Annotated in this window: 51 protein-coding genes (2 of these 51 cut by a window edge); 35 read left to right on the forward strand and 16 right to left on the reverse strand. The window is 57.8% G+C overall.

Annotated features, from left to right (window positions below; translation table 11 throughout):
* The 4 genes from EU557_RS16560 to EU557_RS16575 form a co-directional block, all read right to left on the reverse strand.
* Positions 1 to 2,370, reverse strand: partial view of a TonB-dependent receptor gene (locus EU557_RS16560; RefSeq protein WP_135531567.1) — the 5' portion only. It extends 180 nt beyond the left edge of the window; only the first 2,370 of its 2,550 coding nucleotides appear in the window; it begins with the start codon at positions 2,368 to 2,370; the stop codon falls past the left edge of the window.
* A gap of 452 nt (positions 2,371 to 2,822) precedes the next feature.
* Positions 2,823 to 4,583 carry a pyruvate dehydrogenase complex dihydrolipoamide acetyltransferase gene (locus EU557_RS16565; protein ID WP_135531568.1) on the reverse strand — a complete coding sequence of 587 codons (1,761 nt, stop codon included), beginning with the start codon at positions 4,581 to 4,583 and terminating at the stop codon, positions 2,823 to 2,825.
* Between the two features lie 176 nt (positions 4,584 to 4,759).
* Positions 4,760 to 5,227 carry a hypothetical protein gene (locus EU557_RS16570; protein ID WP_135531569.1) on the reverse strand — a complete coding sequence of 156 codons (468 nt, stop codon included), beginning with the start codon at positions 5,225 to 5,227 and terminating at the stop codon, positions 4,760 to 4,762.
* Entirely contained in the window at positions 5,220 to 5,846 is a 627-nt protein-coding gene (locus EU557_RS16575) for a histidine phosphatase family protein (protein ID WP_135531570.1), read from the reverse strand. The genes EU557_RS16570 and EU557_RS16575 overlap by 8 nt, the downstream gene beginning before the upstream one ends.
* 208 nt (positions 5,847 to 6,054) lie before the next feature.
* On the opposite strand from EU557_RS16575, the gene EU557_RS16580 reads away from it, so the two are divergent.
* The 8 genes from EU557_RS16580 to EU557_RS16615 all read left to right on the forward strand — a co-directional run bounded on the left by EU557_RS16580 (position 6,055) and on the right by EU557_RS16615 (position 14,773).
* Positions 6,055 to 6,486, forward strand: a complete 432-nt coding sequence (locus EU557_RS16580; protein WP_135531571.1) for a hotdog fold thioesterase — start codon at positions 6,055 to 6,057, stop codon at positions 6,484 to 6,486.
* Positions 6,483 to 7,706, forward strand: a complete 1,224-nt coding sequence (locus EU557_RS16585) for a chorismate-binding protein (RefSeq protein ID WP_135531711.1) — start codon at positions 6,483 to 6,485, stop codon at positions 7,704 to 7,706. Before EU557_RS16580 ends, EU557_RS16585 begins: the two co-directional genes overlap by 4 nt.
* A 284-nt stretch (positions 7,707 to 7,990) precedes the next feature.
* Complete coding sequence (menD, locus tag EU557_RS16590) at positions 7,991 to 9,943, forward strand: 2-succinyl-5-enolpyruvyl-6-hydroxy-3-cyclohexene-1-carboxylic-acid synthase (protein ID WP_135531572.1); 1,953 nt, start codon at positions 7,991 to 7,993, stop codon at positions 9,941 to 9,943.
* A 16-nt stretch (positions 9,944 to 9,959) separates the two neighbouring features.
* Positions 9,960 to 10,784, forward strand: a complete 825-nt coding sequence (gene menB / locus EU557_RS16595) for a 1,4-dihydroxy-2-naphthoyl-CoA synthase (RefSeq protein ID WP_135531573.1) — start codon at positions 9,960 to 9,962, stop codon at positions 10,782 to 10,784.
* Positions 10,785 to 10,901: 117 nt separating this feature from the next.
* Complete coding sequence (locus tag EU557_RS16600) at positions 10,902 to 11,252, forward strand: DUF6370 family protein (protein ID WP_135531574.1); 351 nt, start codon at positions 10,902 to 10,904, stop codon at positions 11,250 to 11,252.
* Positions 11,253 to 11,455: 203 nt separating this feature from the next.
* Positions 11,456 to 12,220, forward strand: a complete 765-nt coding sequence (map, locus tag EU557_RS16605; RefSeq protein WP_135531575.1) for a type I methionyl aminopeptidase — start codon at positions 11,456 to 11,458, stop codon at positions 12,218 to 12,220.
* A gap of 272 nt (positions 12,221 to 12,492) precedes the next feature.
* A complete protein-coding gene (locus tag EU557_RS16610) occupies positions 12,493 to 14,094 on the forward strand; it encodes a tetratricopeptide repeat protein (RefSeq protein ID WP_210116070.1) in 1,602 nt (533 codons plus the stop codon).
* 163 nt (positions 14,095 to 14,257) lie between these two features.
* The gene (locus EU557_RS16615; RefSeq protein ID WP_135531577.1) at positions 14,258 to 14,773 is read left to right on the forward strand and encodes a hypothetical protein; all 516 of its coding nucleotides are present in this window, start codon (positions 14,258 to 14,260) and stop codon (positions 14,771 to 14,773) included.
* Between the two features lie 119 nt (positions 14,774 to 14,892).
* Here EU557_RS16615 and EU557_RS16620 read toward each other — a convergent pair whose 3' ends face one another.
* Positions 14,893 to 15,111 carry a DUF4102 domain-containing protein gene (locus EU557_RS16620; RefSeq protein WP_135531578.1) on the reverse strand — a complete coding sequence of 73 codons (219 nt, stop codon included), beginning with the start codon at positions 15,109 to 15,111 and terminating at the stop codon, positions 14,893 to 14,895.
* Positions 15,112 to 15,277: 166 nt separating this feature from the next.
* Between EU557_RS16620 and EU557_RS16625 the strand changes: the two genes are divergently transcribed.
* From EU557_RS16625 to EU557_RS16635, 3 genes are all read left to right on the forward strand, one after another.
* A complete protein-coding gene (locus EU557_RS16625; protein WP_135531579.1) occupies positions 15,278 to 15,724 on the forward strand; it encodes a hypothetical protein in 447 nt (148 codons plus the stop codon).
* 54 nt (positions 15,725 to 15,778) lie between these two features.
* Positions 15,779 to 16,912 (forward strand): AMP-binding protein, encoded by a 1,134-nt coding sequence (locus EU557_RS16630; RefSeq protein ID WP_135531580.1) that lies wholly within the window; start codon positions 15,779 to 15,781, stop codon positions 16,910 to 16,912.
* Positions 16,913 to 17,190: 278 nt separating this feature from the next.
* Positions 17,191 to 17,619 carry a hypothetical protein gene (locus EU557_RS16635; protein WP_135531581.1) on the forward strand — a complete coding sequence of 143 codons (429 nt, stop codon included), beginning with the start codon at positions 17,191 to 17,193 and terminating at the stop codon, positions 17,617 to 17,619.
* 77 nt (positions 17,620 to 17,696) lie between these two features.
* Here the strand turns inward: EU557_RS16635 and EU557_RS16640 are convergent, their stop codons facing one another.
* Positions 17,697 to 18,395, reverse strand: a complete 699-nt coding sequence (locus EU557_RS16640) for a hypothetical protein (RefSeq protein ID WP_135531582.1) — start codon at positions 18,393 to 18,395, stop codon at positions 17,697 to 17,699.
* 163 nt (positions 18,396 to 18,558) lie between these two features.
* Here EU557_RS16640 and EU557_RS16645 point away from each other — a divergent pair, with 163 nt between their 5' ends.
* Positions 18,559 to 19,020, forward strand: a complete 462-nt coding sequence (locus EU557_RS16645; RefSeq protein ID WP_135531583.1) for an ABA4-like family protein — start codon at positions 18,559 to 18,561, stop codon at positions 19,018 to 19,020.
* A 12-nt stretch (positions 19,021 to 19,032) separates the two neighbouring features.
* Positions 19,033 to 19,899, forward strand: coding sequence for a hypothetical protein (locus tag EU557_RS16650; RefSeq protein ID WP_135531584.1), 867 nt, complete (start codon positions 19,033 to 19,035; stop codon positions 19,897 to 19,899).
* A gap of 212 nt (positions 19,900 to 20,111) precedes the next feature.
* Here EU557_RS16650 and EU557_RS16655 read toward each other — a convergent pair whose 3' ends face one another.
* Complete coding sequence (locus EU557_RS16655) at positions 20,112 to 21,656, reverse strand: hypothetical protein (RefSeq protein WP_135531585.1); 1,545 nt, start codon at positions 21,654 to 21,656, stop codon at positions 20,112 to 20,114.
* 502 nt (positions 21,657 to 22,158) lie between these two features.
* Between EU557_RS16655 and EU557_RS16660 the strand changes: the two genes are divergently transcribed.
* From EU557_RS16660 to EU557_RS16725, 14 genes are all read left to right on the forward strand, one after another.
* Entirely contained in the window at positions 22,159 to 23,067 is a 909-nt protein-coding gene (locus tag EU557_RS16660) for a branched-chain amino acid transaminase (protein ID WP_135531586.1), read from the forward strand.
* Between the two features lie 219 nt (positions 23,068 to 23,286).
* A complete protein-coding gene (ilvD, locus tag EU557_RS16665) occupies positions 23,287 to 25,011 on the forward strand; it encodes a dihydroxy-acid dehydratase (protein ID WP_135531587.1) in 1,725 nt (574 codons plus the stop codon).
* A complete protein-coding gene (gene ilvB / locus EU557_RS16670) occupies positions 24,968 to 26,731 on the forward strand; it encodes a biosynthetic-type acetolactate synthase large subunit (protein WP_135531588.1) in 1,764 nt (587 codons plus the stop codon). The genes ilvD and ilvB overlap by 44 nt, the downstream gene beginning before the upstream one ends.
* Positions 26,732 to 26,909: 178 nt before the next feature.
* Positions 26,910 to 27,515, forward strand: coding sequence for an acetolactate synthase small subunit (gene ilvN / locus EU557_RS16675; protein ID WP_135531589.1), 606 nt, complete (start codon positions 26,910 to 26,912; stop codon positions 27,513 to 27,515).
* Between the two features lie 167 nt (positions 27,516 to 27,682).
* The gene (gene ilvC, locus EU557_RS16680; RefSeq protein WP_135531590.1) at positions 27,683 to 28,750 is read left to right on the forward strand and encodes a ketol-acid reductoisomerase; all 1,068 of its coding nucleotides are present in this window, start codon (positions 27,683 to 27,685) and stop codon (positions 28,748 to 28,750) included.
* A gap of 145 nt (positions 28,751 to 28,895) precedes the next feature.
* Positions 28,896 to 30,167, forward strand: coding sequence for a threonine ammonia-lyase IlvA (gene ilvA, locus EU557_RS16685; protein ID WP_135531591.1), 1,272 nt, complete (start codon positions 28,896 to 28,898; stop codon positions 30,165 to 30,167).
* A gap of 431 nt (positions 30,168 to 30,598) precedes the next feature.
* Positions 30,599 to 31,765 carry a 2-isopropylmalate synthase gene (locus EU557_RS16690; protein WP_135531592.1) on the forward strand — a complete coding sequence of 389 codons (1,167 nt, stop codon included), beginning with the start codon at positions 30,599 to 30,601 and terminating at the stop codon, positions 31,763 to 31,765.
* 85 nt (positions 31,766 to 31,850) lie between these two features.
* A complete protein-coding gene (gene leuC / locus EU557_RS16695; protein ID WP_135531593.1) occupies positions 31,851 to 33,245 on the forward strand; it encodes a 3-isopropylmalate dehydratase large subunit in 1,395 nt (464 codons plus the stop codon).
* Positions 33,246 to 33,401: 156 nt separating this feature from the next.
* Complete coding sequence (leuD, locus tag EU557_RS16700) at positions 33,402 to 34,001, forward strand: 3-isopropylmalate dehydratase small subunit (protein ID WP_135531594.1); 600 nt, start codon at positions 33,402 to 33,404, stop codon at positions 33,999 to 34,001.
* Positions 33,989 to 35,113: a 3-isopropylmalate dehydrogenase gene (leuB, locus tag EU557_RS16705; RefSeq protein ID WP_135531595.1), complete on the forward strand. Its 1,125-nt coding sequence runs from the start codon at positions 33,989 to 33,991 to the stop codon at positions 35,111 to 35,113. Before leuD ends, leuB begins: the two co-directional genes overlap by 13 nt.
* A 225-nt stretch (positions 35,114 to 35,338) precedes the next feature.
* Entirely contained in the window at positions 35,339 to 36,289 is a 951-nt protein-coding gene (locus tag EU557_RS16710; RefSeq protein WP_135531596.1) for an alpha/beta fold hydrolase, read from the forward strand.
* 9 nt (positions 36,290 to 36,298) lie between these two features.
* Positions 36,299 to 37,351, forward strand: coding sequence for a sensor histidine kinase (locus tag EU557_RS16715; RefSeq protein WP_135531597.1), 1,053 nt, complete (start codon positions 36,299 to 36,301; stop codon positions 37,349 to 37,351).
* Positions 37,352 to 37,522: 171 nt separating this feature from the next.
* On the forward strand, positions 37,523 to 38,056 hold the full coding sequence (locus tag EU557_RS16720) for a flavodoxin family protein (RefSeq protein ID WP_135531598.1): 534 nt from the start codon (positions 37,523 to 37,525) through the stop codon (positions 38,054 to 38,056).
* Between the two features lie 45 nt (positions 38,057 to 38,101).
* Positions 38,102 to 38,881, forward strand: coding sequence for a LytR/AlgR family response regulator transcription factor (locus EU557_RS16725; protein ID WP_135531599.1), 780 nt, complete (start codon positions 38,102 to 38,104; stop codon positions 38,879 to 38,881).
* 36 nt (positions 38,882 to 38,917) lie between these two features.
* Here EU557_RS16725 and EU557_RS16730 read toward each other — a convergent pair whose 3' ends face one another.
* The 5 genes from EU557_RS16730 to EU557_RS16750 all read right to left on the reverse strand — a co-directional run bounded on the left by EU557_RS16730 (position 38,918) and on the right by EU557_RS16750 (position 44,955).
* Positions 38,918 to 39,709, reverse strand: coding sequence for a LytR/AlgR family response regulator transcription factor (locus EU557_RS16730; RefSeq protein WP_135531600.1), 792 nt, complete (start codon positions 39,707 to 39,709; stop codon positions 38,918 to 38,920).
* An 84-nt stretch (positions 39,710 to 39,793) separates the two neighbouring features.
* Positions 39,794 to 40,909 (reverse strand): sensor histidine kinase, encoded by a 1,116-nt coding sequence (locus EU557_RS16735; RefSeq protein WP_135531601.1) that lies wholly within the window; start codon positions 40,907 to 40,909, stop codon positions 39,794 to 39,796.
* Between the two features lie 78 nt (positions 40,910 to 40,987).
* Positions 40,988 to 41,680, reverse strand: a complete 693-nt coding sequence (locus EU557_RS16740; protein WP_135531602.1) for a hypothetical protein — start codon at positions 41,678 to 41,680, stop codon at positions 40,988 to 40,990.
* 226 nt (positions 41,681 to 41,906) lie between these two features.
* A complete protein-coding gene (locus EU557_RS16745) occupies positions 41,907 to 42,677 on the reverse strand; it encodes a phosphodiester glycosidase family protein (RefSeq protein WP_135531603.1) in 771 nt (256 codons plus the stop codon).
* 76 nt (positions 42,678 to 42,753) lie between these two features.
* Positions 42,754 to 44,955, reverse strand: coding sequence for a TonB-dependent receptor (locus EU557_RS16750; protein WP_135531604.1), 2,202 nt, complete (start codon positions 44,953 to 44,955; stop codon positions 42,754 to 42,756).
* Positions 44,956 to 45,334: 379 nt separating this feature from the next.
* Here EU557_RS16750 and EU557_RS16755 point away from each other — a divergent pair, with 379 nt between their 5' ends.
* Positions 45,335 to 45,874 carry an MOSC domain-containing protein gene (locus EU557_RS16755; protein ID WP_167855243.1) on the forward strand — a complete coding sequence of 180 codons (540 nt, stop codon included), beginning with the start codon at positions 45,335 to 45,337 and terminating at the stop codon, positions 45,872 to 45,874.
* 35 nt (positions 45,875 to 45,909) lie between these two features.
* Here EU557_RS16755 and EU557_RS16760 read toward each other — a convergent pair whose 3' ends face one another.
* Both EU557_RS16760 and EU557_RS16765 read right to left on the reverse strand, forming a co-directional pair.
* Positions 45,910 to 46,311: a hypothetical protein gene (locus EU557_RS16760; protein WP_135531606.1), complete on the reverse strand. Its 402-nt coding sequence runs from the start codon at positions 46,309 to 46,311 to the stop codon at positions 45,910 to 45,912.
* A 71-nt stretch (positions 46,312 to 46,382) separates the two neighbouring features.
* A complete protein-coding gene (locus EU557_RS16765) occupies positions 46,383 to 48,368 on the reverse strand; it encodes a tetratricopeptide repeat-containing sensor histidine kinase (RefSeq protein WP_135531607.1) in 1,986 nt (661 codons plus the stop codon).
* 371 nt (positions 48,369 to 48,739) lie between these two features.
* Between EU557_RS16765 and EU557_RS16770 the strand changes: the two genes are divergently transcribed.
* Positions 48,740 to 49,396 carry an HAD family hydrolase gene (locus EU557_RS16770; protein ID WP_135531608.1) on the forward strand — a complete coding sequence of 219 codons (657 nt, stop codon included), beginning with the start codon at positions 48,740 to 48,742 and terminating at the stop codon, positions 49,394 to 49,396.
* A gap of 141 nt (positions 49,397 to 49,537) precedes the next feature.
* Here EU557_RS16770 and EU557_RS16775 read toward each other — a convergent pair whose 3' ends face one another.
* Complete coding sequence (locus EU557_RS16775; RefSeq protein ID WP_135531609.1) at positions 49,538 to 49,774, reverse strand: glycine zipper domain-containing protein; 237 nt, start codon at positions 49,772 to 49,774, stop codon at positions 49,538 to 49,540.
* Positions 49,775 to 50,000: 226 nt separating this feature from the next.
* On the opposite strand from EU557_RS16775, the gene EU557_RS16780 reads away from it, so the two are divergent.
* Positions 50,001 to 50,879, forward strand: coding sequence for a pirin family protein (locus EU557_RS16780; protein ID WP_135531610.1), 879 nt, complete (start codon positions 50,001 to 50,003; stop codon positions 50,877 to 50,879).
* An 88-nt stretch (positions 50,880 to 50,967) separates the two neighbouring features.
* Positions 50,968 to 52,698 carry a PQQ-dependent sugar dehydrogenase gene (locus EU557_RS16785; RefSeq protein ID WP_135531611.1) on the forward strand — a complete coding sequence of 577 codons (1,731 nt, stop codon included), beginning with the start codon at positions 50,968 to 50,970 and terminating at the stop codon, positions 52,696 to 52,698.
* A 142-nt stretch (positions 52,699 to 52,840) separates the two neighbouring features.
* Here EU557_RS16785 and EU557_RS16790 read toward each other — a convergent pair whose 3' ends face one another.
* Positions 52,841 to 53,143 (reverse strand): hypothetical protein, encoded by a 303-nt coding sequence (locus tag EU557_RS16790; protein ID WP_135531612.1) that lies wholly within the window; start codon positions 53,141 to 53,143, stop codon positions 52,841 to 52,843.
* Between the two features lie 161 nt (positions 53,144 to 53,304).
* Here EU557_RS16790 and EU557_RS16795 point away from each other — a divergent pair, with 161 nt between their 5' ends.
* The 4 genes from EU557_RS16795 to EU557_RS16810 form a co-directional block, all read left to right on the forward strand.
* Positions 53,305 to 54,126, forward strand: a complete 822-nt coding sequence (locus tag EU557_RS16795) for an aldo/keto reductase (protein WP_210116071.1) — start codon at positions 53,305 to 53,307, stop codon at positions 54,124 to 54,126.
* A 267-nt stretch (positions 54,127 to 54,393) separates the two neighbouring features.
* Positions 54,394 to 55,509 carry an SDR family oxidoreductase gene (locus EU557_RS16800; protein WP_210116072.1) on the forward strand — a complete coding sequence of 372 codons (1,116 nt, stop codon included), beginning with the start codon at positions 54,394 to 54,396 and terminating at the stop codon, positions 55,507 to 55,509.
* Positions 55,510 to 55,588: 79 nt separating this feature from the next.
* On the forward strand, positions 55,589 to 55,954 hold the full coding sequence (locus tag EU557_RS16805; RefSeq protein ID WP_135531614.1) for a hypothetical protein: 366 nt from the start codon (positions 55,589 to 55,591) through the stop codon (positions 55,952 to 55,954).
* A 114-nt stretch (positions 55,955 to 56,068) separates the two neighbouring features.
* On the forward strand, positions 56,069 to 56,786 hold the 5' portion of the coding sequence (locus EU557_RS16810) for a Gfo/Idh/MocA family protein (protein ID WP_135531615.1). Its footprint extends 485 nt past the window's final position; 718 of the gene's 1,203 nt are visible here — the first part of the coding sequence; its start codon is at positions 56,069 to 56,071; the stop codon falls past the right edge of the window.

Raw genomic sequence — 56,786 nt, forward strand, 5'->3', positions numbered from 1 at the left:
GTCGGTGGTGATGCGGCTGTCGTACTTCATCGGGTCGCCGTTCCAGTCGATGAGCGTAATCTTATCGAAGCGTACGAAGCGCACCAGAGCCCCAAACCGGCCTAGCTGGTAATCAAACGTTAGGTTGATTTTGGATGGCGGGGCCGAAGCTTTCACGAAGGCCTGCTCCCGAGGCCCAAAGAACTCCTCCTCCCGGCCCGTGAGGCGGCCGGAAGTCTGTACCCGGTCAATGCGGAGCTTGTTGAAGTTGGCGGCCAGTGTAGAGTTCAGGCGGCCGGTGCCTAACGTGAGCGTGTGGTTCAGAACTACATCAAGGCCTAATGAACGGGTATCCGCAGCGTTAGCGAAGAACTGCGCCTGGTCTACATTCAGGGCCTGCAGATCGGGGCCGATAACTGGGTCATCGGCAGAAAACTGGCTGGTAAGCACCACGCGGTCCTTCACCTTTATGTAGTAGCCATCCAACGTCAGGCTCAGGGAAGAGCCGATGCGACTGGTAAGGCCTACGTTGGCGCTGTTAGACGTTTCCTGCTTGAGGCTTGGGATACCTAGCTTCTGCGTTACGGCGCTGTTGTTGCGGGCCAATAGCACTTCCACCGGAGTACCGTTCACAAAGTTGGTGAAGGTGGAGTTGAAGTTCACCTGGGCCAGCGAAGGCGCCCGGAACCCGGTGCTATACGTGCCGCGCAGGGTCAGGAACTCGGTGAGGTTGTAGCGCGTGGACACCTTGTAGTTGAGCGTACTGCCGAAGTCGGAGTAATGCTCGTAGCGCAACGCGCCCGCCAGCAGCCAGCGCTGAGTTACGCTTAGCTCCGCATCCACATAGGCTGCCAGGTTGTCGCGGTGGGCTTTGATGGCGTCGCTGGGCTGGAAACCAGGGAAACCCTGGGAGCCGCCCGACAGGTCTGGGTTATAGTTGCGGTAGGATGCTTCCTCGCCCGGAAATAACGAGTACCACTCGCGGCGCCACTCGCCGCCAGCCGCCACGTTGAGGCCTTGTAGTACTGTTTTGTAATTGCGCGTGAGGCCTAGGTTCACCACGTTTTGCTGGAGCTGGAACCCACCAGCTCTAAACGACGTGGGCGAGCTGGTGCCCAGCGAGGCATTCAGCGTATTGCGCACACCATATTCAAAACGGTTAGAGCCGAAGTTGTTGCTCAGATCCAGCTCCCAGCCGCCCAGCGCCGTGCGTAGGCCTGCCACCGCCGAGGCATCTACAATATCGCTGGTGATAATGGGGTCGAAGCCGTTAGGGTAAATGCTCGGCACGTTCCGGTCGTCATCGGCAAAGCGCGTCCAGGCATAGGAGTCGCCTTTGCGCTTGTTGGCACCCCCAAACACGTACACGTACGACTTTTCACTGAGAGCAAACCGGGAATTCAGGTAGCCCGAAAGGTTGCTGATTTCAGGGTCGCCGTACTCGCGGCGGGCCAGGCCATCGGGGGCTGGCACGTTGGCGCGCTGGGTATGCTCCCGGCTGTTGTAGTCGACGGTAGCATTTACAAAGCTCCCCCGCTCTCCTAGGCCTATGCCGTAATTTAGGTTGGCGTTGAAATTGCCCCCGTCAAACTTCTTGTCGTCGCGGCGGTATTTAGCGTCGTAGGCACCGTAGTTCACGTTAGCCGTGAGTTCTTTCACGGAGCTTTTCAGCACGATGTTGATAACGCCGGCAATGGCATCGGAGCCGTACTGAGCCGCTGCCCCATCGCGCAAAATCTCAATGCGCTCAATGCTGGCAGCGGGTATCACATTCAGGTCGGTGCCAGTGTTGCCGCGGCCACGGGTGCCGAACAGGTTCACCAGTGCCGACTGGTGCTGGCGCTTGCCGTTCACCAATACCAGCGTTTGGTCGGGGCCTAGGCCACGTAGGGTAGCGGGGTCTACGTGGTCGGCGCCATCAGAGCCGGTTTGGCGGTTGGAGTTGAACGAGGGGGCCACGAACTGCAGCAGCTGGTTCACATCAAGCTGGCCGGTTTTGGTGGTTACCTCCCGCAGGTCGATGATATCCACCGGCGAAGGCGAATCCGTGACGGAGCGGTTTTGGCTGCGCGAGCCCACTACTTGTACTTCGCCTAGGCCAGTAGACGCATCGGCCAGCCGAATGCTCACCTCCCCGCCATCGGCGGTTACTTCTTGGCTGGCGTACCCGATGGAGCTGACCTGCAGCCGCGGGTTAGCAGAGCGGGTGCGTAGCGTAAAACGGCCGTCGTTGCCGGTGGCAGTGCCGTTGTTTGTTCCCTTCTCAACTACCGTGGCCCCAATTACTGGCTTGCCTGCACTGTCTAGCACTTGTCCGCTTAACGCTTGCCCCTGTGCGAAAGCAGTTGCGCTAACCAGGCACAATGTTGCTGCTAGTAGATTCTGCTTCATACCTCTTACTCGATTGAACGATTAACAATCGGGTGCCGCCGGCGTAGCTCCCACAGCCGGTAAGTATAGGGGTTTTACAATAAATTTCAGCGATTAGAGTGTTTAGAGAAGCGGTCAAGAGATTCTCATTAGCACCGCCTGTACTGTCAAGCTTGTCGAGACATCTCGCGTGCTGACGTTGCCAGAGTAACCCAACCCAAATGCACGTCATCCTGAGCTTGCGAAGGATCTTTCCCCGTCAGCACGAGGCGCTAGGCCACTCGTTCATATGACAGAAGATGCTTCCTTCGTCAGGATGACGTGCGAAGTGATAGGCCGAGTGAGGTCTCGACCAGCTCGACATGACGGCCTTTGTGAACAAGCACGTCATCATGGTAGGCCGCTTGCTCAACCTCCAACAAAAAAGCCGACCCTGATGGGCCGGCTTTCCTGTTTATTGTTCTTTTGATGCTTTAGATGAGCATGCGCAGGGGATCTTCCAGCAGGCTTTTCAGCGTCTGAAGGAAGGCGGCGCCGGTAGCACCGTCCACTACGCGGTGGTCGCAGCTCAAGGTCACCTTCATCACGTTGCCAATGGCCAACTGACCGTCTTTTACTACGGCGGTCTGCTTGATGCCACCTACTGCCAGGATGCAGGCATCTGGCGGGTTGATGATGGCGGTGAACTCCTCGATGCCGAACATGCCCAGGTTCGAGATGGTGAAGGTGCTTCCCTCCCACTCAGCGGGCTGTAGCTTCTTGCTCTTGGCCTTACCAGCCAGCTCTTTCACCTCGGTAGCAATCGTCGACATGCCTTTGCCGTCGGCGTTGCGCACTACGGGCACCAGCAGGCCTTCGTCCACGGCTACAGCCACGCCAATGTTTACCACCTTGTTCTGGCGGATTTTGTCGCCGAGCCACGAGGAGTTTACGGCAGGGTGCTGCTTCAGGGCCACGGCCGAAGCTTTGATCACCATGTCGTTGAAGCTGAGCTTCACCGGCGATAGGGCGTTGAGCTGGGTCCGAACCTCCATGGCGCGGTCCATCAGGATTTCCATCGTCAGATAGAAATGCGGCGCCGTGAAGAGGCTTTCCGACAGACGGCGGGCAATAACCTTGCGCATCTGCGACACGGGGGTGTCGGTATAGGTACCCTCGGCGGGTGTAGCTGCCGGAGCAGCAGCCGGAGCCTGAGCGGCAGCTTTGGGCTGCTCGGGCAGAGCGGCCTGGATGTACTCTGACTGCGTGTTGGCAGCTTGCGCGGGCTGCGAAGGAGCAGCGGCCGGAGCAGGAGCAGCGGCACCTGACTGAGCGTTTTCCAGGTCGCGGGAAACGATGCGGCCATTTTCGCCCGAGCCCTTGATGGTGCTCAGGTCGATGCCTTTATCCTTAGCAATGCTCTTAGCCAGTGGCGAAGCGAAGATGCGGCCGCCGTTCTGGGCAGGAGCAGCTTCTTCAGCAGCAGCTGGTGCGGGAGCCGAGGCAGTCGCCGAAGCGGGAGCAGCTTCCGCCGCGGCCGGAGCAGCACTACCACCCGACTGACCGCCGAGCAGGGCCTGCACGTCGGCGCCTTCTTCCCCGATGATGGCCAGTACACCGTCTACGGGAATAGCTTCGCCTTCTTTCGGACCGATATAGAGCAGGGTGCCGTCTTCGTAGTTGTCCAGTTCCATGGTCGCCTTGTCGGTTTCCACTTCAGCCAGAATATCACCCGACTTCACCTTGTCGCCTACTTTCTTGAGCCAAGCCGCAATAGTGCCTTCCGTCATCGTGTCGCTCATTTTGGGCATCCGGATGATGGTAGCTTTTTTGCCGTTGCCGGCGGGAGCTGCCGGAGCAGCGGGGGCTGGCGCTGGTGCAGCGGCTGCAGGAGCCGGAGCGGCAGGTGCGGGAGCCGCTGCAGGTGCTGGGGCTGGCGCTGCTTCCGCTTTAGGAGCTTCGGCGGCCGGGGCCGGAGCGGCACCGCCACCACTCAGCAGAGCCGAAATGTCTTCGCCTTCTTTCCCTACGATGGCCAGCAGGCCGTCAACGGGTACTGCGTCCCCTTCTTTCGGACCGATGTGCAAGAGGGTGCCGTCTTCGTAATTTTCGAGTTCCATCGTGGCTTTGTCGGTTTCAACTTCCGCCAGGATATCCCCTGATTTCACTTTATCGCCTACTTTTTTGAGCCACGAGGCAATGACCCCTTCGGTCATTGTGTCGCTCATTTTGGGCATTTTTATGAGTTCGGCCATCTGCTTCTTCGGTTGGAATTGAGTGGGGCCAAAATTAGCCCGAAAATCCGGGGGTGCAAACTAAAGGCGTTCTTCTAATGACAGGCCTAGAACAGCGAATTTTCGCCTACAAGGGACTCCCTGATTTTCACCCTTGTGCACCCCAACGGTAGTTGAGAGAATGCATACTTTGCCAATCAGTCGAAGGTTATCGGCACCGCCCAGCGCTCTAGGGCACAGATGCTGCGGTCGGCGCGGTTGCTGCGCTGCACATGTAAGGATTGGATTGCTGGCCGCACCAATGGCAAGAACTTCTGTAACTGAACTGAATCTAAGGCTTGCTGACTGGTGAAGCGTGGGGCTCCGGAAGCTTTCCAGACTAATCTAGCTGCTTGCACCTGCTCATGACTGATCTGTAAATCAGAGTTTATCAAGAAGCTGACAAACACCTTTCCTTTTAGGGTTGGGTGACTGATGCGTAGAGGCTTTTCCGTTAGGCCAGTAACTTGATAGCAGTACTCAGGAAAGTAGCAAATGAATGGCCTAGAGGCGTCAGACAACTCATCAGTGGCTTGCGCTTTAGGTTGCTCAAACACTTCTGGCCTCTGCTGGCAGCTAGCAAACAGGCCTAGCGCTGCTATTCCAATCCAATGGGCTCTAAGCATAAGTATCCTGCAAATGCCGCATATCCAAGAAGCCCCGAACGGTGAACATGGAGCCGGTGTAATCGAGCTGGTAAAGGCAGAGGTTATGGTGCTCGAAGTTATCCATCTGGCTTAACGGGTAGCCTAATAGCTGGCACAAAATAGCCCGCATGGCGCGGCCGTGCATACAAATCAGCACCGTTTCCTCTTCAGGGCGGGACAGCATCAGGTCTATAAACTCGCGCTGCCGGGCGGCCATTTCATCGGGGCTTTCACCACCTTCGAGGCGGGCGCTGGTCTGGCCGGCGCGCCACTGCTGCAGCACGCTGTGATACTCTTCATCTTCCTCCGCTGTGATGCGGGTGCCTTCGCGCGTGCCCCAGCTAATCTCGTTGAGGCCGCCGTGTTGCTCGTGTGGCAGGCCTAGGTCCAGAAACCCCTGCACCGATTCGTGCGTGCGCCGCAGCAAAGAGGTGTAGACTTTATCGAAGGCGATATGACGATAGGCGGCAAAAAAGCGGGCGGCTTGGCGCCGACCAGCCTCATTCAGAGAGGAGTCTACGCCGCTGCCCTGCACGATGCCGCGCACGTTGAAGTCGGTTTGCCCGTGCCGGATCAGGTATATTTTTTTGACGCTCACTTTCCCCCTAGTTTTGCTGTTCTGCCGTTAAAGTACGGCGATTTCGTTCGGACAGCTATGTTCCGACACCTATTTCCTTTGTCATCCGAGGGGGAGCGAAGGACCTTTTCTCGCTAGAGCGGTTATCGTAGCCACGAGCCTTTCTAACCTGACTACGTCCCTGGTCACCGCAGGATGATTCCACGACGTAGCAACCCTCCTCACCCGCATGACGCTGGAGCAAATCAAACAGTGGGTCGGCACCCGCCCCACCCTCGCCGATGCCCTCGGCATAGAACTCACCGCCCTTACCGACGACTACCTGGAAGGGCGCATGCCCGTTGATGGCCGCACGCACCAACCCATGGGCCTGCTGCACGGCGGAGCCTCCGTTGCCCTGGCCGAAACCCTCGGCAGCATCGGTGCCGCTACAAAGCTTGACCCCACCAAGCAGGCCTGCGTCGGGCTGGAAATCAATGCTAACCATATTAAGGGGGTGCGCGACGGCCACGTAATTGGTCGGGCTACGGCGCTGCACGTGGGGCGGAGCACCCAGGTCTGGGAAATCCGGATTACCCACGAGGAAACTGGCGCTCTGGTGTGCATCAGCCGCATTACGATGGCCGTAATCGATCTGCCTTCCGGCAAGCCGCAGGCATGAGCAGCTTGCAACGCATTTCCTGGAAACCTGACCTCCCGGTAGAGGATCGGCTGCGGCGCCTGGTGGCCCTGGCCCTTACCAGTGGCCGGCCGGTAGCCCTGTGGCGGCTACCCAACGACACGCACCCGCGCCTATGCCTGAGCCTGAAGGTAGATGCCGCATTTGTAGGCCTGCCGCCGGCGCTAGAGCCCACGGCCCCGGCGGGGTTTGCGTTCTTTCCGTTCCGGGACTCCGACCACAACCCGCCCCTGTTTCTGCCCGCCGATTTGTTTTTCGACTTGGGCAAGCCCGAAGAAATTCAGGTAAGCACGGCCGCCGCCGCCCGCCTGCCGGAGCTGCGGCAGCGCTTCGCCTCCCTCCCCGAAACGGCGGTGTTACCCTGGCACATTAGTCGGCAGCCCGCCCCTACCACGGCCTCGCGTGAGGAGTACGAGGAACTGGTGGCGTCTGGGGTAGCGGCCATTGAAGCCGGTACGGTACACAAGGTGGTATCGAGCCGGGCGGTGCGTAGACCACTGCCGGCCGGCTTTGATGCGCTGGCCGCTTTTGAAGAGCTGCAGGAGCGCTACCCCAACGCTTTCGTATCATTGGTGAGTGCGCCGGGTGTGGGCACTTGGCTGGGCGCCACGCCCGAAGTACTGGCCGAGATTACGGAAGATCAGGTATTCCGGACGATGGCACTGGCGGGCACCCAGCCACTAATGCCCGGCATGAAACCGGCTACCGCCCGGTGGGCCCACAAAGACTTAGAGGAGCACGCCATGGTAGCCCGCTACATTGTCAATTGCTTCAAGCAGCTGCGCCTGCGCGAATACGATGAGCGGGGCCCGCGTACCGTAGCCGCCGGCCAACTCCTGCACCTGCGCACCGACTTCGCCGTGCACCTCGACCAAGTGCCTTTCCCGACCCTGGGCACCGACATGCTCCGCTTGCTCCACCCCACGCCCGCCGTGGGCGGTGTACCCAAACAGCCCGCCTTAGATTTCCTACGTCGCCACGAAGGCTACGACCGTGCGTACTACGCTGGCTTCCTGGGCCCCGTGAACCTGCCGGAAACAGGCGTATCGCGGTTGTTCGTGAACCTGCGCTGCCTGCAGCTGCACCCCACCGAAGCCATCCTCTACGCCGGCACCGGTCTCACCATCGACTCTGAGCCCGCCCGTGAGTGGCAGGAAACGGAGCTGAAGCTGCGCACCGTTGGGGCTATTCTACACGATTGAGATGAACTGTGAATAGCGTTTTAAGTCAAGGAACGTCCATGCTAACGACTGGCCTAGGGTGTATGACTAGTAACCGTAAAGTGGCGTATGACGCTTTTCTAGGTCGTCATGCTGAGCTTGTCGAAGCATCTCTAACGCTTCGTTGCTGAAGCCTTGGCCGCTTGACTACTTAGAGGTAGAGATGCTTCGACAAGCTCAGCATAACGTTTTTAAAAGGTTAACCCTTACATGCTCAGACTGTCGGCGCTCAGTAGCTCTTCAATTGACCTTATTTATCTACTCTGATGTCTTCCCTTCAAGCCGTTCATAATATCCCGGAAATCTGTGCTCAGCTGGGCATTACAGACGTGGTGCTCTCGCCGGGTTCCCGGTGCGCGCCGCTTACCATTGCCTTTGCCCGCCACCCGGATATTAAGGTGCGAACAGTGCCTGATGAACGCGCCGCGGCCTTTATAGGCCTAGGCCTTGCCCAAGCCCAACGGCGAGCCGTGGCATTGGTGTGCACCTCGGGCACGGCCGGCCTGAACTACGCCCCCGCTGTGGCAGAGGCCTACTTCCAGCAGATTCCGCTGGTGCTGTTTACCGCCGACCGCCCTCCAGAGTGGATTGACCAGCTCGATGGCCAGACCATCCGGCAGGCCGACTTGTACGGCGCCCACGCCAAAGGCACCTTCACCTTCCCCGCCGATACTGCGCACGCTGATGCGCAGTGGCACGCCACTCGTATCGTTTCGGAAGCCATAGGCCTAGCGGAGCAGTTTCCGGCCGGACCCGTGCAGGTAAACATTCCGCTGCGGGAGCCATTCTACCCCAAAGCCGGCGAGGAGCTGCAGTTTGAGCGCGTGAAAGTTACCCGCGAAGTACCCGCTCGGCCCCAGTTGCCGGCTGCTGTGCTCACTGAGCTGCGCGAGGCTATTCAGAGTACCAGCCGCGTGCTGGTAGTGGGCGGTCAGCACGCGGCTAATACGGAGTTGCTGTTGGCCCTGCGGCAGTTTGCGGCAGCCTATCAGGTGCCCGTGGTGGGCGATGTTATTGCAAACCTCCATCTGCCCGCCGCTCCCGATTTTGATCAGCGACTGCGCCCGCTAGGCCACCAAGATGTGTTCATGGCCGTGCCGGAGCCCGGCTTGAAGGAAGCCCTGAAGCCAGAACTGCTCATCACGTTCGGACAGTCGCTCATCTCAAAAGCCCTGAAGCTCTATCTGCGCAACGCCAAGCCGGCTCAGCACTGGCATATTCAATCAGCAGGAGCCGTGGCCGATACGTTTCAGTCGTTGACGAAAGTAGTGCGCATGGAGCCCGCTGATTTTTTTGCGGCACTAACTTACGTCTCGGGTAGTACAACAGATAGTATAGGAGTATCTGAAGCCCTTGATTCAAGTTCGATTCCTAGCGCAACCGCAGCTTCTCTTGGCTCAGACAAAACCTTATCTGCATCCTCTCACGCCACTGCTCAGGACGCCACTCGCGTGGCTTCCCGCCCCGCTCCTACCGGGCCGGTGCGGCTGACTTGGCCTAGCAGCGGCTCGCACCTGAATGAAGCGGAAGCTACGGCCAAAGCGGCTTACCTGAAGCCCTGGCTGGCGGCAGAAAACTGGGCTGGCAGTTTCCTGGAGGAATTCATGCAGCAGCCTAACCAACCCTTCAACGAGTTTACAGCCATCTACCGGGCGCTGCAACTGCTCCCCGACCGCACCGCTTTGCACCTGGCCAACAGCATGGCCGTGCGCTACGCGAATATTCTAGGCCTGCCCAAAGGCCGGATGGTGGAAGTATTTGCCAACCGGGGCACTAGCGGCATCGATGGCTGCACCAGCACGGCCATTGGCTCGGCGCTGGCCATGCCCGACCGGCCCGTGGTGTTACTAACCGGCGACGTAGCGTTTTTCTATGACCGCAACGCCTTCTGGCACAATTACCCCACGCCCAACCTGCGCGTGATTTTGCTGAACAACCACGCCGGGGGCATCTTCCGCATGATTGATGGACCGCGCCAACAGCCTGAGTTGGAGGAGTTCTTCGAGACGCGCCAGATGCTGCAGGCCGAGAACACGGCCCGCGATTTCAACCTCCGCTATTTCGCCGTTTCATCCTTTGCTGAACTAGAGTCGGCTTTACCGGTTTTCTTTGCACCAGAATCTGGCGCGAGTCTGCTCGAAATCACCACCGACAGCCCCACCAACGCCGAGTTCTTTGAACAGTACCGGGCCCAGGTCCGGACATCATTTTCCTCTTAGCCCTACAGTATTCCCTATGGCTGAACAACTTACCTGGACCCCGATCAAGGAGTTCCGCGAAATTCTCTTCACGCAGCACGGCGGCATCGCCAAAATCAGCATCAACCGCCCACAGGTGCACAATGCCTTCACGCCCCTCACGGTGCAGGAGATGATTGAGGCCATGGATATCTGCCGCAACCGCACCGATATTGGCGTTATCATCCTGACGGGTGAGGGCGGCAAGGCGTTCTGCTCAGGCGGCGACCAGAGCGTGCGCGGCCACGGCGGCTACGTGGGCGAGGACACCGTTCCCCGCCTGAATGTGCTGGATCTGCAGAAGATGATTCGCTCCATCCCTAAGCCCGTGGTGGCCATGGTGGCCGGCTGGGCTATTGGCGGTGGCCACGTGCTGCACGTGGTGTGCGACCTAAGCATTGCCGCTGAAAACGCTCGTTTCGGCCAGACGGGTCCCAACGTGGGTTCGTTCGATGGCGGTTTTGGGGCTAGCTACCTTGCCCGCGTGGTAGGCCAGAAGAAGGCCCGCGAAATCTGGTTCCTCTGCGACCAGTACAACGCCCAGGAAGCCCTCGACATGGGCCTCGTGAACAAAGTAGTACCTCTGGAGCAGCTAGAAGAAACTACCGTGGCCTGGTGCAACAAGATCCTTGAAAAGAGCCCCCTGGCCCTGCGCATGCTGAAATCAAGCTTCAATGCGGAGCTCGATGGCCAAGCTGGTATTCAGGAGCTGGCCGGCAACGCCACGCTGCTCTATTACCTCTCCGAGGAAGCCAAAGAAGGCAAAAACGCCTTCATCGAGAAGCGCAAGCCCGACTTCTCAAAATTCCCCAAGTTCCCGTAACCGGTTCGGGTAGCCTGCGTTTCCTACAACGGCTCGCACCTTTGGCTGCGAGCCGTTTACTTTTAGCCCAACTTGCGTACTGCGAGTTACATTGCTTCTACTCTAGCGCTACTCAGTATGAAGGCCCTCCTACTCTTGCTTTTGTTAAGCTTCGCCGCGGTATCTACCACACAAGCCCAATCTACTCCAACAGCCGCTCCTGATAAAAGCAAGGAGGTACTTCTGGTAGACGCGGCTTGCGGACAGTGCCGCCTAGGCCTGCCGGGCAAGAGTTGTGACCTAGCTATTCGCATGAATGGCAAGGCGTATTTTGTAGACGGCACTGACATCGACTCTCACGGAGATGCCCACGCCAAAGATGGCTTCTGCAACTCTGTTCGTAAGGCTCAAGTGCAGGGCGAAGTAGTTGATAACCGATTCAAAGCGACCTATTTTCAGCTCTTGCCCGAAACAGTAACGGCTAAATAACCGAGTTCGACTGGGGCATAACTCAATCTTCTCAGCCGCACTCTCGCTCCGCCACTACATACTCTGGGTTGAGCAACGTACACCGCTAGTGCGCCTCAGTAAACCGGGCTAGCATTCAATAACTAACAAAAAGCCCCAACGCTTTCTTTAGTATCAGCCAGCTAACGCCGCGCTATTACATCAGAAAGCCAACCTTTCCGCCTATGTCTATCACCTCCCAAGCCGACCTATCTGGGCTTCAACTCATCAGTGAAGCGGTGGGTACCACCCTGAAACAAATGCGCGAATATGCCCAGCCCGGCATGACGACGAAAGAGCTGGATGAATACGGCGGACGTATTCTGGCAGCATTGGGGGCGAAATCGGCTCCGCGGCTTACCTATGGCTTTCCCGGTTGGACGTGCATCAGCGTTAATAACGAAGTGGCGCACGGTATTCCATCGGACCGCAAAGTGTTGCAGGAAGGTGACTTAGTAAACGTTGATGTATCGGCGGAACTGGGCGGTTACTGGGCCGATAACGGCGGCTCCTTCGTGCTTGGCACCGATATTCATCAGCACCAGCCGCTGGTTGATGCTTCCCGGCAAATCTTGCGCACCGCCCTCAGCCGCATTCGCGGCGGTGTGCGCATTGCCGATATCGGCGGGCTGATTGAAAACGAAGCCCGCAAATCGGGGTATCGGGTAATCAAGAACTTGGTGGGTCATGGCATTGGGCGCAGCTTGCACGAGGAGCCCTCGGAAATTCCTTGCTACTACGACCGTTACAACCTCAAGCGCTTCAAGAAAAACTCAGTGGTGGCAGTAGAAACCTTTATTTCTACCCGCGCCACGCTGGCCCATCAACTCAGCGACGGATGGACGCTGGCCACCAAAGACGGCAGCTTTGTAGCTCAGCACGAGCATACTATTGTCATTACTGATGGCCAACCCATTATTCTGACGGAGGCAAATCGCATTTGGGAGTAAGCAGCGGGCTACTCAACCTTGGTAGCCGGCAACAGGCGCACACCTGTACTTTTTCAACACGTTCTTAGTCCTAGCTTCTACAGGCTCATGCTGCACAGCGTGAGCCTTTTTACTTTATTCATGCGCGTAAAACCTTTATATTTAGCATAGTACCTATTCAAACTCACTAAGCCAGGTGTGTCATGAACAGCAGATTGCTCCTCGGCCTTTTCACTCTTCTTTTCTTGGCTCAGTGTGGCAAGCAGCAAGAGAAGAGCCCTACTTCCCGGAGTGTGCTACAGGAGCTAAACCTCAAGCGCGGAAACGTTACGCTGTGCGGAGCGCCAGCCCTGCAATTTGGCCGCGCCGAATTGCAAACTTCCTGCAGCGAAACTACCCGAGAGCAGTTCAACTTAGCCCTTACGCTGCTGCACTCATTTGAGTACGATGAGGCGGAAAAAGCCTTTTCGGCCGTAATCGACAGCACTCCAAATTGCGCTATGGCGTACTGGGGAGTAGCCATGGCAAACTTTCACCCACTCTGGACGCCACCTACGGAAGATGAGCTTCGCAAGGGCACCCGAGCAGTTCAGGTAGCTAAGTCATTGAATACTACTACAAGGGAGGCAGCGTACATTGAGGCTATTGCGGCTTTCTACAATAATTGGGAAACTACAAGCCACAGCACTCGGTGCCTGAAGTTTGAGCAGGCCATGGAGGCGGTATATACCGCGTTCCCGTCCGACAAAGAAGCGGCGGTTTTCTACGCCTTGGCGCTTACTGCTGCCGCGTTACCAACCGATAAGTCTTTCACCAAACAGAAAAAGGCGGGCCGCATTCTACAGGCGCTTTACCCCGGCCAGCCAAACCACCCGGGTATTGTGCATTACCTGATTCATACGTACGATTATCCTGAGCTAGCCGCGCTAGGCCTGCCTGCGGCCCGGAAATACGCGGCTATTGCTCCTTCTTCAGCGCATGCGCTGCACATGCCCTCGCACATATTTACACGGCTAGGCCTCTGGGATGAATGTATTAAGTCGAACCTAGCCTCCGTATCGTCGGCCAAGTGCTACGCCGAAGCCACTAACATGCCAGGGCACTGGGATGAGGAGCTGCATGGCCTAGACTACCTAACGTACGCCTACCTGCAAAAGGGAGCCAACGACTCGGCGCAAATCCAGCGGGACTATGTAAAGTCGATCAAGGAGGTTCAACCGGTTACGTTCAAGGTGGCCTACGCTTACGCTGCTATTCCGGCCCGCTACGCCTTAGAGACCCGGCAGTGGGCGGCAGCTGCCAACCTGCCAGTGGCGCCCTCCTCTTTTCCTTGGCACAAGTTCCCGTGGCAGGAGGCTATTGTGCATTACGCCCGCCTCTTGGGCGCTGCCCGTATCAAAAGCCTACCTAACGCGCGTGTTGAGCTAGCCCAGCTGCACCGCCTACAGAATATGTTGCTAGCCCAACACGATGCCTACAAAGCCAATCAAGTAGCCATCCAACTTACCTCGGGTGAGGCTTGGCTACGTTGGGCCGAAGGCAACAACACCGCAGCGGTGGCGCTCATGCAACGGGCTGCCGACATGGAAGACCAAACAGAAAAACACCCCGTAACACCGTGTGAAGTACTACCGGCACGAGAGTTATTAGGTGATATGCTCCTGCAGCTACATCAGCCCCATGAGGCATTAGTGGCCTACAGAGCCAATCTGCGAAAGCACCCAAACCGGTTTAATGCGCTCTACGGGGCCGGACTGGCCGCGAAGAAACTGGGCGATACGCAAGCTGCTGCGTTTTACTTTCAGCAGTTGCTCCGCGTGGTTGGAGCTAGCAACTCTCCCCGGCCCGAGGTAGCTGCCAGCCAACAGTATGTACAAGCCGTGGCTGCCCTCTAAACTGCCTACTTTTTGTTAACACTTATTTAATACCAAGTAGGCATACGTCTGCACATCCTTGCTATGCAAGAAGCCCTATATTTAGGCACCTATCAATAGCTTCCTGGCAGGCAGCAAGTACCTGTCTTCTTCGGGCGCACCCTATCCTTCACGTCCTTCTGTTATGGCCGAGTATACAGTAACCGCTAGCGGTAATCAAGAATTTCAATTACTAGCCGACGACAGTCTGGTGGGCACCTTGCGCTACGCGCAATGGTACTCCATTAAAGCAGGTATTACGCTAGCTGACGGCTCTACTTTTCAGGTTGAGCCCCGTGGCTTTTGGGGAACTACTATCGAGCTGAAAGATGATCAGAATGTACTGCTAACGTTTAAGATGAACTGGGACGGTAACATCATCATCAAGTCGAAGCTCGATGATGGCGCGAATGCGTTTGTGTTTAAAAGTAAAAGCGTGCTTAAGCACACCTATGCCTTACAGGACAAAGAAAAAAGGGAGCTGCTAGTGATTCAGCCCGATTTTCAATGGAGCAAGCTCAACTACAACTACACCATTTCCACCACTGAGCACTTTGCCGAAGTTGGATCACAGGCGCTGCTTCTGCTAATGGCCATCCACTGCGCGAATTACTTCATGACGATGATGGCCACCATGACCACACTGCTCGTTGCTTCATGAGTCGGTTGGGGCTGCACACTTCCTTGGCCACTTGCTATACAGCAAGTTGGCTAGGCCACCTCGGTTAAAAACAAGAAGCGCCACCTGAGTTAGGTGGCGCTTCTTGTTTTTAACAACAGCTAAAATATCGATCCATAGGCGCTACATCCTTCGCACCAGCCGAAGAAGTTGCGGAGCCTTTCATTCTTAGCTTGTTTTTTCAACAGCTTACGAGCTTTGCGGGCTGCCTCAACGGCAGGGGTCATTGCGGGGGCGGCCATGTGGCGGCGCAGTGTGATATAGCGCCGAAAAACAAAAGTCTTGGCCAGAACAAACGGGCTTGGTGCGGTGGGATGCATGGCGTTTGGAGGTTGGTGACTGGTTTAAGATACGACACTAAATTGCTTATAGTCAAGAAAAAATGTTTTCATCCTACGTTTAAGAAGATTGCGGGCCATGGTAGTTAACGCTATGATTCTTCCTCAGCTCTGCCTTAACTACGAAAAGCGAGCCTACTCTTGCGTTATGAACAATGCCGATTTTCTTCAGGCTATTTGGCGAATACGGCGTTTGCACTGGCTGCATTATCCGGTACAGACGCTGGTGATGGCGAGCGTGGTACTGGGGCTCGGGAGTCGCCTCCCAAGCGCTGCCGGCTCTGAGCGGGTAGCCGCGTGGCCGGGCCTGCTACTGTTGGGGGCCATGGTACCCATTGTAGGCCTGCTCCTTTACTCCGTGTCCCGCCGCCTGCGGCCCAACCTCCGACGGCTGGCGGAGGAAAATCTGCGTATTTACAAGGGGAGGATCTTTCTCCGCAACAGCTTGCTGTGTTTGCTCATTCTTCCGCTCCTCGTTTCCTACGTGCTAACTCATGGCACTTTAGAACTCGTATGTTGCGGGATTCTCCTGCTAGTTTTGCCCTTGCTCACGGCTCCCTCGCCTAAAAACTACCAGCGCTGGCTGCTTAGCTGAGCGAAATGCCCTTGCCCCCGGCGGCGCTTGTCGCTACTCTTACTCTACTGCTCTATGTCTGCTTCCAACCTTCTTCCCGACTCTCTCCTGCTCAATGGCCGCGAATTTCGCTACCAGGATATTCAGCAATACCCCGCCAACTCGCCCACTGATTTGAACGGCTACGAGGCCCGGGTACTTGATTTCTGTCGGCAGTGGCTGAATGGGGCCCAGGAGTTTGGGTTGCGCACTTCCGGCTCTACGGGCAAGCCGCAGTTGGTGCAAATGAAGCGTCGGCAGCTGGAAGCCTCCGCCCGCCGCACCGGCGACTACTTCGACCTGGGCCCGGGCGACCGAATGCTCGTGTGCCTGAACTGCGAGTTTGTGGGTGGCATTATGATGCTGGTGCGGGCCTTTGAGCGCAATATGCACCTAACCATTGTGGAGCCCCAGGCCGACCCAATGGTGCTGGTACCGGCGGCTACGTTCGATTTTGCTTCGTTTGTGCCGTTGCAACTGCGCGAGGTGCTGGCAAACGGCCATGGCCCGCGCCTAAACCGAATGAAAGCCATTCTGGTGGGAGGAGCTTCCGTGGAGAAAAGCCTGGAAAAAGAAGTTCAGAAGCTGAAAGTGCCCGTGTACCTGACGTACGGCATGACGGAAACCGCCTCGCACATTGCGCTCCGCCGCCTCAACGGCCCCACCGTTTCACCCTACTACCAAGTACTGCCGGGCATTCACGTAGGCCAGGATGACCGCGGCTGCCTCACAGTGCGCGCCGATGTAACCAATGACCAGCTCATCACCACCAACGACCGGGTTAACCTGCAGCCGGAAAACCACTCCTTTGAGTGGCTAGGCCGCGCTGATTTTGTTATCAACAGCGGAGGCGTGAAAGTGCAAGCCGAGAAGGTGGAGCTGGTGCTGGAAGTTGCCCTGACGGAGCTAGGCCTGTCTCGGCGCGCCTTCGTAGCTGGGCGGCCAGATTCTCGGCTGGGCGAACAAGTGACGGCCGTAGTAGAAGGGGCACCGCTTTCCTCTCATCAGCAACAGCTACTGCTGGCGTTGCTCACGGAGCGCCTAGAGAAGTATGAGCGGCCCAGAGAATTCCTATACGTGCCACAGTTTCGCACCACGGCCTCGGGCAAGCTTGACCGGCTTAGCACCCTGCGCGGGCAAGGCACCGCGCCGCACTCGCATCAGCGGTAGAGTACTACTTTCTTCAGGCCTACTTTGCATTTATACTTCAGTTCGTTTCTTACTTTCGTGATATATACGTTGATTTGCAGCTAGCAATTAGCTTGCGTTTGCTTGCTTAGGCGTTAAACCAACTGCTCTCGCATCCTATTCTGCCGTATATACTGGCCTAGAGCCTAGCAAAGCCTTTTTACAGTTTTTTGGCGCTAGCTTCTGGGGCCGTATTGCTCTTTCTATCCACACCAAAACGGCTTTCCGCACAAAGCCGCCTATACCAATCAGCCCCTGTCATGAAACAATTTTTCGCCTCTCTGCTGCTTGTCGGCGCTACTGCCTCTACTGCGCTGGCGCAAAGCAAACCAGCGGCAACCGCACTAGTTCAGGAGCCTGTGCGCTATGAGTTTTGCGAACTAATGCGCACGGGAGCAGCCCAGCTGGGTAAGCCCGAAAAAGAGAAGAGCGGCGACATCTTCGTTGACTTTGGCTATGGCTACGAGAAGCTCGGCGGCTCAGAACAGGTAATGCGCGAAGCCGGCAAAATTCAGGTATTCGCTACCAGTATCAGTGCCCTTAATTATATGGGCTCTTTGGGCTGGGAGATTGTACAAATAATTGAACAGCCTACGAGCTACAACACGGCAGGCACCCCGCTCAACTTAGTGTACCGCTACATGTTGCGCCGGCCGCTCACGGCAAAAGGTGTGGCGGCACCTCGCTAGGCCACTTCTCAGGTGATTTTATGGGAGCCCCGAAGTATACTATGTTAGTTGCTTCGGGGCTTGTTGTTGCTCGGCCACTAGCGGACGGGCTCTAGGCCTTGCTGGGTAAACAACCGCTCATGGCCGCGCGCTACCTTAATTAAGTCGCCCAGAAAGAGCTTGACGCGGCCAAAGAAGATAACGCCGCTCATGTCATCCTTGGGTTCTTTGCCGGCGGCAAGGGCCTGCCGATAGCCGCCCCCGGCCCCGACACCAATCCAGCGGAATATCCGGTAGTGCGCAGCTACGGAAGGCTCCAGCATAAACAGCACTTCCCTGTTGGTACGCCGCACACCACCGTCCGGAAAGTAGTATTTGGTGTAGTAGCTGCCAACCCCTAGCTGCAACGGAGTGCTTAGCTCCCAGCGCTGATTGCCAATAAACACGTATTCGCCGTAAGCCGCCAGGTACCTAAACCGGACCTCGTCGCGGGTGCCGGCTGGGGTACCTAGGGGCTGCTCAATGCGCGTGGGCACGCCCCCCGAGAGCCGATATACTCCAATGCCAGCTCGCCAGCGGCCTCGCCATTCAATTCCGCCTTTTAACCCGTTGATGCCTACTACCTTGCCGTTCAGGATGGAGAAGCGCTGATCGAACTGAAATACGGCCCGGCGATGCGCCTGCCGCACAAACGTGCTATCGTAGGAGGGCTCCGATTCGGCGTAGGCCACCCTACCGGCTCCCAGTAGGAACAGTAGACTTATACCAGGTAAACAGGGCAGACTAGCGACTTTCACGGGGTAAAGGTACGCGGACTTAAATAGCAATAGCGCAACGGATGCCAGCAGTTCACCCTAGGGCTACAGGCACTTCACCACAGTTGCCATACGGTTCACCGGGTTTACGCCTTTACAACCCACCTATAATGCGCAAGTTTAGAGCGTCAACTTGCTAGTCCCTATGCTACTCGCCCCCGACCCTTTGTTTTCTTTGGCCAACACCGTAGCCCTATTAGGCTGGGCCTTGCTGGTAGTGGCTCCGCGCTGGCGCTTCACGCAAGCCACCGTGCTAAGCGGCGCACTGCCCTTGGTGCTAGCAGTGGCCTACGCCCTACTGATTGGGTCGCACTACCTCGGCCCCCACGCCTCAGAGGGAGGGTTCAACTCCTTGGCTGAGGTGGCCGCGCTGTTCCGCGACTCGTGGGGGCTCTTGGCTGGCTGGGTGCATTACTTGTGCTTTGATATGAGCATCGGGATTTGGGAAAGCCTGGATGCCCGCCGTCGCGGCGTGCCACACCTGCTGCTGGTGCCGTGTTTGGTGCTCACGTTCCTGTTTGGGCCGGTAGGGCTGCTGCTCTATAGCCTGCTGCGGCGTTTCTACGGCCGCGAAGTTTCTGCCGCTGTTTTACCAATCACGCATTAAGCTTTTACTGCTATGTCTGCTACCCTGCCCGTGAAAACACTGGTTACCTCAACCGGCCAAACCCGTCCGTCAGCCACTTCTCTCCTAGCTTACCTCACCGATTGGCTCCGGGTGCTGCATCGCGTAAACCCCGTGTTGTCGGGGGCCGGATGGCTGCACGTGGGGGTGCTGGTGCTGGCGCTAGGCCTGTTGCCCTTCGACCAGCGCGTGGTAACTGGCCTAGCGGTGTGGATGAAGCCAATAAAGTTCTCGCTTTCGATTGTGGCCTACACCTGGACGCTGGCCTGGCTGCTGGCCGATTTACCGGCTCGTGCGCAGCGCGCCGTGCGCCTGATTAGTTGGGGCGTGGCCCTGAGCATGGTGGTGGAAATGGGCTGTATAGTAGTTCAAGCAGCCCGCGGCACCACTTCGCACTACAACGCCGCCACCGCTTTTGATGGCATAGCTTTCGGCCTGATGGGCATCTTTATACTGCTGAACACGGTTCTCACCACCTGGGCGGTGTACCTGGTGTGGCGGCACCGCCCCCACGGCCCGGCGGGCTACGTGTGGGGTGTGCGCCTGGGCCTGCTGCTATTTCTCATTGGCAGCGTACTGGGCGGCATGATGATTCACCTCAACCAGCACACCGTAGGCGCCCCCGATAGCGGCCCCGGCCTGCTCGGCCTCGGCTGGAGCACCCGCGCTGGCGACCTGCGCATTGCGCACTTTCTAGGCCTGCACTCGTTGCAAGTGGTGCCCCTGCTGGGGTGGTGGATCAGCCGGAAGTTGCCCGCCCACGCCGTGCTTCTTACATGGCTGGGAGCCGCCGCTTACACAGGGTTGGTAGCGTTGCTGTTCGCGCAAGCGATGCACGGAAAGTCGTTGTTCAACTGGTAAGCGTTCCTAATCGTTGCCCGAACCGCTTGTACCATTAAAAGCCCTTACCTCCTGTGTGGAAGTAAGGGCTTTTCTAGTTTCGTCAGACGTGTTGCGGGCCACAAGAAAGGATTGACGCCGCTTGATGCGCGGAATGCTCTGCGTCCTCGCAATGACGTTCTATTTTACTTCTTGCTATTCACTTCATTCCTCATTTTACCACGGCGCCCCCGTTACTTCAACGCCTTAAACTTGCGACGGATAACTTCCTGGACGGGCACGTTTTCGATTTTGCTTTCGAGCCAGGAAATAATGTCGAGATAGAGAAAAGGACGGCGTTCGAAGGGGTTTTCGGCAATGCGAATCAGCTTGTTTTTGAGCTTGATGAAGGCATCTTTCAGTTCAAAGGGCGCGATGTCGCCGAGGTTGCGCAGAAACTGGAAGATGGCCTCCTGCATCTGCTGCTGGTCGTTCATTTTGCCCAGAAAGCGATACACCGAGCGAATTTGGTATTCGAGAGCTTCGTCGCGGCCGGCTTCGTAGTGGGCAATCAGGTTAAGGATGCGGGCAAAGCACTGAATGTCCTCGCGCAGGTTCGCCTCCTTGAAGAAAATTACTTTGTTGAGGTACTCAATGGCCTTGTCGGGCTGGCCGCTGCCGAAGTACAGGCTGGCAATTTTGTAATAGAATATCAGGCGCCGGTGCGAGTCGAGCTGAATGCGGAAGTAATCAAGCTTTTCCAGCAGCTCCGGGATGATGGTTAGCCCTTCCGTGAACTGCCCGCGCATGAAATACCCATTCAGCCGGTTCGTGTAGATATACAGGAACAGCAGCATTTCAATGTTAGGGCTGGTGCGCCGGTCGGGGTCGGCGGCGTAGGCCTCTAGCTGCGCCAGCACTTGCTCAAATTTGCTATAGTACAGCATGTTGTGCGCCGTAATCAGCAAGTTGTGCAGGCCCTTGATATAAAGCATGGCCTGCTGCTCGCGCATAGTAGGGTTGTTCTCAAACAGGTCTACCCACTTCTGCGCGTAGCGGAAGCACAGGCGGAAATTCTGCGTGATGGTATAATACCACACGTGGGCCTGGTAGTAATAAAGCTGCTCGTAGAAACCCGCCTGGCGAGGGTCCAGCGCGGGTAACCCATTACGGAAGTAGGCCGTGATTTTTTCGTAGTCCTGCTGGTTGCGGGTGTGCCCAATTTTGAGGTAACGGCCGTACATGCGCAGCGCCAGGTTGGAAAGCTCGTGCTCCCGGGCTAGGTGCGTAACCGTATCCGTGGCCTCATCCGACAGCTCCCGAGCCCGGCCGCGCAGGCTGCGCGTGATGTACTGCCCTTCAATGAGCTTTTCAAAGTCCAGGGCTAGCAGCACAATGTGCGGCATCTCACACTGGTGGGCCGTAGCTTTTATCTTTTCCAGCATGCGCAAACTCTGCTGGTAGAGGCCGCGGTTATAGAGTACGCGGGCATAATCAAGCTGCTCGTGGAGCTGTATATCGAGGTTGTGGCCGGCATGGTACATGCGCAGGCTGGCCAGCAACTGCCGGTATAGGTTGGCCTTTAGGTTAGCTACTTGCACTTTCTTGATGGCTGGCACTTGGGCCAGCACGCGTTCCTCATCATACTTCTCCTGCCCATCAAGGGCATCAAAGAGCTGCAGAAACTTGAGCCCATCGGTAGAGCCCTGCCGGTTGGCAAACAGCCGGAAGTGCCGCTTTTCGGTGCGGGTGAGAGTCTTAATCAGCTGAAAAACCGGATCGGTATTTTCGTTGGGCATTGTATTAAGCAAAAAGTCAACTTACTGATTAATAACTATTTGTCATTTACAAATCAAATAATAGAAATAGTAAGGAAGTAAGAAAAAAATTTTAGCCAACGCAGTAACGTCATGTACTTGCGCTCATCAATAGAGCGTAAAGATGATATGCCCGAGCACTTTTCCACCTCCTGGTCTGCAATTTTTCTTCCGTTAGTAACGGCCGGCTGGCGAGCCATCATCACGCAAGCTTCTCCCTCCGGAGATACCATAAGCGGTTGTTACTCTCTGCAAAGAATAGAACCAAATCAAGCCCTCCGTAGGCCACTCCCAACACCTTCTCCCTCCTTCCACTTCCGCTTTCCATGACTACTGCTTTCCGCCTCGTCCTGCTAGTCATTATTCTGCCACTGCCGGGCTGAAAGGAAGCGCATTGTCCCTGATTCGACTAGCCTTTCTCAGCCCAGCGCTTGGAAAGGCTTTTTCATAGCCGTTTTTCTCTCTCCTTACCTCACCTACTACCATGTATTTCACCAGTAATACCATTGCCTTTTTGGATGGCGAGTTCGTGCCGGCTGAGCAGGCTACCTGTGGGGTGTATGCCCAGTCGCTGCACTATGGTTACTCCGTTTTCGAAGGTATTAGAGCCTACAATACGCCCGCCGGAACTCGCATTTTCAAGGCTGAGGAGCACTACGAGCGGCTACATTACTCGTGTAAAGCAGTAGGGCTGCCACTGGAGTACTCGGTAGAGGAGCTCACGCGCATCAGCTACGAGGTACTGGAACGCAACAACCTGACGGATGCGTACATCCGCCCGCTGGTGTATGCTGCCACGCCCAACATGAGCCTGAAAGCCGCCACCTCCAGCAACCTGCTGATTGCAGTGTGGGAATGGGGCAAATACCTCGGCGACCAGAGCCTGCGCCTCACCATCTCGCCCTATGAGCGCCCCAACCCCAAGGCGGTGCCTATTGAGGCTAAAGTAGGCGGCCACTACGTTAACTCCATCATTGCCAGCACCGAGGCCAAGGGCCGCGGCTACGATGAGGCCCTGCTGCTTGACATGAACGGCTACGTAGCCGAGGGCCCAGGTGCTAACTTCTTCTTCGAGCGCGACGGAGAACTATACACAGCTCCACAGGGCAGTATTCTGCGCGGCATCACCCGCAACACCATCATCGACTTGGCCCGGGAAGCCGGTATCACGGTGCACGAGAAGTTCTTTAAGCCCGAGGAGCTACGCACCGCTTCCGCGGCCTTCATGACAGGCACCGCGGCTGAGGTTATCGGCATTGCTTCGGTGGATGATGTAGTGTTTGAAAAGTCATTCCAGCACTCCATCGGCGGCATGCTCGCCAGCCACTACCACGCCCTAGTAACGGGGCAAGCAGTAAGCCGCAACGCCAGCTTCGCGGAACAAGCTCGGTAGTGGCCTAGAGAACACCAAAACTAACCACATTGAACGTCATGCTGAGCGGAGCCGAAGCCTCTCCCTCTGGCTAACTCAACTGGTCTAGACCTCTGCAACGAAGCGGTAGAGATGCTTCGGCTCCGCTCAGCATGACAAATACCATTGCCACGTCAGCACGCGAGATGTCTCGACTAGCTCGACATGACGGTCTTCTCTCAAAATAACAGCCTCCACCCAATGGCCCTGAATAAATACAGCCGCATCTACACCCAGGACGACAGCCTGCCGGCGTCCCAAGCCATGCTTATTGGCTCGGGGCTTTCGGATGCTGATTTGCACAAGCCGTTTGTGGGCATCTGCTCCACAGGCTTCGAGGGCAACACCTGCAACATGCACCTCAACGGCCTGGCCGACCAGGTGAAGGCAGGCGTGCAGGAGCAGGGGCTGGTGGGGCTGCGGTTTAACACCATTGGGGTGTCGGATGGCATTACGAACGGCACAGCAGGCATGCGCTATTCCCTGGTTTCCAGGGAAATCATTGCGGACTCCATTGAGGCCATGACTGGGGCGCACAACTACGATGCCCTGGCCTGCGTGATGGGCTGCGACAAGAACATGCCGGGGGCTCTCATTGCCATGGCGCGCCTGAACCGGCCTTCGCTGATGGTGTACGGGGGCACAATTAAGGGCGGCACATTTAAGGGACAGCAGCTCAATATTGTATCGTGCTTTGAGGCCTACGGTAAGAAGCTGCAGGGGCAGATATCGGACGAGGATTACAAGGGCATCATCCACAATGCCTGCCCGGGCCCTGGCGCCTGCGGCGGCATGTACACGGCGAATACCATGGCGGCGGCCATCGAAACGCTGGGCATGAGCGTCCCGTTTTCCTCGTCCTCCCCTGCGGTTAGCCAGGAGAAGCAACAGGAGTGCCTCACGGCCGGTGCCTACCTGCGCCGCCTGCTAGAACTCGACCTCAAGCCCCGCGACATTCTTGTGCGCGAAGCCTTTGAAAATGCCTTGGTGATGACCACCGTGCTCGGCGGCTCCACCAACGCGGTGCTCCACCTGATTGCCATTGCCCACGCTGCCGGCGTGCCGCTGACCATGGAGGACTTTCAGGCGGTAAGCAACCGCACGCCGGTTTTGGCTGATTTGAAGCCTAGCGGCAAGTACCTGATGGAGGACCTATCGGCCTTGGGCGGCGTGCCGGCCGTAATGAAAACCCTGCTAAACCTAGGCCTGCTCCACGGCGACCTACTGACAGTAACCGGCAAAACTCTCGCCGAAAACCTCGCCGACGTGCAGCCCCTGGGCGCCGAGCAGGATTTGCTCCGCCCCTTGGATAACCCCATCAAAGCCGACGGCCACATTCAGATTCTGTATGGCAATCTGGCTTCAAGAGGTGCTGTGGCCAAAATCACGGGGAAGGAAGGCCTGCGGTTCGAGGGCCCGGCCATTGTATTTAACTCCGAAGAAGAGCTGAACGAAGGCATTTCGCAAGGCAAGATTCAGCCCGGCCAAGTCGTCGTGATTCGTTACGTTGGGCCCAAGGGCGGGCCTGGCATGCCGGAAATGCTCAAGCCTACCTCGGCCATTATTGGGGCTGGGTTGGGTGATAAAGTGGCCCTGATTACCGATGGCCGCTTTTCGGGCGGCACCCACGGCTTCGTGATTGGGCACGTGTGCCCGGAGGCCTACGACGGCGGCACCATTGCGCTGGTGGAAGACGACGACTGGATTGTGCTGGACGCCAGCACCAACACCATGGAAGTGCAGGTAGAAGACGCCTTGCTGGAGCTACGCCGCCAGCAGTGGAAGCGGCCCCGGCCCAACGTGCAACAAGGCGTGCTGCTGAAGTATATCCGCACGGTCAGCGACGCGAGCCGCGGCTGTATCACCGATTACCAGGAAGACCATGTACTTGAACCCACAACCCCAGCCCGCGCCAACCTCGCCTGAAACGGCCGTAGCCACGGCGGAGCCCGCTACCCGCACGTTGTCGGGAGCGGAGGCCACGCTGCACGCCCTGCTGGCGGAGGGCGTGGATACCGTGTTCGGCTACCCCGGCGGCGCTATCATCCCGATTTATGATGCGCTCTACGATTTTAAGGAGCAGCTCAACCACGTGTTGGTGCGCCACGAGCAGGGCGGCATTCACGCGGCCCAGGGCTACGCGCGGTCGTCGGGAAAGGTGGGGGTAGTATTTGCGACCAGCGGACCCGGCGCCACCAACCTCGTGACTGGCCTAGCCGATGCCCTGATTGACAGCACGCCGCTGGTGTGCATTACGGGCCAGGTGTTTGCGCACTTGCTAGGTACGGATGCCTTCCAAGAAACCGACATCATCAACATCACCACGCCCATTACCAAGTGGAACCACCAGGTAACGGACGCCAGTGAAATTCCGGAGGCGCTGGCCAAGGCCTTCTACATCGCGCGCAGTGGCCGGCCCGGCCCGGTGCTAATCGACATCACCAAAAACGCCCAGATGCAGAAGGCCGATTTCGCGCCGTATCAGCCCTGCACCCACATCCGCAGCTACCGCCCTAGGCCACTCGTGCGCCAAGAGTACGTGGCGCAGGCGGCCGCCCTCATTAACCAGGCCAAGCGACCATTGGTGCTGTGGGGCCAGGGCGTGTTGCTGGGAAAGGCGGAGCAGGAGTTCAAGGAGTTCATTGAGAAAAGCGGGATTCCGGCCGCTTGGACTATCCTCGGGGCCGGCGCCCTGCCCACCGGCCACCCCCTCAACGTGGGTATGCTGGGCATGCACGGCAACTACGGCCCCAACGTGCTGACCAATGAGTGCGACGTGCTCATTGCCATCGGCATGCGCTTCGACGACCGGGTTACGGGTCGCCTGGATAAGTACGCCCGCCAGGCCCAGGTGATTCACCTCGACATCGACCCCACGGAAATCGACAAAAACGTGAAGGCCACGGTGCCGGTGTGGGGCGACTGCAAGGAAACCCTGCCCCTGCTTACGGGGCTAGTGGAAGCCCGCACGTACCCCGAGTGGCGCCAACGCTTCCAGGACCACGACGCAGAGGAAATTGCGGCCGTCATCCAGGACGAACTCTTCCCGACCTCCGACGAGCTGACCATGGGCGAGGTAATTCAGCAGTTGAACGAGCTGACCCAAGGCGAGGCCATCATTGTAACCGACGTAGGCCAGCACCAGATGGTGGCCTGCCGCTACGCCAAGCTCAATCAAACCCGCAGCAATATCACCAGCGGTGGCCTAGGCACCATGGGCTTCGCTCTGCCTGCTGCCATTGGGGCCAAGTACGGAGCTCCAGAGCGCACGGTAGTAGCCGTCATCGGCGACGGGGGCATTCAGATGACGATTCAGGAGCTGGGCACCATCATGCAGACGGGCGTGAACGTGAAAATCCTGCTCCTCAACAACCAGTTTCTGGGTATGGTGCGCCAGTGGCAGGAGATGTTCCACGACCGGCGCTACTCCTTCGTGGATATTGCCAGCCCCGACTATGTGACCGTGGCCAGCGGCTACAGCATTGCCGGACGCCGCGTGGACAGCCGCCCCGACCTACAAGCCGCCCTCCGCGAGATGCTGGAGCACCCTGGCTCATTTCTGCTGGAGGTGATGGTGACCCGCGAGAACAACATCTTCCCCATGGTGCCCCAAGGCTGCGGGGTTGGGGAAATTCGCTTGAAGTAAAGTCAGGATACAAGGAACGTCATGTCGAGCGCAGTCGAGACATCTCGCTCGAATCGTTGGAATAGTCCGGCAACATCCGCACGCGAGATGTCTCGATTGCGCTCGACATGACCGGTGGCGAAAGTGGTAGAGCCGCTTCTGCAAACTCACCATTTCACTACCTCACAATTTCACCATCATGCACCAGCAATCCATCGACCGGCGGGAGTACAACATCACGGCCTACACCGAGAATCAGGTGGGGCTGCTGAACCGTATTGCCATCATCTTCTCCCGGCGCAAAATCAACATCGAGAGCCTCAACACCTCCCCTTCGGAGGTCGAAGGAATCCACCGCTTCAACATTGTGGTGGTGGAAACCGAGGAGGTAGTGCGCAAGATTGCCCGCCAGATTGAGAAGCAAGTGGAAATACTCAAGGTGTACTTCAACCCCAATGAGGACGTCATTTGGCAGGAAATGGCCCTCTACAAAGTGCCGACCGACGTCATTGCCGAGCGGGCCCTGGTGGAGCGGCTGCTGCGGGAGCACGGGGCACGCGCCGTGGTAATCCGCAAGGACTATACGGTGTTCGAAACCACCGGCCACCGCGAAGAAACCGACAAGCTCCTGACGGTGCTCCAGCCCTACGGTCTCATTGAGTTCGTGCGCTCAGCCCGCATTGCCATCATCAAAAACAGCCAGGGCTTTCACCATCAGCTCCGCGAGTTCGAGCGCACCGAGCCCAGCCACGAGGTCAGCGAAAACGACTACCTCAATAGCCGCGACAAGGTGTTCACGATGTGACCCCACCCCCGGCCCCTCCCCTCCGGGAGAGGGGTGCGTTCTGGAAAACTCATTGGCCAATAGCCCCCTCTTCTTCGTCTGGCACTCCTCTCCCGGAGGGGAGGGGCCGGGGGTGGGGTCATCCACACAAAACGACATTTTCATCTTCCAACCCAATACCCAACATCATGGCAACCATCAACTTTGGCGGCGTAGAAGAGCACGTAGTAACCCGCGACGAATTTCCCCTGGAGAAAGCCCGCACTATTCTGAAAGACGAAACCATTGCCGTGATTGGCTACGGGGTGCAGGGCCCCGGCCAAGCCCTAAACCTGCGCGACAACGGCTTCAACGTCATCATCGGGCAGCGCCGCGACTCCGCTTCCTGGAGCAAGGCTGAAGCGGATGGCTGGGTAGAAGGCGAAACCCTATTCGACATTGAAGAAGCCGCCGAGCGCGGCACCATCATCGCCAACCTACTCTCCGACGCCGGCCAAATTGCGGTGTGGCCTACGCTGAAAGCCAAGCTGACGGCTGGCAAAACCCTGTACTTCTCGCACGGCTTTGGCATCACGTTTAACGACCAAACCGGCATCATTCCGCCCGCGGATGTGGACGTAGTACTGGTGGCCCCCAAGGGTAGCGGCACCAGCCTGCGCCGCCTGTTTGTGGCCGGTGGCGGATTGAACTCGTCGTTTGCCGTGTTCCAGGATGCGACCGGACAGGCCTACGAGAAGGCTGTTGCCCTCGGCATTGGGGTAGGCTCGGGCTACTTGTTCGAAACCGACTTCAAGCGCGAAGTGTACTCCGACCTCACCGGTGAGCGGGGTGTGCTGATGGGCGCGTTGGCTGGCATCATCGAGGCCCAATACCAAGTGCTGCGCCAGCGGGGCCACTCCCCTTCCGAGGCCTTCAACGAAACCGTGGAAGAGCTCACCCAGAGCCTCGTGCCACTAGTAGGCGAAAACGGCATGGACTGGATGTTCAGCAACTGCTCCGTAACCGCTCAGCGCGGCGCACTCGACTGGAAAGGCCGTTTCCGCGACGCTACTCTGCCCGTCCTCAACGAGCTCTACGACAGCGTAGCCTCCGGCCAGGAAGCCGCCCGCACCATCCAGCGCGGCTCTACCCCCGGCTACCGCCAAGAGTTGGAAGCGGAACTGAAGGAAGTACGCGACTCGGAGCTGTGGCAGACCGGCGCCACGGTGCGCGAACTACGCTCCAAAGCCACTGAAAAAGTAGAGGAGCTAAGCTAACAGCTCCTCAGGCCATCAAGAACGTCATGTCGAGTGCAGTCGAGACATCTCGCGTGCTGACGTTGGACTGCTACTCCAACGGTTCGAGCGAGATGTCTCGACCAGCTCGACATGACGTTTCTCTTTTGTTGCTCACAACACCCCTATGGAACAAGACACTCTAACCTCTGCCCCCACGGTGCGGCTGGAAAACGTGGAACAGGCGGCGCGCACGCTGGACGGCGTTATCTACAAAACGCTGCTGCAGCACAACCTAGGCCTATCGGAGGCCTACGGGGCGCAGGTGTACCTGAAGCGCGAGGACCTGCAAGTGGTGCGTTCCTATAAAATCCGGGGTGCGTATAACAAGATTGCTGGCCTCAGCCGGGAGCAGGTTGCGCAGGATGTAGTGTGCGCCAGCGCCGGTAACCACGCGCAGGGAGTGGCCTACGCCTGCCAGTTACTAGGCATCCGAGGCCATATTTTCATGCCCGCCCAAACGCCCGCTCAGAAGGTAAATAAGGTGCGCTTGTTCGGGAAAGACCAAGTAGAAGTCGTCCTGACCGGGGCCACCTTCGATGACACCTATAAAGCTGCGAAAGACTTCTGCGACCAACGCGGCAGCACCTTCGTGCACCCCTTTGATGACCTGGCCATTGTAGAAGGTCAGGCCACCGTAGGCCTGGAGATTCTACGCGATGCCCCGGCCTCCATTGACTATTGCTTTATGCCCATTGGGGGCGGGGGTCTGGCCTCGGGTGTGAGCAGCGTATTTCGGCAGTTGAGCCCGCACACGAAGCTAATTGGGGTGCAGCCGTCGGGGGCACCATCCATGCAGCGCGCCATGCAGACTGGCCTACGACAACCCCTGGAGCATATTGAGAGCTTCGTGGATGGCGCCGCTGTAAAGTGCCCCGGCGAACTGACGTTTGAGTTGTGCCGGGAGTTGCTAGATGAGGTGGCCCTAGTACCGGAAGGCCAGGTGTGCGAGGACCTGCTGAAGATGTATAACGAGGAAGGCATTGTGCTGGAGCCGGCAGGCACGCTCAGCATTTCGGCCCTGCACCAGTACGCCGACCAGATCCGGGGTAAAACGGTGGTGTGCGTGCTCAGCGGCTCCAACAACGACATCACCCGCATGGAGGACATCAAGGAACGCGCCATGCGCCACCAGGGCCGCAAGCACTACTTCCTGGTCACCTTCAACCAGAAGCCCGGTGCCCTCCGCCGCTTCGTGAACCACGTCCTAAGCGAGGGCGACGACATCATCCAGTTCCAGTACATCAAGAAGAATAACAAGGAAAAAGGCCCCGTCTTCATCGGTCTGGAAGTCCAGCGCCCCCACGATATCGAAGGCATCCAACTCCGCATGGCCGCCGAAGGCTTCGGCTACGAATACCTCAATGGCAAGCAGGATTTCCTGAGTTTGCTGGTGTAGGGCAGGTTGTCAGTCTCCCCTCCTCAGCTGAGGAGGGGCTGGGGGTAGTTGACTTGGCCTAGAACAATTACAGCAAAACAGTCCACTAGTCCGTCATGCTGAGCTTGTCGAAGCATCTCTACTGCTTCGTTGAGTCGGTCCTAGGCCAGTAATTAGCCAGAGGTAGAGATGCTTCGACAAGCTCAGCATGACGATCTTGATTAACAACGATTATCAACCACCCCCTGCCCCTCCTCATATGAGGAGGGGAGCACCGTTCTTTACAGTGTTGGCGATCGTATTTACCTCAATCATAACTATTTGTTTGTCAACACTATAAAATTATAAAAGCCACTTTTTGAAATAGTAGGCGTGCCGAGAAACCGTTTTCAAACGCACGCTTAGGCCATGTACTTGCGGGCAGCAAATTTCGCTGACTGAACCCTAGAGACATGGCAACTCAGAAAATCCACATCTTCGACACGACCCTGCGCGACGGGGAACAGGTGCCGGGCTGCAAGCTGAACCGGGACGAGAAACTGCTGATTGCCCGACAGCTAGAGCTACTCGGCGTCGACGTGATTGAGGCGGGTTTTCCGGTGTCGAGCCCCGGCGACTTTGCAGCAGTAGCAGCCATTGCGGCCCAGACGCGCTACGCTACGGTCTGCGGCCTTTCAAGGGCGGTGGAAAATGATATTATCACAGCCGCTGAGGCTCTAAAATCAGCTAAATACCCGCGTATTCACACCGGTATTGGTACCTCCGATTCGCACATCAAGTTCAAGCTGTGTACTACTCCGGAGAAAGTGCTGGAGCGAGCGGTGGCGGCTGTGAAGCTGGCCAAATCCTTTGTGGAAGACGTGGAGTTTTACGCTGAAGACGCAGGGCGTACGGATAACGAGTTTCTGGCCCGAGTCTGCGAGGCCGCCATTCGCGCCGGTGCTACCGTACTGAACATTCCCGATACTACCGGCTACTGCCTCCCCAGCGAGTACGGCGCCAAGATCAAGTACTTGGTGGATAATGTTCGGGGCATTGAGCACGTGCGCCTTTCCACCCATTGCCACAACGATTTGGGCATGGCCACGGCCAACTCTATTGCCGGCGTGCTCAACGGTGCTCAGCAGGTGGAATGCACCATCAACGGCGTCGGCGAGCGGGCTGGTAACACGGCGTTGGAGGAAGCCGTGATGGTACTCCGCCAGCATCCTTACCTCAACTTTGAGACTGGCATCAACACGAAACTGCTCGCCGAAACCTCCGCCATGGTGTCGCACCTCATGTCGATGCCGGTGCAGCCCAACAAGGCCATTGTGGGCGCCAACGCATTTTCGCACTCCAGCGGAATCCACCAGGACGGCGTTATCAAGCACCGCGAAACCTACGAAATCATCGACCCACGCGAAGTGGGCATGCCCGATTCGGCCATTGTGCTGACGGCCCGCTCTGGCCGCGCGGCCCTGGCCTACCGCCTCCAGAAAATCGGCTACGACTTCGACCGCACCGCCCTCAACAAAGCCTACGCCTCCTTCCTCGTGCTGGCCGACCGCCAAAAGGAAGTGGTAGACGAGGACTTGCACGTGATGGTGGAGCAGGAGCAGCTCATTACCGTCAGCTAAGTACGCCTCTCGAAAGACCGTCATGCGAAGCATAGCCTCCGCCTGACGGTCTACTTTATTCTAACCCCGCCCCCACCCCTCTCTCATGGCTAAGACCTTATTTGATAAAATTTGGGACGCGCACGTGGTGCGCGAAGTAGCCGGCGGCCTCACGGTGTTTTACATCGACCGCCATCTAATTCACGAAGTAACCAGCCCCCAGGCGTTTGACGAGCTAACGGCCCGCGGCCTCACGCTGCGCCGCCCAGAACAGATAGTAGCTACCGCCGACCACAACGTGCCCACGCGCCACCAGGACCAACCGATTCAGGACCCGCTATCCCGCTCCCAGGTAGATAAGCTCACGGAAAACTGCGCCAAGTTTGGCGTGGAACTGTATGGCCTAGGCCACCAATACCAGGGCATTGTGCACGTAATTGGGCCGGAACTGGGCATTACGCAGCCCGGCCTGACCATGGTGTGCGGCGACAGTCATACTTCCACGCACGGCGCGTTCGGCACTATTGCTTTCGGCATTGGCACCAGCCAGGTGACGCAGGTAATGGCCTCGCAGTGCCTATTGCTGGACAAGCCCAAGCGCATGCGTATTACCCTGGATGGCGACCTGCGGCCTGGCGTAACGGCCAAGGATTTGATTCTGTACGTGATTTTCCAGTTGGGCACCGGCGGCGCCACCGGCTACTTCGTGGAGTACGCGGGTAGCGCCATTCGGGGCCTGAGCATGGAAGGCCGCATGACGGTCTGCAACATGAGCATTGAAATGGGCGCCCGCGGCGGCCTCATTGCTCCTGATGCTACCACCTTCGACTACCTGAAAGGTCGCCGGTTTGCGCCCCAGGGCGAAAATTGGGACCGAGCCGTGGCCTACTGGCAGACCCTGTACTCGGACGAAGATGCCGTGTTTGATGCCAAGTTGCAGTTCGATGCCTCGGCCATTCAGCCCATGATTACCTACGGCACCAACCCGGGCATGGGCATTCCGCTCTCGGCCAGCATTCCGGTGCTCAACGGGGGTAGCGAGGCTACTAGCTTCGATAAGTCGTTGCGTTACATGGGTTTCCAGCCGGGTGAGTCGCTGCTGGGCAAGGAGATCAACTACGTGTTCATCGGGAGTTGCACCAACTCGCGCATTGAAGATTTGCGCACGGTAGCGGCCTACGTGCGGGGCAAGCAGAAGGCGGCCCACGTGGAGGCCATCATCGTGCCTGGCTCCAAGCAAGTGGAGCAGCAAGCCATTGCCGAAGGCCTTGACAAGGTGCTGGCCGAAGCTGGCTTTGAGCTGCGCGAACCCGGCTGCAGCGCCTGCCTGGCCATGAATGATGACAAGATTCCGGCCGGCGCCTACTGCGTCTCCACTTCCAACCGCAACTTCGAAGGCCGCCAGGGCCCCGGCGCCCGCACCCTGCTTGCCAGCCCGCTGGTAGCCGCTATTACGGCAGTAGAAGGCCGCTTGGTAGATATTACGCAGTATTTGAACTAGCATAAGAAGAGCCAAAAAAGGACGTCATGCTGAGCTTGTCGAAGCATCTCTACCGCTTCGTTGAGTTGTCGCTAGGCCAGTTAGATAGCCAGAGGTAGAGATGCTTCGACAAGCTCAGCATGACGTTATCAGCTAAATAATCTCCATTCCCACCCCATGGAAAAATTCCAAACACTGCGTTCTGGCGTGGTGCCGCTTCCGATAGAAAATGTGGATACGGACCAAATTATTCCGGCGCGCTTTCTGAAGGCGACGACCCGTGAAGGATTTGGCGCCAACCTCTTTGCCGACTGGCGCTATACTTCTGACGGGCAGCCTAAGCCCGATTTTGTGCTGAACGATGCCCGCTACCTAGGCCACCAGATTCTGCTGGCCGGTAAGAACTTCGGGTGCGGATCCAGCCGGGAACACGCGGCCTGGGCTTTGTATGACGCAGGTTTTCGGGTGGTTATCAGCAGCTACTTCGCCGATATTTTCCGGGGCAATGCACTCAACACCGGCCTACTGCCCCTGCAGGTTTCTGACGAGGTATTGCAGGGCCTATTTGAGGTAGTAGCCCAAGACCCGCAGGCCGCTTTGACGGTGGATTTGCAGGCGCAAACCCTGACAGTACCCGGCTGGGCAGAGGTGATTCACTTCGAGCTGGACCCTTACAAAAAAGAGTGCCTGATCAACGGGTACGACGACATCGATTTTCTCATTAGCCAGGAGGCGGCCATCACGGCTTTTGAACAGCAACGGTCATGGGTATTCTAAGCAAACGCATTGTAGTGTTGCCGGGCGACGGCATTGGTCCGGAGGTGTGTAGCGAGGCCGTGCGCGTGTTGCGGGCCGTGTCCAGCCGCTTCGGGCACGAGTTCGAGTTTGATTACCAACTCATGGGAGCCTGCGCCATTGACGCCACCGGCTCGCCCCTACCCGACGCTACCCTCGAAGCCTGCCGCCGCGCCGATGCCGTGCTGCTCGGCGCCATCGGTGACCCCAAGTACGACAACGACCCCACGGCCAAAGTGCGCCCCGAGCAGGGGTTGCTAGGCCTGCGCAAGGCCCTAGGCCTGTACGCCAACATCCGCCCCATCACGGCCTACGACCAGCTGTTGGAGCATTCCCCACTGAAAGCCGAGCGCATTCAGGGTACCGATATTCTGATTTTCCGGGAGCTGACCGGCGGCATCTACTTCGGCGAGAAAGGTCGCAGCGAGGACCGCACCTGGGCCTACGACCACTGCACTTACTCGCGCGACGAAATCCTACGCATCGCGCACCGGGCCTTCAAGGCCGCCGAAACGCGCCGCCACCAGTTCACGCTGGTAGACAAAGCCAACGTGCTGGAAACTTCCCGCCTGTGGCGCGAAACCGTGCAAAGCATTGCGCCTGAGTACCCCAGCGTGGCCCTTGACTATCTGTTCGTTGACAACGCAGCCATGCAGATCATCCTTAACCCGAAGCAGTTCGACGTTATTCTCACCGAGAACATGTTCGGCGACATCATTTCGGATGAGGCCTCGGTCATTGCTGGCTCCCTAGGCCTGTTGCCGTCGGCGTCGGTGGGTGATGGGGCGGCGCTGTTTGAGCCCATCCACGGCTCCTACCCCCAGGCCAAGGGCAAAGGCATTGCCAACCCCATTGCCACTATCCTCTCGGCCGCCCTGCTCCTTGACCACTTCAACCTGCAGGAGGAGGCCGATTGCGTGCGCGACGCCGTGCAGCACGCCCTCGACCAGGGCGTAGTAACGCCGGAGCTAAACCCAGCCACGCTCTATAGCACTGAGCAAGTGGGCAATTTTATTGCCTACAGCGTGCTCGACATTGCCGATTGTGAGGTGCACCGCAACAACATCAAGCTCGGTATGAGCACGATTATCTAAAACGACCCAGGGGTGGGTTTGTAAAGTCCGGGTGTCAGGCAGGGGTGTCTGATGCTCGGGCTTTTTTTGTGAGTCGGGGGTGGGGTTCCCGGCGTTTGAATCACCACGCGCTTCCCACGCTTCACCCCCGTACATGTCCCGGTTCGCCCTGATTTCTCTAGGGCCGGCAGCCTTCATTTCGGATGTTTGAACCAGTTATCTGCCGTTATAAACTTCCCTCCCACTATGATCAGCTTCCGCCTCCGTCTGCACTTCCTACTTCTCGCCTGCTTTCTGCTGCTGACTGGCCTAGGCCAGTCGTGGGCCCAAACGAAAGCCGCCCCGCTCCGCAACGGTGCTACCACCTTCCTCACTTCTGATTCGGTGCAGTTGTTTGTGCAGGTAGCGGGCAAGGGCACGCCGTGCGTGTTTGTGCATGGCGGGCCGGGTGCGGGCAGCTACTCGTTTGAGAAGCTAGGTGGCAACCGACTGGAAGATCAGCTGCGCATGGTGTACCTCGACCAGCGCGGTAGCGGCCGCTCCGCCAGCTCCAGGCGCAAAGACTACTCTATGGCCCGCATGGTGCAGGACCTGGAGGAGCTGCGGCAGCACCTGGGCCTGCAGAAGTGGGTGGTGGTGGCGCACTCCTTTGGCGGCACCATTGCCACGGCCTACGCTGCCAAATACCCCGAACGCGTGCAGGGCTTGGTGCTGGTGAATAGCGTGCTAAACCCCTCGGCTTCGCTGGAAGCCATGCTGCAATATGGCACTTCCCTACTGCCTGCCGCCGAGCAGCCGAACCCCAACATTCCTATGATGCAGCGCTTTGGCATGGTGATGGGTGCCCTGCAGCAGAAGAAACTGGCCTACCAGCTTCAATATTCGGCTGACTCGCTAGCTACCCGTGCCAGCCGGGCCGTGCGCGCCGTAACGGCCAACCAGGATTTCGCCACTCAAGTGTTCAGCGGCCGCCTGCCCGACTATGGCCAGGACTACCTACCCTTTACTGCCCGGCTCACCATGTCCGCCCTCATCATTGTAGGCCAGGACGACCGCACCACGGGCACCACGCCACAGTCGTTTCAATTCCCGAAGCAACAGGTTGTAACGCTGCCCGGCAAGCATTATTCCTTTCTGGAGCAGCCCGCCCAGTTTCGGCAGACGGTGGTTAGCTTCGTGCAGAAACTTCCCCGCTAGCTTCTTTGCATGCCTGTAGCATCTGAGCGCCCCGCGCCTATACGCCTCAACGACCGGTGGTTCCTGCTTATCGGCATTCCGGTGCTGTCGTTGCTGGTGATGTTACCGCGGGGCATCCTGCACGTCCCCTCTTTTCCGGTATTTCTGATCAACTGGGGCGTTTCCCTGCTTTTCACCTGCTCCTTCTGGTTTACGGGTCGGGCTTTGTGGATTGCCCTGTTCCGCCGCCTCCCGCACGTTGATCAAACCGTTCGCCGCCTGTGGCTGCTGGCGATCCTTAACACCGCCATCACGGCCGTTGTTACGCTGACCTTGGATAGTATCGTGGGGTGGCTGCAAAACGCCCGGCTTGACTGGCCTACGTTTTGGTTTGAGTTCGGGCTGAACATGGTCCCGACGGTGGTGGTGCAGCTGATATATGAAAGCTCGAACTTCTTCCGGCAGTGGGCCGAGAATGTGCGCCGGGCCGAGCAGCTCCAAAGTGCCGGGGTGCAAAGTCAGCTCGAAGCCCTGCAGAGCCAACTCGATCCGCACTTCCTCTTCAACTCCCTCAATACTCTCTCGGCCATCATTGAGCCCGAGAACGAGCCGGCCCAGCAGTTCGTGGAGCAGCTCTCCGATGTGTACCGCTACGTGCTGCTGGCCCGCGAGCGAACCACCGTGCCACTCAGCGAGGAACTAGCCTTTGTAGATACCTATTTGGCCCTGCATAAAGTCCGTTTCCGCGACAACCTGCGCGTAACTCAGCACGTTCCACCCGAAGCCCTAGGCCTGTTGGTTGCGCCGCTCAGCATTCAACTGCTGGTAGAAAACGCCCTGAAGCACAACGTGGCCTCGCGGGAACACCCGCTGGAGCTGCGCCTTACTGCCAACCTGGCGACGGGCTGCTTTGTGGTGGAGAATACCTTGCGCCCGCGCACCTCTGGCCTAGCGCCAGGTACCGGCACTGGCCTACGCAACGTGCGCCACCGCTACGAACTGCTGCAAGCGCCTAGGCCAGTAGTAGTCAGCACCGATGAGGGCTGGTTTAGGGTGTGTCTGCCGCTATTGACAGTGGCCTAGAGCGATTCTATCATAACCGCTAAGCAGCTGAATTATCAAATCGGCACTGCGCATGGACCCGGCCCAGCCTATCTCTGGTTTCGGGTCCCGTTGTAGCTATTCTTGGAACCTACCCGTAGTGTAGTTCTCCAGAGTTCGGGGAAACGGTGTCTTTGTCTATAAATTGCTTTTATGCCCGTACAGCCAGTCTATCTTCCACTGATTATTCATGGTAGTGCCCGCCCCGACGGCGACACGCAGCAGCTGGTAGAGCAGGTCCTGGCCGGTGTCCCGCATACGCTCATCAACTTGCGGGACTACTCCATCGCTGCCTACAACTACCCCCACGACTATCCCACCGAAGACGCTTTCCTGCACCTCATCGAACTCATGCTTCGGCACCCGGTCATTGTGTTTGCTACCCCCGTTTACTGGTATAGCATGAGTGGGATCATGAAGAATTTCTTTGACCGGCTCACGGACCTAGTAGAAGAGCCCCACAAGCCGCTGGGCCGACAGCTAGCCGGCAAGCACGCCTTCCTGCTGGCGGCGGGCTCCGATGAGGAGTGGCCCGAAGGCTTTGAGGTGCCATTTCGGCGCACAGCCGAGTACTTTGATATGAGCTATGAAGGCAGCTTGTACCACTCCTCAAAACACCCTTTCCCCACAGAAGCGGCTCGCCGGTTTGCGCAGCACATCAGCCGCTGCAGTCAGCCGACACAATAGCACGCCCACAATCCACCATCTCGCTTTTCACCTATTCCCCATCTGATGACCGTTCTGCTGCTTGAAGATGAATACCCGGCCGCCGAGCGACTTCAACGCCTGCTCCTACAAGCCGCACCAGAGGCGCAAGTTGCCGCTGTGCTCGATAGCGTGACGGGCGCGGTGCAATGGCTCAGCGCCAATCCTGCCCCCGACCTTATTCTCTCCGACATTCAGCTGGCCGATGGCCTGAGCCTAGATGTGTTCGATCAGCTGGTGGTGCGCAGCCCTGTCATCTTCACCACGGCCTACGACGCCTATGCCATTCGGGCCTTCAAAACCAACAGCGTAGATTATCTCCTCAAACCGGTAAAACTCGCAGAGTTGCAGGCGGCACTTGCCAAGCTGCGGGAGTGGCGCGCAGCACCAGCTGCTACTCCCGAAAAAGAGGAAACCGCCCACCGCCTAGAGCGCCTGCTAGACACGTTGCCCCGCGCTGACCGCCACTACAAAAACCGCTTTCTGGTACGCAGCGGCGAGCAACTTCTCCCCCTCGCCGCTACGCAGGTGGCCTGGTTCCAAAGCCGCCACGAAAACACCACTCTAGCCGCCACCGACGGCCGCCGTTTCGTGGTGGACTACACTCTCGAGCAACTAGAGGCCTTGCTAGACCCAACGCAGTTTTTCCGGCTAAACCGGCAGTTTATTGCCCAGCTTCCGGCCGTGCAGCGCCTGCACCCGCACTTCAATGGCAAGCTACTGCTAGACTTGCATCCCGCCCCGAGTGAGGAAGTACTCGTGAGCCGCGAGAAAGCCGGCGCGGTAAAGCAATGGCTGGAAGGGTAAGCCAGCAGCGTACCGCTCGTCAAGCTTCATCACCAGCTACCTATCCAGCCACGCTTTAAACGCGGCTACTTTTTCCCGGCTGACTAATACGGTGTCATTGTCGGGGGCAGTGGGCTTGAGGACGGTCTGGAGGCGGGAGTTGGTGTAGTGAATGATATCGTGGATGGCTTCGGCGTGAGCCAAATAGGCGCGGTTGAGGCGGAAGAACTCGGTGGGGTCGAGCATGCCTTCCAATTGCTCCAGGGTGTAGTCGACCACAAATTTGCGGCCCTCGCGGGTGTGCAGCAGGGTCACTTTTTCGAGGCTGGCGAAGTAAGCAATCTGCTCCACCGGAATGGCCTTCAGATGTTCCCCTACCCGCACCACAAACCTCGCCTTATATTCCTTGGCCGGCTGGGCTTGGCGCAGCACCTGGGCCAGCAGGTTGGCATCGAAGGCGGGGGTAGCAGCCTGGCGCTGGCGCTCCAGCTTGGCCAGAGCAGCCGTCAGCTCCTCGGGGTCAATGGGCTTGAGCAGGTAATCGACACTGTTCACTTTGAAGGCGCGTAGAGCGTACTTATCGTAGGCCGTGGTAAAGATGACGGGGCTGGTAATTTCCAGGCGCTCAAAGAGCTCGAAGCTAAGCCCATCGGCCAGATGAATATCTAGAAACAGCACATCTGGTGCCGTCCGTAACGACTGCAGCAAGGCTTCCGCCTCCGCCACCGATTCGGCTGTTCCGATTACCTCCACTGGCTGCGGCTGCTTGCGCAGTAGCTCTGTGAGGCGACGTATAGCCAGTGGTTCGTCTTCAATAATTAGGGCCCGAAGGGTAGCAGTTGAGGCCATACAGGCAGGTAGAAATCAGAGAAAATAAAAGGAAAGGTTGTGCGGAGGCCAAGGTAGCGGGAAAGGGCCGTCTAGGCCTCTCGGTTAGCGCAGCTCCAGTAGCGGCAGCGTCACAGAAAACTCGGTGTCGGTTTGCTCTATAGTCACGGGCTGCTTGGTAAGGAAGGCGTAACGAGCTTGCAGGTTACTGAGGCCTAGGCCAGTAGATTCTCCGTCGGCGAGGCGGCGGAGGCGGCGGTCATTGCGCACAGTGAGAGTGCGAGCCGCCTCATCCAGCTCAATGCGAATGCGGAGCGGGTTGCGCTGAGAAGTAGCGTTGTGTTTGAGAGCATTTTCGAGCAGAAGCTGTACCGCTAGCGGCGGCACCAACAGAGTGTCTAGCGCCGTCGTGGGCAAGTCCATTTCTACCTGCATCCCTTCGCCCAAGCGAGTACGCTGCAAAAACAAGTAGGCTTCCACGAACTTCATTTCTTCAGCTAGCGGTACTATCTCCTGCTCCTGACTATCGAGCACATAACGGTATACTTGGCTAAGCTGACGGATAAAGCGCGAGGCCCGCGCCGGGTCGTTTTCCTCCACCAATGAGGTTAGTGCATTCAGGGAGTTGAACAAGAAGTGCGGGTCAAGCTGGCGACGAAGGCTGTCGGCTTGGGCTTGGGCGTTTTCCTTCTGGAGGCGCATGGCCTGAATGGCCGCTTCGCGCCAGCCCAGTAGAAACGAGCGGCTGTGCATGAAGAGCGAAATAACCACCGTAATAAGCAGTGGTACCACAAAGGGGCGCCACGTAAGCGAGCTAAGGGGCCGGTGATGGTAAAACACCATAAAGCTTCCCGTAACCAGCAGAATGACCAGCAACGATAACACCAAGGAAAACGCCAGCGTAGTCAGGAACCGACGCACGGGCTGCACCGTCCAATCGACGCGGCGGTTAAGCCACTCGTTGGGGTAACCATTGGCCAACCACAGGCCAAAGGTGTAGGCGGAGTTGTAGCCAAACGTGACCAAGAAATCCTCACTCCAGATCTTGCAGCCGTTGCAAAACAGAAACGACAGCCCGATGGACAGGCCTAGCATGAGCCCGGCCATGATGAGCCACCGCCGATGCGGGTAGTATTTGCCTAGGTTGTAGACGGAGTTTGCCCGCGTGGTGGCAGATTCCGCCGGGGCCGGGCGCCCCGAAGACAAAGCAGGTTCAAGCATATACAAAGCCTTAGGCAGGCAAATAAACCAAGCGAAAGATACGGAAGCCAGTAGTGCTGGCTTCGGCCCTACCCCACCCTAGTTTGCGGAAGCGGTTTCGTAGCTTTTCAACCGGCCATTTAGCTGCCGCTCGCCCCAATTGGGCATCAGCACTGATTTAGGCTGGAAGGCCGTGAAGCGCGCCTTGGCTTCCTGGTAGAGCGGCTTGGCAACGTCGGCGCCTCCCCCAAACATAGCGGGCGTATAATACACATTGTTAGCCTGCACCAGATAAATGCGCGGGTTGGCAGCATTAACTTTCTTGGCCTCCGTCAGCGTTTCCGATACCATTTTGGAGTACTTCATGGAGCGCATCATGGGTGAAACTCCCAGCCGAGCTTGGTAAATGTAGGCCTGCAGCACCAGCCGCTCCGATTCCTCGGCGCCCAGCTTCTGGGCCTGGGCTAGGGCAGCTTCGGCTTGGTCGAGGTACTTGTCTTTGGTATCACCATCTTCCTGGCTCACGAAGCAGGTAATGAGGCGAGCGTAGGCCTGGTAGTAGCGGGGCAGCCAGTCTTTGGGGGCCACGGCCGCAGCGCGTTCAAACTTGGCATCTACCAACTTCAGTTTCGCAACCTCTCCGGTGCTCATGAGCTCTTGAATGGTAGCGCTCATCATGGTAGTGTAGGCATCGGTGGTTGCCGTTGCGGGAGCAGCAACGGGAGCCGCCGACTGGCCTAGGGAGGCAAAGGAAGCGGCTACCAGGGCGAGGGTGAACAGGGTCGTTTTCATGACGATAGGGTTAGTGGTGGTTGATGATTCAAAGGTGGCCTAGCCCCAGCCCGAAAGAAATTTACCGTTACCGAAGCGTCGGATTTTCAGGATGAAGCGTTACCTCTCGTAAGTGATAAAGTGAATTATGATGAGGTGATAGGTGGCGCTAAACGCACAAGAGCCGCAGCTTTTCAGCTGCGGCTCTTGTTGCAATAAAGTCTGTTCTCTTAGTGTAGTCGAGGTATTATCTGCTAGGGCGTTTCACCCCGATGATTACACCAAAATCTCCATCAGTCTGCCTCCAATCCTGCTCTGGCAAGTAAGTTCGCGACACAAAACCATCGAGGTATAGAGCGGTCTGGCACCCTTGCCGCTGGAAGTAAGCCGCAAAATTGTAGAGGCTGACTTTCTCCTTTGACATGGCAAATAACACGGTGCCATCCGGCAGTATACCCACCCCGTTGCGAATATTCAGGTTTGTAGAACGGGCATTAAACGCGAGATGAATCTGCCCCTTTAGCACCAACATAGGCCCCGACTGGGTAGCATACTGAATGTGGTGCTGCATCTGGAAAGCAGTAGTGGGAACGATACCAGCTTCACCCTTTGCAGTCAGATAGAAAACCCCATTAGGCTTTAAGTAAAAGTTACCTGTCCCGCTAGCTGTATCAAGAGGCGTTAGCGCTATGCCCTGCTCCACATACAAGCCCAATGGAGTATTGCCCGATTTGTACATACCGCCATTGGTAGCAAATAGTAGCCGCTGATGCTTAGCCTCTAGCCACGCCTGTAACCGCTGAATGCTCCGAAACTTTTCACCCGTATCATCCTTCCAATACAGACGTACTGCCTGCTTTTGCGGGTTTACTTGATAGCTGATATAGTGTTCTGAATCGGGCGTATGGGCATTGCCACCCGAGCCACATTGGACTAGGCCTAAGGTACTCAGCAAGGCAACTAACCGTAGCAGGCGTTTCCGACGGACCTGGAGGTGGATAGTTTCTTTTCCTAGCATCACGGGAGTAGTGAGTCGGCAACTTACACCACCAAGTGCAGTTTTCGATGTACGCATCACCTCGTCACTCCAAAGCCTACTCCGGCCGCTCGTTCACGTCGGCTGCGCGGTTCTTGTTGATGGAGATGAACACGCCCAGGAATACCATGCGCGGGGCGGTAGGCGTGATGGCGACGCGGTTGTAACTGCCCGTGATGTCGGGCTGGGATGCGTAGCGGTAACCGTACACGTTCTGGCGGCCCAGCACGTTGTTGGCAGCCAGGTGCACCACGGTGTACTGACCAAACAAGCGGGTGATGTAGCTGGCGTTCAGGCTCAGATCCTGGTAAGTGGGCAGCTGGCCCTGGTTGTAGCCGCCTTCGGGGTTGTTGAGGTCGTTGTAGCGGCGGGGGCTGCCGTAGCTGACCGTGGCGCCCAGCAGCGTGTGCAGGTTGCCGACCCAGTATTTCCCCACCACCGACACGTTGTGGCGGGCCGCAAACGTGGGCACGGCCGCTACGGGGTCTTGGCGGTACTGGCGTTCGGTATCCAGGAACCCGTAGCTGATGTAGTACTCCAGGTTTTTGATGGTTTTCCGGTCGCGCCACAGTACATCGAGGCCGCGGGCATAGCCGGAGCCGCTGTTATTGTAAGCGGCGGCGTTGCGCGGGTTGCGGCCATCGTAGCGGGTTAGGTGGCTATAGGTTTTGTTGTAGGCCTCTACCTGAAATAGCTGCCGGTCGTGGGTGTATTGGTAGGTGAGCACCGAGTGCGTGGCTTGTTCGAAGCGCAGGTTGGGCTGCACCAGCAGCAGCGTGTTGTCGGGGGTTTGGTAGAAGTGGCCGTAGGCGCCGGAGAGGGAGCTATTTTCGGTGGTCTGGTAAGCTAGGGCCAGGCGCGGCGCGGCATTCCAGTGGCCTAGCAGCGCCGAGTACTCGCCCCGCCCCCCAACGCGGCCAGCCAGACGGTCAGAGAGCTGAAAGTCGCTTTCCACGAAGCCTGCGGCGCGGCGCTCCATAAAGGAAGGCGTGTAGGTGGTAGCTACGGCGGCATTGGGCTGCACCTGCTGGTTTACTTTCTGGGCCAGCATTTCGGCCCCCACTTTCACATTCCAACGTGCGGCAGCGGAGTCGTTAATCAGCACTACGCGGGCAATGGCCGCCTGCTCCAGGGTGCGGAGGCGCACGGCGTCGGGAGCCAGGTGTTGGTCGTCGCGGCTCAGGCCTAGGCCAGTCTGCAGGCTCCAACCCCGGCGCAGGGGGCTGCGGAAGGTGGTGTTGAGGTAGCCGTTGGTACTACGCAGGGCCACACGTTGCGTGCCGGCGGGCTCAGGGCTGGGCTGCCCAACGCTGAGCTGCTGCTGGCTCCAGGTGCCATACACTTTCAGCATGCCCGCCTGCCCAGTGCGGTGGCGCAACCCCACCGACGAGTTTACTCCGCTCGGCGACTGAAACCACGTCACGTTCTGGGGCAGCAGGTGCTGGTAGGGCGTGAGGTTGGTGTAGTCGAGGGTAGCATCAAGGGAAGTCCGCTCCCAGCGCTTGGTGCGGGAGGCTCCTACAAATACAGAGCTCACAGAAACGCCCGTTTGGGTTTCGGGGGCCAGATCCGTAGAGTTCAGCAGCAGTACCCCCGACAATGCCTGCCCATACAGCGCGGAGTAGCCGCCGGTGCTGAACACGGTGCCTTTGAACAGCGAAGGCGAAAAACGGCCCCGCGCCGGCACGGCGGCCACGGTAGCATTATAGGGGTTCTGCACGGGCAGCCCATCTAGGTAAATTTTGGTTTCGGCGGCGGCTCCGCCCCGCACGAACAGCATGCCGTCCTCCCCTACCCGCGTGGTGCCGGGCAGGGTGTTGAAGGCCGCCGATACATCGGCCAGCGCCCCGGCGGTAGTTTGCACATCACGGGTGTTGAGGGCAGCACTGCGGTGCTCGTCGCTAGCTTCAAATGCACCGGCGGTGATAACGACCGAGCCCAAGGCGTGCGGGGTGCTTTTCAATAGTATCTCTAGCCGAAGTGGCTCATTGCCAAGCGTTACGGGCCGCTCAGCCGTCACGAAGCCCAGCAGACTGGCCTGCAGCACGTAGCTACCACCGGGCTGGGCTGTGTCAAAGTGAAAGTGGCCTAGCGAGTCAGTGGTGGCTCCATCGAAGGTAGCCTTGAGAAACACATTGACGCCCGGCAGCGCCAGCCCCTCCGCATCGCGGATGGTACCGCTGACGGTAGTAGAGGGTTGCGCCAACAGGCCTAGAACCGGGGTTAGGAACAGCAGGACGAGGAGTAGCAGTCGTTTCATGACGGTGGCAGCGATGTGATGGACCAAAAGTGGCCTGCTGCCGGGGCGGATGAAACTTGCTGTTACCGAAGCGTCGGATTACGAGGATGAAGTGCCAAGTAGTCCCTGAACCGTCCTTTACTACACCGTCATGTCGAGCTTGTTGAGACATCTCGCGTGCTGACGTTTAGTTGTCTTTAAGACAGCTTCAGAACCTGGGCAGCAGAAATAGTAAAGCTCCTGCTTCTTGCCAGCAAGCCTTTATCTTGCGTCAGCTCATCTGTATTCACTAGTCTTATGCAACTCCTTTCCGTCAGTATCGGGTTACCGCAAGAATATGTTTGGAAGGGTAAGCCAGTCCGTACCAGCATCTTCAAACAGCCCACCAGCGAACGTATTCATGTGCACGCCGAACAAACACTTGGCCGGTGATGGGCAAGCCGACTTGCGCGTGCATGGCGGCCCCTATAAAGCGGTGTATTCTTACCCACAAGAGCATTATGCTTTCTGGCAGAATCATCTTGGTGGGGCTGAGCTAGAGGCTGGGGCTTTCGGTGAAAACCTGACTACTCTGGGCTTATTGGAAGATCAGGTGCGCGTGGGAGATTGTTATCAGATTGGCACGGCGATACTAATGGCTGTTCAGCCCCGGCAGCCCTGCTTTAAACTGGGCCTACGCTTTCAAAACGACCGGATGGTTCGCGATTTTGAGCAAGCCGGCCGCAGCGGCATCTATTTTCGGGTAATACAGGAAGGCACTCTCCAAGCAGGTGACTCCATTACGCTGGTCCAGCAGGCTCCCCACGCCGTGACCATTCAGGACCTGACGGATAGCCTTGCCTCAGGTCCGAAGGATGCCCACAAGCTTGAAGCCATGCTTGCGGTACCCGAGCTAATCCCATCGTGGCGCGAGCGGCTGACCCGTATGCTAGAGCATTGATGGATAGGGCACCGCAGGGGTATTCAGGCAGTGGCTCATTTATACGCTGCTAACCTCTTCGCTAACTCGGCTTGTAGCCACTGAGAATCTTGTACGTGCATGGCTCTCAGTTGCTTTTCGGTTAATGCAGCATTTGATATGAGCGCATGTCTCACAGATTCGTCTGCATCACCGGAAAGCAAGCTAACAATCCTGCTGTCGATTTTCCTTTTTGTAGCGATACGCCTTCTCACTGCAGGATCGGCGTCTTCGGCCAACATCTCAAGTATTGCCAGAGGAATAGTTTTGTTATGAACTACCCACTCCTTGAAGCTCGGGTACCTTTCAATAACGTCTACCCAGATGGATATATCCGCGGCATCGTGAGCTGCACGATGGTATTCTGCCTCTACCTCACTTACTCTGAGTTTGATAAACTCCTCTGCTGACACAATCATACAAACCCTCTTATGCTAGAGAATATAAACGTCCCGCTAGCTTTATTCTGAGCTACTGCCCTATGTGTACTCTAGCTGGGTACAGCCGGCAAGGTCAATACAAACTCAGTACCTTCTCCTTCCTGGCTTTGCACCTGCAACGTGCCCCCGTGGCTCTTCACAATATCATGACTGAGGGAGAGGCCTAGGCCAGTGCCTTCACCCATGGGTTTGGTGGTGAAGAAGGGCTCGAAGATGCGCGTCTGCTCGTCGGCCGGTATTCCTACCCCATTATCGCGGATGCTAATGGCCACCGCCCCATCTGGTTGGGTTTGGGTGCTTACTGTTACCTGGGGCTGGTAGCTGGTGTCGGCCGTCTTTTGGCGCTGGCGCACAGCATGGAGGGCATTGGTGCACAGGTTGAGCACTGCTCGGCCCAGATCGGGGGCTACCACAGAAACCGGTGGCACGGCAGCCTCTAGGTGCGTGGTGAGTTGGGCCGTAAACTGTGGGTCTTGCTGACGTACGCCGTCGTAGGCCAGGCACAGGTACTCTTGCACGAGGTGGTTGAGGTCGGTAGAAACGCGTGGGGCCTGGCCGGTGCGGGCGTGCTCCAGCATGCCTTTAATAATAGCCGTAGCCCGCTGCCCGTGCTGGCTGATTTCCTGTAGGTTCTGCTTAAGCCCCGCTAAGATTTCGCGGTCGAGGGCGCCATCGTGCGTAAGGCGCTGCGCTCCGTTAATTTCCTCTACTAGGCCTGTGCTGGCGGCAGCAAACTGCTTCACAAAGCCCAGCGGATTCTGCAGCTCGTGCGCTACTCCGGCCGTCAGTTCGCCCAGAAACGCCATTTTCTCTCGTTGCACCAGCATCAATTGAGCTTCCTTCAGCTCGGCTAGCGAGGCTTGCAGGGCCTCGTTGGCGCGGTGCTGCTGGCGCCTACCACGCACCAAGAGGGCCACAATCAGTAGCAACACGGCTAAGCCTCCCAGCAAAGCGTAAGTTTGGTAGCGGCTTTTCAGCATAGCCTGCGAAGCAATAGCCTGCTGGGCGCGCTGCTGCTCCCTATAGCTTAGCCCCTGCAGGCGCATCACCTTCTCCTGCCCAAACAAGGTGTCTTTCATTGCCAACACTCGCCCCTGATACTTGAAGGCACTATCCACGGTACCCCGCGTCCGGAAATCCTGGGTAAGCAACAAGCTGGCGTTGAGCACACCGCGTAAAAAGCCATTGAGCTGCGCCGCTTGGTAGCCTAGGCGCGCATAGTAAATGCTAGAATCGAGGCGGCCTTGTTGCTGGTAGAGAGTGGCTAGCCCTACGCAGGAAAAGTTGGTGCTACGCGAGTGGTGCAACTTCTTCGACTCCCGAATGCTGCGGCGGTAGAAGTCTAGCGCTTCGGTGGGGCGGCCTTGCTTGCGCGCCACCTGACCTAGGCCGTATAAAATATAGTTGGTGGGCGTATCGATGCGGCGGGCCAGCTGGTAGGCTCGCTCCTGAAAAATCCGGGATGAATCTACCTCATTGTAGAGGTCGTAGGCCAGGCCAATGTTGCTGAGCTCGATGACCATACGCTTCTCATCGTGCATTTTCTCGCCCAGGCACAAGGCCCTGAAGTAGTAGGACAGGCCCTCTCGCCGGTCGCGCAGGTACACGTAAATGATACCAATACTGCGCAGGTTTTGGGCTTGCAGGCGCAGGTCGTGGGTAGCTTCTCCGAGGCGCAACGACTGCTGAAATAGCTCCAGCGCCTGCGCCAAGTTACTTTCCCGATACACCGATCCTAACCGGTTCAGAGCTTCGCCTTCGCCATGGCGGTAGCCCGTTCGGCGGGCCAAGGCCAGCGCCTGGTTGGCGTAGGCGGCGGCGGAGTCAACCCGCAGCACCCAGTACTGGTCGCTCATTTGGCAGAGCAGCAGCACCCGGTTGGTGTCAGAGGGAGTTTGCTGCACCAGCCGCCGTAAACTATCAAGCGCCGGGCTTTGAGCCTGCACCGATGGAGCAGCATGTAGCATCAACAGCAGCCCAAAAACGATAGCTCTATAGAGCAGTTTAAAAAGAGGAATTATGCAAAGACGAGACATGAAAATGGAGCAAGCCGATATAAATATAAGCTACTGTAGCTCAACCATACGCCTCACTACGGGGCTTATTAATCTCGTGCCAGGACATATCCACTCAGGATGCTTTAAAGCCGCTTTTTAGATTAAAATAACTTGTCCCAATTTGATAAACATAGTCACTTCCGAACACACAGCTTCTAATTTAGCACTGCTGCTCAAGTGCTTCGGCTAGCTATCAACGTCTTCTGTTTGTTCTACTTTTGAAACTGGCTACTAAAGCACTTCACGTTACTACCGTACAGCTTTAATTATCGGCAAGAATAATCCAGCCGTCGTATAGGAGAGCTTACTTTACCTACTTGCGCTCTGATTTTTCGCCTGAGCAACTTACTATGAAAGCCTTTCTCTTTGATTTGAATGGTACCATGATTCACGACATGGATTACCATACCAGTGCTTGGCACCACATCCTCAGCCACGAACTAGGTGGCAGCTTCAGCTGGGAAGAAGTGAAGCCCCAGATGTACGGCAAAAACCAGGAAGTTCTGGTGCGTCTATTCGGCCCCGATAGATTTACGGATCAGGAAATGAACGAGCTAGCCGTTCGCAAAGAACAGCGTTATCAAGAGGAGTTTCGGCCGCACCTGGCGCTGCTGCCGGGGCTGCAGGAGTTTCTGGAGCAGGCCCATCAGCGCGGTATCAAGATGGCCATCGGCTCAGCGGCCATTCCATTTAATATCGACTTTGTGCTCGATAACCTGAATATCCGGCACTACTTCCAAGCCATCGTCAGTGCCGATGATGTAACGCGGAGCAAGCCCCACCCCGAAACGTTCTTGAAGGCGGCCAAACAGCTCGGCGTTTCACCCACCGACTGCCTAGTGTTTGAGGATGTGCCCAAGGGTGCTGAAGCCGCTTTAAATGCGGGTATGAAAGCCGTGATTCTCACCACCACGCACGCGGCCGAGGAGTTTGAGCAGCTCCCCAACATCCTCCATTTCGCCGCCGACTTCACCGATCCGACTGTTCAGGCATTAGTGAAGCAGTAGCTATTCGTGCCTTTCTAGGCCACTCTTTAGGCTGCTGGCTACCCCTACTTCGCTGAAAGCAAAAAGTCTGCTTCCTTCCGCGCTTGCAGCAGGAAGGAAGCAGACTTTTATCAGGAGTGCCGAAGTGGCTAGGCCACTCTGCTATTGATTACGCTGGGCTTCACGCTCAGCTTTCTTTTTGTCGCGCTGTTTGCCAATGGCTCTACCCCCAACGGCGCCAGCAGCACCGCCAATAATAGCGCCACCAGTGCCCCCAATGGCGCCACCCACAATGGCCCCACCAGTACCACCTACAACCGTACCAGTGCCTTTACTGGTGCTGCAATCCGTGAATAAGAAGCAGGCCGCAGCCACGAAAGCAAAACGTAGTTTTCTCATCTGCTTAGGAAGTTTATAGCTAGAAGAAAGTGCTTTCCTATCGAGCAGGAAGCGCAGTTTAGAAAACGACAATCATATTTTTTAGTTATTAAATACCATAAATCTGTTCTGGAGCTCGGCTGTAGCTGACTGGCTTGAGGTACTGCGGACAACTGCTGCCGTAACTATTTACCCTCCCAACGTTTATTACAGTCTACTTTACCAAGCTTCACACCGTTTCGCAGTTATGACCTCTACCGGCCGCCGCATTTTTCAGGTAATTGATGGCAACAAGAAATTCGTGGGGGATGGATTTGATGTGACCAGTCCCATGCCGGGGCCACGCATCCGTCAGCTCAGCCCCTACCTGCTCATCGACCATACCGGCCCCATGGCCGTGGCACCCACTGATGCTCCTCTGGGCACGCCCCCCCACCCCCACCGCGGCTTTGAAACGGTAACGGTGGTGTACGAGGGCTATCTGGCGCACCGCGACACCGCCGGCCACACCGGAGCCCTCGGCCCCAGCGACGTGCAGTGGATGACGGCCGGCGCGGGCCTGCTGCACGAGGAGCGCCACGAGAAGGAGTTTGCCAAGCGCGGCGGTACCCTGGAACTGTTACAGCTTTGGGTGAACGTGCCCAAGAAGGATAAGCTAGCCCCACCCCGCTACCAGAACATTGTGGGCACCTCTATTCCGGCCGTTGCCACCCCCGATGGTCTAGGCCAGATTCGGGTAATTGCGGGCACCTATGAGGGCACTACTGGCCCTGCCGAAACCTTCTCCCCCATTACCCTGCTTGATGTGCACCTGCAGCAAGGCAACCAGACCACCCTGCGCCTGCCCGCCGACTACAACGTGGGCATTTACGTGGTAAAGGGCGACATCATCCTGCACGGCGACCGGGCCGCCACCACCAAACAGCTAGTAGTATTCGGGTGGGACTCCACCGACATCCACCTCACAGCCACTACCGATGCCGTACTGCTGGTGCTGGCCGGTGCTCCCATTGAGGAACCGCTGGCCACGTATGGCCCCTTCGTGATGAACACCAACCAGGAGCTGGTGCAAGCCATTGCCGACTTTGAAAGCGGCGGCATGGGCACCTTCCCGGAAGACGAGTAAACAGCAGCTCAAGCATAACCTAGTACTGGGGAAGTGGGTAAGGAAGGCCGCCAGCTGGCACTTTCTCTACCCCGTTACCTCTGCTTTGATGCGGTTACCATCTATTCTGCTAGGCGGCTTTTGGCTAGGCTTACTAGGCCAGTCTCATGCCCAGGAAATACTAAAAGGCCCGCTCGGTGAGCAGTTCTCTTCGCGCGTACTCGTGCGCCAGCTCAGCGACCCGTGGGCTGTGGTCTACGCCCCCGATCAGGCCCTGTGGGTGACGGAAGCCCGCGGCTACCGGGTTAGTCGGATTGAGCCGGGTACGGGAGCTCGTAAGGTGGTGCTCGACCTCAGCAAAGCCCGCGAGTTTCCGCGTTATGATAAGATTCCGGATACCGTGGATGGCGGCAAGCCCTGGCCCCAGGGTGGCCTGATGGGCTTGGCTGTGCACCCACAACTGTTGCAGGGCAAGCCCTTCGTGTACCTGGCCTACATCTACCGGTTTGCGGGGGCGCAGCAGCCGGGCAACGGCAGCGCCCCCAACTACGGCGGCAACTTCTTCACGGGCCGCGTGGTGCGCTACGAGTACGATGCCACGGCCCAAACCCTAGTGCGACCCCAAATTCTCTGCGACTCCATTCCGGCTAGCAACGACCACAACGCCGGCCGCCTGCTGTTGGCCCCCGTAAATGGCCGCGACTACCTTTTCTATACGGTGGGCGACTTGGGCGCCGGACAGTTCGAGAACGGGGGCCGCCCCAACCACGCCCAGCGCCCCGATGTGTACGAGGGCAAAGTGCTCCGCTTCAACGCCGAGCCTGATACGGACCCCGGCCAGTACGACCGCTGGATTCCGAACGACAACCCGTTTAATGGCCCACGGCAGAATGCTGTCTGGAGCCTAGGCCACCGCAATCCGCAGGGACTGGCCTACGCCGTGGTGGGTGGTACGGGGCAGCTGTACTCCTCCGAGCACGGGGCCTTTTCCGATGATGAAATCAACCTGATTGAGAAGGGCAAAAACTACGGGCATCCGCTGGTGCTGGGCTTCGCCGATGGCAACTACAACGGCCTGGCCGCAGCAGCTTCGGACCGCGCTACGCTGCCCGGCCCCTGGCACACCACTTACCCTACTATTGGTAGTGAGCAGGCCAATGCAAAAGCGCTGGGGGCCGCCTACCGGGAGCCCCTCACCACGTTTTACCCCCTAACCCACCAGTTCCTGACTACCGTGCTCACCCGCATCCGGGAGAAGGCCCCGGAGCAGCCAACCTGGAACTCTGAGGCGCCCAGCAGCTTGGCTGCGTACACGGCCGCGGCCATTCCCGGCTGGCAAAATTCCTTGCTCGTCCCGACGCTCAAAAAGGGCAAGCTCATTCGGCTGCAGCTCGCGCCAGATGGCCGCCGCATCGTCGGCGACACACTGATATACTTCAAGGCCCCCGTCCGCTACCGCGACGTGACCGTCTCGCCGGATGGCACCCGGCTTTACCTCCTCACCGACAGTACCACTGTCACCTCAGGGCCCTCGGAAGATGCTCCTAAGGGCACTAGCTGCAAAGGTTGCCTGCTGGAGTTCACTTACATAGGCGGCGGCACGGCCACTAGGCCAGTAGCCAGCGCCCCCAAGGCCCCAAGCCCCGAGCAGGCCCTTCAGGAGGCCACGGCTATGGTCCGGCGCATGAAACCCCAAGACCAGCGCGTGAAGCGGGCCGGGCTGCCAGCAGCACAACGCCCGCTGTTTGATCTGCTCTTGAAACCTACCCCCACGACTACCGAAAAAGCCCGCCTCCGGCAAGGAGCACCGGCCTTGCTAGCAGGCCTACGTCAACAGTAAAAACTACAAAAGCTGCCCTCCGTGCTTTTGCTCAGGAGGTCAGCTTTTGATAAATCGTTTACGGAAAGGCCAACCAGAAAAAAGGAGGTCCTGCTTCGACTAGCGTAGCAGGACGTCCTTTTAGGCTTTTTTAGCCTGTCGCTTAGTCGTTGTTGCCGGTGGCGCCTTCGTTGGTGAAGTCGCCTTCAGTGCTCGGGCTCGACTGGGTAGCTTCTGCTACTTCGTTGGTGAGCTCAACATCTACTTGAGGCTGGGCGCCACCTTGTCCGGCTTGGCCAGACGTGTTTTTCGAGTTATTGGAGCCAGACTGGTCTCCTGCGGGTTTGTTGCTCATGTTGAAAGGCCAGGTTTTTTGGGTGTAGCTCAGCACGGCTCCGGCTGCTAACACAGCCAGAGAAGCGCCAACCCAGGTGTTGGTATTACGCTTTTTCTTTTTGTAACGCATAGACGGTTGAGTGAGTAATTGAACGGTAGTCTTAGTACGTATTCTGCCCTCGATAGATGGCCTCTAGGCTTATTTCACGGTATAATCCCACTCCGGCAAAGGCCGCCCCAGTGCCTGTCACTGGCCTAGCGCGATGCCGTAACCGCTCAATCTCCTTCGCTATGCTCACCCGCCTGATCCCTTCCAGCCAACAGCCCCTGCCTGCCATTGGGCTGGGCACCTGGCAAACTTTTGACGTTCGTGGTAAAGCGGCGTACCCGCCTCTTCAGCAAACTCTGGAGGTGCTGCACACTGCCGGTGGCAGCGTCATTGATTCTTCGCCCATGTATGGCCGGGCCGAGGAAGTAGTGGGCGACCTGACTGCAGAACTGGCAAGCCGCGACGCCTTCTTCTACGCCACCAAGGTCTGGACTCAAGGGCGCGAGGCGGGCATCCGGCAGATGGAGGACTCCCTGCGCAAGATGCGCCGCACCTCTCTGGATTTGCTGCAGATTCATAACCTGGTGGACTGGCAAACTCACCTGCGCACCCTGCGGGAGTGGCAAGCGGCGGGCCGGGTTCGGTACCTGGGCATCACGCACTACACCGATGGCATGCACGAGCAGCTGGAGCGCGTTTTCTCCCAGGAGCCCCTCGATTTCGTGCAGTTCAACTACTCCATTCTCGACCGCCATGCCGAACAGCGCCTGCTCCCAGCCGCCGCCGACCGTGGAGTGGCTACGCTCATCAACCGCCCCTATGGTGAAGGCAGCCTGCTTACCCGCGTAGGCCACCACCCGCTGCCCGGCTGGGCCGCGGAGCTGGGCATTACCAGCTGGGCGCAGTTCCTGCTGAAGTTCATTCTTTCCCACCCCGCCGTTACGTGTGTGATTCCCGGTACCAGCAACCCAGCGCACCTCCAGGACAACCTGCGCGCCGCCGAAGGTCCGTTACCCGACGAAGCCACCCGCGAGAAAATGGCGGCCTACGTGCGGACTTTATAGCAACCTGCCAGAAGCCCTCCCTCTGCTCTGACTGCCTTACAAGCAGCTTAATCAGAACCATGCTAAAAGTGGCCTAGCGTGCAGCTTAGGCCACTTTTTTGTTCTACTCGACAATAACGACCTGCTGGTAAGGCCGTACTGCCTATCTCGTAGGTTGCGGCTTCGGGTGGTGATGAAGGCTTTGTGGGAAAGTCGGCCTGAGCTCTAGGCTTCTATCTGAAGCCGCACCTACACCTATCTTTTTATCGGCGCTTTTCTTCTGTGGCTATGAACAGCATGAACCTCAAGCTCAAACCGCTTCACCAACAAACTATTGTTATTACGGGCGCTTCCAGCGGTATTGGCCTTGTAACGGCGCGTATGGCCGCAAAAGAGGGCGCCCGAGTGGTGTTAGCCGCCCGCAACGCTGAGGCATTGCGCCAACTAGCTCAGGAAATTAATAGCCAGGGCGGACAAGCGTTGGCAGTACCTACCGATGTGGGTAGTGAGGAGGATATGATGCGGCTGGCCGCAGCCGCTCAGGCGGAGTTTGGAGGCTTTGATACGTGGGTAAACAATGCGGGTGTATCCATTTTCGGGCATTGCGATGAGGTGAGCATTCCCGACATGGAGCGCATGTTCGCCACCAACTTCTGGGGTACGGTGTACGGCTCCCGGCTGGCGGTGCAGCACTACAAGCAACGCCAGGAGCCCGGTGCCCTCATCAACATCGGCAGCTTCTTCGGCGACCGGGCCACGCCGGTACAGTCCACTTACTGCGCCTCCAAACACGCCCTGCACGGCTGGACGAATGCCCTCCGCATGGAGCTGGAGGTAGAAAAGGCGCCGGTTTCCGTTACGCTTATTCACCCCGGCCGCATCGACACGCCCTATAACGAACACGCCCAGAGCTATTTTGAGCAGCAGGTAGCTCACCGCGGTATGGTGTACCCACCCGAGGCCGTAGCGGAGGCTATCCTATTTGCGGCCGCCCATCCTAAGCGCGACATGTACGTGGGCTTTCAGGCCAAAGCCCTCACGCTGGCTGGCCACCTGGCTCCGCGCATCATGGACAAAGTAATGGAGGCCCTGATTTACCCAACGCAGCTGGACCCCAAACGGCCCTCGCGCAATGCCGAAACCAGTGCCTTGCATAAAGCCGGTTACGGCCTGCACGAGCGTGGCTCGCACGAGGGCTGGTTCCGCTCCCGTAGCCTCTACGTGAAAGCCGAGAAGCACCCGCTGCTGGCCGCCGCCGCTGTAGCCGGCCTGAGCACTGTCGCCTGGCTGCTCACCAAATCACGCAACGCCAGCAATGGCACTAGCAGGATTGATGCTGATAGCAGCATCACCACCAAGGAAAACAGCATTGAGGCAGACGAGCCTGTTGTTGCGCAGGTCTAGGCTACTAGTTCACAGCCTAAGCCCTAGGCTGTTTTTCTACTCTACCGAACCGCATAGCCTGCCAGCTCTTAGGTACCATATGCTGCACTTCCCTCAACCTATTTCGCCCAAGGCCCACGCGTACTTCGACGCGTGGGCCTTTCCGGCTATACTGGGGCTGGCTGCCTGGATGTGGCGCCACAACCGGAAAGCTGCCGCCCTAATTGCGGCCAACGGCCTGCTGGAAGGTACCACGGCGGCCCTCACCAACTTTCCACCGCCCGGCCCCTTCCCCGTCTTCAGCTTCCGCACGCACATCCGTATTGGGCTTGTAGGCGCGCCGGTGTTTCTTGCCGTCAGCAGCTTGGTGCCGGGTATTCCGTGGCGACACCGGCGAGTGGTGCTAGGCCTGGGGTTGCTTCCCATTCTTATAAATGGTTTAAGCAACCCTCACTCTTCTCGCTAAACGCATTGTTAGCGGCTTAAAGGCATTTTTCACTGGTTTAACGCCGGATGAGCCCCATCTACGTAACCTACAGCCGATGAGCGAGGTACGCATGGAGGAACTAACCAGTGCGCTATGAAATCTTTTGACCAGTTTTCTGCCGCCTCCCGCCGGGAGTTTATGCGGACTTTATCCTTAGGCCTGGGCGCCACCCTGGTCGGCACCTCGGCTATAGGGGGGCCGTTATCGTGGCTAGAAGAAATCAGCTACGGGCCCGCCAGCCTGGATGCGCTACAAAGCGGCAAGCAACTGGGTGTGGCCCTGGTAGGCCTGGGCAAGTATAGTACGGGCCAGCTGGCACCCGCGCTGCAGCAAACCAAGCTCTGCAAGCTGGCCGGCATCGTCACGGGTACGCCCAACAAAGCGGCACAATGGAAAAAGCAGTACAGCCTCCCCGACAAAAACGTCTACGATTACAAGACCTTCGACCGCATTGTCGACAACCCAGATATTGACATCATTTATGTAGTGCTACCCGTAGGCTTGCACGCCGAGTACGTGGAGCGGGCCGCGCGGGCGGGCAAGCACGTCATCTGCGAGAAGCCCATGGCCCCTACTGCCGAGGAGTGCCGCCGCATGATTTCAGCCATGCAGAAAGCGGGCAAGAAATTCAGCATAGGCTACCGCCTGCACTTTGAGCCTCACCACCAGGAAATGATGCGCCTGGGCCAGCAACAGGCCTACGGACCTATCACCAAGCTCACATCCGACAATGGCTTCCGCTTTGGCAACGATACGCCCTGGCGCGTGGATAAAGAGTTGGCCGGCGGCGGTCCGCTCATGGATATGGGCA

It is taken from the genome of Hymenobacter wooponensis (genome assembly GCF_004745865.1).
Taxonomy (GTDB): Bacteria; Bacteroidota; Bacteroidia; order Cytophagales; family Hymenobacteraceae; genus Hymenobacter; species Hymenobacter wooponensis.

Excerpts from the sequence above, each read along its gene's own strand:
- EU557_RS16565 (WP_135531568.1), bottom strand. The coding sequence starts at position 4,583 with ATGGCCGAACTCATAAAAATGCCCAAAATGAGCGACACAATGACCGAA.
- EU557_RS16570 (WP_135531569.1), bottom strand. The coding sequence starts at position 5,227 with ATGCTTAGAGCCCATTGGATTGGAATAGCAGCGCTAGGCCTGTTTGCT.
- EU557_RS16580 (WP_135531571.1), top strand. The coding sequence starts at position 6,055 with ATGACGCTGGAGCAAATCAAACAGTGGGTCGGCACCCGCCCCACCCTC.
- EU557_RS16585 (WP_135531711.1), top strand. The coding sequence starts at position 6,483 with ATGAGCAGCTTGCAACGCATTTCCTGGAAACCTGACCTCCCGGTAGAG.
- menD (WP_135531572.1), top strand. The coding sequence starts at position 7,991 with ATGTCTTCCCTTCAAGCCGTTCATAATATCCCGGAAATCTGTGCTCAG.
- menB (WP_135531573.1), top strand. The coding sequence starts at position 9,960 with ATGGCTGAACAACTTACCTGGACCCCGATCAAGGAGTTCCGCGAAATT.
- EU557_RS16600 (WP_135531574.1), top strand. The coding sequence starts at position 10,902 with ATGAAGGCCCTCCTACTCTTGCTTTTGTTAAGCTTCGCCGCGGTATCT.
- map (WP_135531575.1), top strand. The coding sequence starts at position 11,456 with ATGTCTATCACCTCCCAAGCCGACCTATCTGGGCTTCAACTCATCAGT.
- EU557_RS16615 (WP_135531577.1), top strand. The coding sequence starts at position 14,258 with ATGGCCGAGTATACAGTAACCGCTAGCGGTAATCAAGAATTTCAATTA.
- EU557_RS16620 (WP_135531578.1), bottom strand. The coding sequence starts at position 15,111 with ATGCATCCCACCGCACCAAGCCCGTTTGTTCTGGCCAAGACTTTTGTT.
- EU557_RS16625 (WP_135531579.1), top strand. The coding sequence starts at position 15,278 with ATGAACAATGCCGATTTTCTTCAGGCTATTTGGCGAATACGGCGTTTG.
- EU557_RS16630 (WP_135531580.1), top strand. The coding sequence starts at position 15,779 with ATGTCTGCTTCCAACCTTCTTCCCGACTCTCTCCTGCTCAATGGCCGC.
- EU557_RS16635 (WP_135531581.1), top strand. The coding sequence starts at position 17,191 with ATGAAACAATTTTTCGCCTCTCTGCTGCTTGTCGGCGCTACTGCCTCT.
- EU557_RS16645 (WP_135531583.1), top strand. The coding sequence starts at position 18,559 with ATGCTACTCGCCCCCGACCCTTTGTTTTCTTTGGCCAACACCGTAGCC.
- EU557_RS16650 (WP_135531584.1), top strand. The coding sequence starts at position 19,033 with ATGTCTGCTACCCTGCCCGTGAAAACACTGGTTACCTCAACCGGCCAA.
- EU557_RS16655 (WP_135531585.1), bottom strand. The coding sequence starts at position 21,656 with ATGCCCAACGAAAATACCGATCCGGTTTTTCAGCTGATTAAGACTCTC.
- EU557_RS16660 (WP_135531586.1), top strand. The coding sequence starts at position 22,159 with ATGTATTTCACCAGTAATACCATTGCCTTTTTGGATGGCGAGTTCGTG.
- ilvD (WP_135531587.1), top strand. The coding sequence starts at position 23,287 with ATGGCCCTGAATAAATACAGCCGCATCTACACCCAGGACGACAGCCTG.
- ilvB (WP_135531588.1), top strand. The coding sequence starts at position 24,968 with ATGTACTTGAACCCACAACCCCAGCCCGCGCCAACCTCGCCTGAAACG.
- ilvN (WP_135531589.1), top strand. The coding sequence starts at position 26,910 with ATGCACCAGCAATCCATCGACCGGCGGGAGTACAACATCACGGCCTAC.
- ilvC (WP_135531590.1), top strand. The coding sequence starts at position 27,683 with ATGGCAACCATCAACTTTGGCGGCGTAGAAGAGCACGTAGTAACCCGC.
- ilvA (WP_135531591.1), top strand. The coding sequence starts at position 28,896 with ATGGAACAAGACACTCTAACCTCTGCCCCCACGGTGCGGCTGGAAAAC.
- EU557_RS16690 (WP_135531592.1), top strand. The coding sequence starts at position 30,599 with ATGGCAACTCAGAAAATCCACATCTTCGACACGACCCTGCGCGACGGG.
- leuC (WP_135531593.1), top strand. The coding sequence starts at position 31,851 with ATGGCTAAGACCTTATTTGATAAAATTTGGGACGCGCACGTGGTGCGC.
- leuD (WP_135531594.1), top strand. The coding sequence starts at position 33,402 with ATGGAAAAATTCCAAACACTGCGTTCTGGCGTGGTGCCGCTTCCGATA.
- leuB (WP_135531595.1), top strand. The coding sequence starts at position 33,989 with ATGGGTATTCTAAGCAAACGCATTGTAGTGTTGCCGGGCGACGGCATT.
- EU557_RS16710 (WP_135531596.1), top strand. The coding sequence starts at position 35,339 with ATGATCAGCTTCCGCCTCCGTCTGCACTTCCTACTTCTCGCCTGCTTT.
- EU557_RS16715 (WP_135531597.1), top strand. The coding sequence starts at position 36,299 with ATGCCTGTAGCATCTGAGCGCCCCGCGCCTATACGCCTCAACGACCGG.
- EU557_RS16720 (WP_135531598.1), top strand. The coding sequence starts at position 37,523 with ATGCCCGTACAGCCAGTCTATCTTCCACTGATTATTCATGGTAGTGCC.
- EU557_RS16725 (WP_135531599.1), top strand. The coding sequence starts at position 38,102 with ATGACCGTTCTGCTGCTTGAAGATGAATACCCGGCCGCCGAGCGACTT.
- EU557_RS16730 (WP_135531600.1), bottom strand. The coding sequence starts at position 39,709 with ATGGCCTCAACTGCTACCCTTCGGGCCCTAATTATTGAAGACGAACCA.
- EU557_RS16735 (WP_135531601.1), bottom strand. The coding sequence starts at position 40,909 with ATGCTTGAACCTGCTTTGTCTTCGGGGCGCCCGGCCCCGGCGGAATCT.
- EU557_RS16740 (WP_135531602.1), bottom strand. The coding sequence starts at position 41,680 with ATGAAAACGACCCTGTTCACCCTCGCCCTGGTAGCCGCTTCCTTTGCC.
- EU557_RS16745 (WP_135531603.1), bottom strand. The coding sequence starts at position 42,677 with ATGCTAGGAAAAGAAACTATCCACCTCCAGGTCCGTCGGAAACGCCTG.
- EU557_RS16750 (WP_135531604.1), bottom strand. The coding sequence starts at position 44,955 with ATGAAACGACTGCTACTCCTCGTCCTGCTGTTCCTAACCCCGGTTCTA.
- EU557_RS16755 (WP_167855243.1), top strand. The coding sequence starts at position 45,335 with ATGTGCACGCCGAACAAACACTTGGCCGGTGATGGGCAAGCCGACTTG.
- EU557_RS16760 (WP_135531606.1), bottom strand. The coding sequence starts at position 46,311 with ATGATTGTGTCAGCAGAGGAGTTTATCAAACTCAGAGTAAGTGAGGTA.
- EU557_RS16765 (WP_135531607.1), bottom strand. The coding sequence starts at position 48,368 with ATGTCTCGTCTTTGCATAATTCCTCTTTTTAAACTGCTCTATAGAGCT.
- EU557_RS16770 (WP_135531608.1), top strand. The coding sequence starts at position 48,740 with ATGAAAGCCTTTCTCTTTGATTTGAATGGTACCATGATTCACGACATG.
- EU557_RS16775 (WP_135531609.1), bottom strand. The coding sequence starts at position 49,774 with ATGAGAAAACTACGTTTTGCTTTCGTGGCTGCGGCCTGCTTCTTATTC.
- EU557_RS16780 (WP_135531610.1), top strand. The coding sequence starts at position 50,001 with ATGACCTCTACCGGCCGCCGCATTTTTCAGGTAATTGATGGCAACAAG.
- EU557_RS16785 (WP_135531611.1), top strand. The coding sequence starts at position 50,968 with ATGCGGTTACCATCTATTCTGCTAGGCGGCTTTTGGCTAGGCTTACTA.
- EU557_RS16790 (WP_135531612.1), bottom strand. The coding sequence starts at position 53,143 with ATGCGTTACAAAAAGAAAAAGCGTAATACCAACACCTGGGTTGGCGCT.
- EU557_RS16795 (WP_210116071.1), top strand. The coding sequence starts at position 53,305 with ATGCTCACCCGCCTGATCCCTTCCAGCCAACAGCCCCTGCCTGCCATT.
- EU557_RS16800 (WP_210116072.1), top strand. The coding sequence starts at position 54,394 with ATGAACAGCATGAACCTCAAGCTCAAACCGCTTCACCAACAAACTATT.
- EU557_RS16805 (WP_135531614.1), top strand. The coding sequence starts at position 55,589 with ATGCTGCACTTCCCTCAACCTATTTCGCCCAAGGCCCACGCGTACTTC.